Origin of the sequence: Psychrobacter pocilloporae (genome assembly GCF_029872915.1) — a bacterium.
GTDB lineage: Bacteria > Pseudomonadota > Gammaproteobacteria > Pseudomonadales > Moraxellaceae > Psychrobacter > Psychrobacter pacificensis.
In genome coordinates, this window is the sequence record NZ_PGFT01000001.1 from 2,076,173 (window position 1) to 2,133,843 (window position 57,671).

Genomic DNA, 57,671 nt, shown 5'->3' on the forward strand with positions numbered 1-57,671 from the left:
AGGCCTTCGACATGGATAGCGTCCGCCTTGATGATTGGATAATCGCTAAAGGACAACTGGTAGCCGCCTGTTGTATTGGGCGTCAGTTGACACGTTGCGCCAAGCGGAAAGCTGTGTTTTTTGCCGATATGACCAAATCGCATGCCACTATAAATTGGTAATCCAGTCAGCTTATGTAATTGACGAATCACTGTGGCAACATCATAACGCTTGTCGTAGCTGTCCTCACCTGAACCAGACAACGCCCCAAACACAATCGCTTGTTGAGCTTTAAACACACCCGCTAAATACAAATCATACAGCATACGCTCAATACGATACGCCTGCTCGCCCACATCCTCTAAAAACACAATACCGCCCTCAATGCGCGGTAAATACTCGCTACCTGCCAGCGCAGACACCACGCTTAGGTTACCACCCCAAATCGTACCAGTGAGCACTTTGGGCTCGCCCGCTGTGAGTATGGTCGGCAGTTGCTGACTGGTTAAAGACGCATCTTGTATGGTGATCGTTAAATGAGAATCCGTTAAGGCTTTGGCGAACTGGCGACAGCTGATTTGATCGGGGGCAGTTTTGCCAAACTCGCTATAAAGCATGGGCGCGGCAAGTGAACTCATAGACCCTTTCGCCAATAGCGCACATTGGATCACAGTCACATCACTGAACCCTGCGAGTATCGTGCCGCGCTCTTTCATAATACGCCCAAGCGTTGTCCAATCAACCATGGGTAATATACGCATAGCACCATAACCACCGCGCACACCCAAAAGCAGTTTTGGCGCTGCTATCGCTCCGGTCGCGAGGTTTTGGAAGTCACTGGCACGCTGCGAGTCCGTACCTGCAAAGCGCAAATATTGACGATTGGTAATATCGGGATTACTTATTTTAAACCCAGCACAGCTCATGCGATCTAATGCCAACTGATTGCGCTCATCACTGCCGCCCACATTGGAGCTGGCAAACAGTCTGGTCTCAATCGTGGGCGTAGGGCAGCTTGTTATTAGAGAAGTTTGCGCTGAGCGCTCATCCAACAATGCAGTCGGCAGATCGTCTTTGGTCAGCTGCGAGCTATTATCTGCCTCAATGAGGCTGGCAGCCAATGCGTGAGGAATACTTTGCGCTGCTAATGCCGCAGCACCTGCGCCAACACCTATTCGGCGCAAAAACTGTCGACGGTTTAGGCCAACATTAAGCTCATCAGCTAGGTTTGACTGTAGGTTTTTATCTTCTATTGATTGCTGGATGGACGGTATTTTTGAACCCATACGTTGTTACTACCTATACATTTTTGTTTTTATGATTTATACATTGTCATCTTTTGCAGTAGCGCACATCACAAATGAAGCCGTCATACTCAAACATTGTAACGCATCTTGCCAGCAGTCAAGTTACCCAAGCCTTTACCTATATTTACTTTTTCGCTACCGAGACATACAACATGGGGCGAGTATGTTTGTTACTGTAGATACAAATTCATCGCACAAAAATAAAGGCAACAATTATGTTTACCAAGAAAAATGATAAAGAAAAAACACTCGTTTCTAATTTGAAATACTTGATTGGAAAAGAAGACAAACTTAAAGAAAAGCTAGAAGACAATAGTTATCTTGAACCTTTTAGTGATGATTTGATGCTATTTATGAGTCTAATCAAAGACTACTATAAAGGTGACTATCGTAAGATTCCTTTTAGAACCATCTCAGCTGGCGTGGTTGGCGCAATATACACACTAAACCCTATTGACCTTATCCCAGACTCTATTCCGTTTATCGGCTATATCGATGACGCACTTGTGCTCAAGTTCTGCCTAAAACAGGCCAGAAAAGATTTGCAAAAATACAAGTCGTGGAAACAAGAACAATCAGGCACCAAAAGCACATCGGAAAATGACAAGTACACAGACAAGATCAGTCATGATAACAGCAGCACTGATGATGAAGATGACAATGAAACCAGTACTGATCTCAAAAAGGCTTCATAACTAGTTATGTCTTAACCGATAATTAGCAGTTTAAAAAAAGCCACAGCCACTCACTTGGTTGTGGCTTTTTTGTTGCTTTAATCAATCTGACGCTGAACGGTTCAACCTCCAAACGTCAGATTTTAATTCGGCACATCGTAGCTCGCTTTTTCTGGATTGAGGCCAAACGAGTACACGAAAGTTGCAACCAGACTATTGACGATGATAAACGGTAAGTCAATCGCCACATGACCTAAAATATAGCGACCAATCAACCAAGAGACAATCAGCATAACGATAAAAAACCCAGCCAAGTACGCCAAAATAGCAGGATGCTTGAGATTATAAGGTTGGTCAGTCTTCGGCTGCTTTTCTAATACATACGTTCTTATCGCCCAACCCGCGGCATAAGAAAACCCACCTAACACGACATAACTAAAAAAATTCATATAGCTTGACTCTACTGATTTAAAGGCTTGTAGCAAGATCGTTTTGGAAAAATACGACTGATCATCAACGATATTTATGCTACCTATGAGCAATACTTATCTAACTACTCTCATTCACATTATCGATAATGATGTTGGCGTGTGGATTGGCCAATATATCGGTATTGACGTCGTCACACTCTACTCGATAGATGGTGTTAGCACCTCGGTAAATATAAGACAGATACTCGCTGTCTAAGAGTGGGTCGATATTGGCATAGGCAGGCTTGACATGCGCCAATACTAGCACTCGATCAGGACGTCCAATGACCGCATCGACATTATCTGGATCAATAGAGAAAAACTGCGGTATATCACTATTTTTAATCACTTCTAACGCTTCAGGCTCATCCCACACACGCTTAGCACTTGCAGGCTCTTTCATCTGCATCACCCAAGCGCCGTCTTGTTGGCTAATCTTTATTTGCGCAGGCTCGTCTTGACTCACTGTATAACAGCCTGCAAACACAGATAAATCGGTTGCCGCGACCTCAGTATCTGCCTGAGCATCACTGCTATCACTACAGCCACTCAAAAGGAGCACTGTGCTGGCCGTAGCACTGAGCATCAGATACGTCAGTCGCTTATAAAAAATACTTGAGCATAAAGACATAATAAAGCTATCCTGCGGTCATGTATGGGAGACTTGCACTGAGCGCGTTGTCATAAGAAAACTATCAAATAGCTATCTACAAATATTTTCTTTGGATACTATTGTGACAAATGTGACAAAGACAGCGCGCTGGTATTGGCTTCTTTAAAAGCATTTTCGCTAAAAAATAGACGTTTTTTAGCGAGCCAAGCTATTTTAACAGAAAACAATCAGGTTACTATTGTGTTATGCGTTGCCATCCCTAGTTTTGTGATTTTGTGCGTCACGACCACCCATATTTACGATAGATTTGTTATACTCACAGCGGCACTAGCATCGTTCAATTAGTATGAGCGCGATGCTCTAATACTACTTTTATGCTTACTATTTATCAGGTTTATACATCTCTATGTCAGACAACCGTAACGCCATGCCACACTCTAATACAAGCAACGCAACTGATCCGTTAGCCGCCAAGAAAAACATAACGGTAGCGTATACTGACGGTGCCTGCAAAGGCAATCCCGGCGCTGGCGGTTGGGGCGCGCACCTTATATTTAGCGATGGTAGCACGCAGGATTTATATGGCGGTGATACGGAAACCACCAATAATCGCATGGAGCTCATGGGTGCGATACAGGCCCTAACACATAGCTCACATGAGCAAAAACTTGAGATTTGGACAGATTCCAGCTACGTCCAAAAAGGCATCACCGAATGGATTGAAGGCTGGAAGAAAAAAGGCTGGAAAACAGCGAGCAAAAAGCCCGTCGCCAATCAAGACCTTTGGCAACAATTGGATAAGCTATGTCAACAGCGTGATGTTGATTGGCACTGGGTTAAGGGTCACGCTGGACATGCCGGTAATGAAAAAGCAGACGAACTGGCAAACTTAGGGGTTACGTCAAACAGTGGTCACTCCTCTATGATAAAAGAATCTGTGGCACAAAAACCTGTGATAAACGAATCAGACGCCCCTAAAAAAAAAGACCGCATAGCGACTGATAAAAAACCTGTCGCCAATGATGATTGGCTAAAGTTCGACCCATTGGGTCTAGATATGGTAGATGACGAGTTTGAGGATGTGTCAGAAGATGAGTTACGAATCAATGACAGTCAACATAGCCATGAAGCACGTATGATGCATAATGATGTCATGGTAGAGACTCCTCACCATCCAGACAACGCACCCAAAATGATGAGTAATAAAGCCATGCCAGAAGCCCAAGTACCCATGAATGATACCGACATGACTAGTGATATCCCACCTATAGATACTGATACACCCAAGTTTGATGGGGATACGAGTCGTGCCAATCCTCATTTCAAACCGCTATTGCCAAAACCGATACATCGTCATGAAGCAAATCGTCAGCTCATCATGGATACAGAGACCACAGGACTGGACGCATTAAAAGGCGACCGTATCATTGAGATCGGTATTGTTGAGATGGTTGGGCGTAAATTTACTGGTGAAAAACTACACGTCTATATCAATCCGCAGCGTGGCATGGATGATGAAGTTATTCGTATTCATGGGATCTCTGAGGCATTTTTGGCGGACAAGCCCACCTTTGATCAAGTTGCCCAGTCATTATACGACTTTATGGATGGTGCTGAGATTATCGCTCACAACGCCACCTTTGATATGAACTTCTTAAACATGGAGTTTGCGAAAGTCGGTCTCAATGACTTTGCTGAGCGCGTACAAGTGACCGATTCACTGGTCATGGCAAAGCAGCAATATCCTGGACAAAAGAATACATTGGATGCCCTCGTACGTCGTCTGGACGTTGGTAAGCAAGACCGTACCTTTCACGGCGCCTTACTTGACTCAGAGATTTTAGCCGAAGTCTACTTGGCGATGACTGGCGGTCAAGTGACGCTTGCCATTGAAGAAGACGCACCCACAGAGGGCGGGCAAACTGCCCATACCAGTTTTGCCAATCTGGCCAATTTATTGCTAGCATCGACGTCAGATGAGACTACCAACCAAAGCTGGTACGCTTCTCTTGCAGAGGACTACCCTGAGCTAAAAGCCAATATGTAGCCGCTACATCAAGCCTGAATTACACCGACATTTGTACAATATAGCCTTGATTATTATCATATAAAACGTTAAAACATCATTAACCAATATTTTTACTACCCCATTGATACCATCGTCATTCTCATCAGTACATTATGGAAAAATACTTATGGACCAGTCTGCGCAAATGAAGTTAACCGCCCCCACGCTTAGTGTTACTGATTTCAACCTACCGTCACTCCACTTATTGCATGATGAGATTATCGCAACGCTCAAAGATACTGAGATTCATCTGAGCGAATTCAATGACGATAGTAGCCAAGCACCTTTATTGCTAGATTCTATTAGCGTTTTAAAGCAGCTGTCTTGTATTTTTAAACTGATTTCTCTTGTTGGTGCAGAAGTGTTAAACAATGCGATCGTTGACGGTCTACAGCGCCTTTATGACAACGGCGACAACAATGACACGGCTCTCATCATGGATTTATCAGAAGCCATTATGACTTTAGATCGCTATGTCGAGTTTGTATTATTGACTGAGTCGGTAGAGCCTACTTTGTTATTGCCAGTGGTTAATAATCTCAATGCGCATGGACAAAAACCACCAATGACGGTCGAGGACTTTTCTACTTTTGGGAGCAGTAGCGTCATCATTGCTAACCCAGAGAAAAACTTTGAACCACTAAGCGCGCTCAATTTGGATACAAAACTCCTGACCTATGCCTATCGTAGCGGTCTTGGCGTTGCCCTACTCAATCAAGATGGCAATATTGACTCAAACGATCAGCAAAAACTCGATGCCATGAGTGCTGCCTGCGCTTTGATCGCATCAAATAGTAACAGCCTATTTTGGCAAGCAGCAGCGACTGCTGTGACAGATATTGCCGCGGTCTTACCGTTGAACGTGAGCCAAAAGCATACGCTGATTTATGTGGAGCAGCAGTTCCAAAGCTACTTACCTGTGATAGATACACGTTTTGCAGACTTAGTTAATTTTGCCTGTCAGCGTGATACTGTTGAGGCGCAGCAATTACGTGAGCAGTACGCAAGTAACTATCTAGAAGGCGATCAGCTTGATGAGATGAAGCGTTTCTTATTTGGTCCCAATCGCGCACTCACCGATACACTAAATGACATTATTCAGTCTCAAATCAATAATATTAAAGAAAATGTCGACAGCTATGCACGCGGCGACTCCATCAATCCTGTTGATATGCAAACTGCCCAGATCATTGAAGAGTTGACTGAACTGAGCTCAGCACTGCGCCTGCTAGGATTGTCCAATGCAGCTGATAGTCTTATCACAGCGGCGGGTGCGGTCAGCCATTGGCAGGCGCCTTCGCCGGATGACTTTGATCACTTATTACTGGCATTGATGCATGCAGAGAATGCTACAATTGCAATGGCAGAGATGCATACCCCAGGGGCGATCTACTTACCACTGAATAATCAGCATATCTCATTGCATCAGCTCAATACATCATACGATACTCTCATACAAGAAAGCCGTACCGCCATTGCAAGTGCCGAGCAAGCAATTAACGACTATTTGGCAGAGCCTGAACGCGACATGCTTAATATTCAGAATATACCGGGAATGATGCGCCAAGTGGCAGGTGCATTGCGCTTTTTACATTTGCCAACACCCGCCAGCATGCTTGGTCAATTAGCCATTTATATCGAAAAACGCATAGAGAGTGGACGACGTATCGAAGACGATACACTGGCTTATATTGCTGATGTGATTATGGCGGTCGATCATCATCTGGATGGTTTTGAGAACCATCGTCCTGTCAGTAAACAAGCGCTTGACGTTGGCCAGCAAAGCTTAAGTCATCTACTTGCTGCTTAGTACTGCTTGCACAGGTTTTATCGTCGCCATTTTGTCATTTTGCGGCGATAAAACTTAATCAGAATACTTCACGTTAAATAAGTCTGTATCTAAATCGATACGGATTTGCTTCAAACTGTTTGGAATCTTTTATGGCCCATGCTTTTATATTGAGTGATGACACTGTTTTATGCCGTCAAATGCCAGATGGTTGGTGGCCATTACAAATCCAACTACCACAGAGTCGTACTGGTTCAGACGAGCAAGCTTATCGGCTCGGTCACGTGACGCTACATGAGAGTCTATCGCCAAATCACTGGCAATCTGATGATAATAATAATATGGATAGCCTTTCATCTGATTTGATCAATGAAAACACTGCCCAAACCTTCACTGCGCCGTCCACCACTGCCATGACTTATGATTACGCAGTCGCTCATAACGTGACGCTGCCTATCATCGCCGAAAGCAGTACTGATACCTTTGTCCCTTATCGACAGCTGATAAATAACATACCTGTTGCCCTATCTGACCAGATCAGTCAAGCGATACAGTTATTAAGGTGGCAAGCAGATACGCAGTTCTGTAGTCGCTGTGCCAGTCCTACCGTACATGCTGACCAAGACGAGCGCGCCATGGTTTGTCCAGTATGCCAGCTGCGCCAGTATCCTCGCGTCCAGCCATGTGTGATTACGGCGATTACCCGCCCAAACCCAGTAACAGATGAAATGCAAATCTTACTCGCGCACCATCACCGTCACGGACAGCAAAAACTGCCGCCCATGTATGGTTTGATCGCTGGGTTTGTCGAGGTCGGTGAAAGCCTAGAGCATGCGGTGGTACGTGAGGTGGCAGAAGAGGTCAATATCAGCGTATCAGATATTCGTTATGTGAGTAGCCAGCCTTGGCCATTTCCCTCCAATTTGATGCTTGGGTTCCGTGCCTCTTATGCCAGTGGCGATATTATTATTCAAGAAGACGAACTGGCGCATGCTGATTTTTTTGATCTCTCTAACCTGCCAAAGATTCCACCAAAGGGCAGTATCGCTCGAGAATTGATCGATCAGATTGCCAAAGAACAAGGCATTTTATTATGAAATTAAATGACACTGACACTGGCAGCTCATTTTAGCGGCTAATGTCAGTGCCTACTGCGTTTCACTTAGACATTATGGACGGTCAGACGCTGATATTGCCATTTGACAAGTCTGGGTATCAATAGCCCTGCAATCACAATCGCCATACCTAATAATTGCAAAGCGGTCACTTGCTGACCGTAAGCAAAGGCCGTGAGCGCAGCAAACACTGGCACAAAATTAAAGAATAATGACGCATTAGCAGCGCCCAACTGCTTGACGCCAGAGATCCACAATAGATAACCGCCAACCGTGCCGAAGACGCCAATAAATATCAAGTCGCCAAAGACACTGCGACTGATGGCTAAGCTTTCTTGCAATGGATGTACCTCTGCACTAAATAACACCATGAGCGATATCACCCCAAGACCTGACAGCATACCGACCAAGGTATAAGGAATCATTGGCATCCAGCGACTGATACCTTGAGTCAGATAAGTATAGAGACTCCAGCACAGCATACCTAAAAAAATCATTTGATCGCCATGGTTAAATTCAAACCCTAGCAGTTTGGCAAATGCGCCATCGGTCAGTACCAGCAGTACGCCAGAGAGACAAACCACCAAACTAAACAGCGCGCCTTTGGTAGGAAACTGGCGCTGCGCTATAGAACCAATCAATGAAGTAACCAGCGGGCTAAGCGCCATAATCAACGCACCATTATTGGCATTGGTCTGTTCAAGCCCAGTAAACAGCCCCAAGTTTAAGCCACCAACACCAATGATGGATACACCAATCGCCCACGCCCATTGTTTGGGTGTGAGAGTAGGGATTGGCATGTGTTTATATTTTGTATAAAGATACAGACACACCGAGGCAATGCTAAAACGCCACATGACTAAGGTTAATGCGTTTACTTCACTCAAGGCATGCTTGCCGACAGGAAAACTTGCGCCCCAGAGAAACGTACACAGTAATAAATATAGGACGGCGGTGGTGTTCGCTGAACGGCTCATATTGCACCCAAAAAACTTGCGAAAAGATAAGCACCAGTGTATATATTTTAAATACGGTATAAACAAGCAATAACGAGAGCATAGATTCTGAATATGAAATTTAACTACTCCCTCGATGACATGCGCAGTTTTTGCGCGGTTGTCCGCTACGGCAGCTTTCGCCAAGCCTCTATAATGCTTGACATGCCCCTATCGACATTGAGTCGCCGAGTTGCCAAACTAGAAGCAGATCTGGCACTTAGGTTGCTCAACCGAGATGCGCACCGCGTACAGTTGACCCATGCAGGGCAACAATATTATAAGAGCAGCGCCCATCTCTTTGATGAATTAGAAAACGTCGCGTGTTGCTTACTACAAGATAAAAATGAGGCCAAAGGCACAATCAGAATCAGCGCCCCTGTCAATTTTGGTAGTGATATTTTAGCGCCGCATTTCAATGCTTTTTTAAAACAATATCCAGATATCCATTTAGATTTGCGTCTGTCCAATCAGACCATTGATATTGACGCGCAAGCTATTGATGTCGCTTTTCGTATTGGTGAACACAGTGCCAATCATTGGATTGGGCGGCAGCTGACCAATATTCGCTTTATCATTTGTGCAGCCAGCGATATCGATGTATCCGATATCCAAACGCCCAATGATTTGGCAGGCTACCCTACGGTACTGTGCACCCCTATGTCTACTTGGCATCTACAGCATCGTATAACGGGCGAGGTACAGACGCATCAGCCAACAAATAATATCCGTCTAAAAGTTGATAATATTAGTTTACTAACGGGGGCTATTGCGGATGGTATCGGTCTAGGTTTCATCCCCGATTATGATGCACAGCCTTTGATCACATCAGGCGGTTTGCAGCAAGTATTGCCTGATTGGAATAACCAACCTAGAGGCTGCCAGATGCTCTATCGCGACCGTGATAACATGCCTCATCGCATGCATCTATTAATTGATTTTATCCTCAAGCGTTTTGGTAAGTAGACATTCCGCAAACGCTCACCGAGAATAAATGCATCACAATATCATTGATCTTATGCTTTAATTTTTAATGTTAAAGACTAGGTTTTCGACCCTGATGTTTTACGGCTTTAAATGTGTTAATCTTCGCAGCGCAACAGCGATCAATACGGCTGGGTGATTGACTATTTGATATAGAACGTCAGTACAAAGATCCATAATTTGCCTATAAAATATGCAATCAATAGTCACTTATCTACCTAGCCACTGACAGACATAAGTGACAGTCGCTAATGATGACCGATACTAAGGCCAGTAATACCATGTCCCAAACCGACACCCATCCTCAAAGTACTGAACAGACACGCTTGACAGATTTACCGATCTTGTTTAAGTCGCTGCACATTGATACCCTGCCAAATGATGTACAGACAAAAATTGCACGCGTTGATGCTTGTCTGCCGCAAACGCAATGCGGGCTTTGTGAGCATCCAGATGGCTGCTTGCCTTACGCCACTGCTATCGTATTAAAGGGTGAGCCATACAATAAATGTGTGCCTGGTGGCCAGCCAGTAACGGACGCTATCGCTCAGACAATTGGGATAGATACTCATCTGACAGCCGCACCATCACAATGGCCGATAGACATGACATCAGGACGTCCAACAGAGGTTCGTGCTGTGATTCGTGAAGACGACTGTATCGGCTGTACCAAATGTATTCCGGCTTGTCCAGTGGATGCTATCGTCGGTACTGGCAAACACATGCATACGATTTTTACCGATTTGTGCACAGGCTGTGAGCTATGTATCGCACCCTGCCCTGTTGATTGTATCGACTTGGTCATTGTCGAGCGTGAGCTTTCTCCCTTTGAGAGAGTAGCCGAACAAGAAGACTTGAGACAGCGCTACCACACGCATCTCAAACGCGTGACAGAACAACTGGCTGATACCAGCAATAGCAAACCTGTGGTCAGCATGGTAGAGGCCAAGCTCAACAATGCAACGAGCCAATCGCTAAATATTAGCGAAGCACAAGCAAAGAATACCATTGCAGCGGCTAAACTACGTACCAAAATCAAAAAACTCGAAAAGCAGCTCAGCGTGCGCGCCAATGATAAAAAACAAATGGAGCTTGAAGGCTTGCAAGCAGAGCTCGACGCATTACAAGCGGTGCTGTGATTACGTGATTGATACTTTAATAACTCATATAAATGCCATCGCTAGCATATAATTTTGCAACACCACTCACTAAAATAATAGTTAAAACACCATGAGTAAAACGGTCAAACATAAAACAGCCGATACACCGCCCTCTAGAAGAATGCCCAATCGCGATGTGCGTCCATTTTTTGAAAAGCTAGCGGCGACGATTGACGAGCCTGTCACCGAGCTAAATTACGGCAGTAATTTCGAGCTGCTCATCGCCGTTATCTTATCTGCACAGGCAACTGATGTGAGCGTCAATATTGCCACTCAGCAGTTGTACCCCGTGGCGAACACACCTGAAGCTATACTGGCACTAGGCGAAGAAGGTCTAAAGACGTATATCAAAAATATTGGCTTATATAACGCAAAAGCCAAAAATGTCATCAAGACTTGCCGCGATTTGATTGAAAAGTTTGATAGCACCGTCCCTGACAACCGCAAAGATCTAGAATCATTAGCTGGTGTGGGGCGTAAAACCGCCAACGTAGTTTTGAATACTGCTTTTGGTCAGCCAACCATGGCGGTCGACACGCATATCTTTCGCGTCGGCAATCGTACTGGACTCGCTACTGGTAAAACGGTGCTCATCGTCGAAAACAAACTGGTCGAGCGTATACCCGATGACTTTATCGTTGATGCGCATCATTATCTTATTTTGCACGGGCGCTATACCTGCCAAGCGCGTACACCCAAATGCGGCGCTTGCCCCGTCTATGAAGAGTGCATGTTTAAAGATAAAGCGACCTTTTTAGAACTATAACGTAGTGACACTCCTGTCTCAAAGACAAACTTATGTAGCCATGAACTGGCAAGTACCTACGTTTTACGACAGTGAATCACTTGTTGAGCATTTCTTATAGTATAGCAAGTGCTGCTCACTAGAGTTTTATAACGTTTCAGGGTAGAATAACCCTATTTTGTGTTAAGAGATTTTGGCAATTACCCCGCTTCTGATAAGGCAATCTGCACACTGACAGTAGCCTATTAGAGCGAACATTGACCTAACTCTCTACCGCCATAGCCATAAAAGCTTATTATCATTGCTCCATATATGAATTGATTGAATGATAGTAGGTCTAGATTTTAGCCAAATTGATGACAAAAACTTTGTTCAACACCGATTTTTAGCATTGAGAAATACCGATTATCTGCCGCGTAAATGCGTGGTCAACATTAATTAGAGCAGCACCCAGAGTGTTGCTTTTCCTACCTTTATTGATTCAATTAAGCGATCCCATTATGCGTGAATACAACTTATTTACCTCCGAATCTGTGAGCGAAGGCCACCCTGACAAAATGGCTGACCAAATATCAGACGCCATCCTTGATGCTATCTTACGTGAAGACTTACACGCACGTGTGGCCTGCGAAACTTTAGTAAAAACAGGCGCGGTGATACTTGCCGGTGAAATCACCACAACTGCCAATATCGATTTAGAGCGGCTGGTGCGTGACACGGTCAACGGCATTGGTTATCACCACTCAGATTTGGGTTTTGATGGCGAGACTTGTGCGGTCATCAATATGCTGGGTAAGCAGTCTCCTGAAATCGCTCAAGGTGTCGATCGTCATGATCCTGAAGAGCAAGGTGCAGGCGATCAAGGTTTAATGTTTGGTTACGCCAGTAATGAAACTGATGTATTAATGCCGGCCCCTATTGAATATGCCCATCGTTTGATGGAGCGTCAATCTGAGCTGCGCCGTGCAGGCGAGCTACCATGGCTCCGTCCTGATGCCAAAGCGCAGGTTACCTTGAAGTATGATGGCAACCGTCCTGCTGCAATCGATGCGGTCGTTCTATCAACTCAGCATGATCCGAGCATCTCGCAGTCTGATCTGCAAGAAGCAGTGATGGAATCTATCATCAAGCAAGTGCTACCGGCTGATCTGTTACATGCGGGTACACGCTACCATATCAATCCAACGGGTAAGTTTGTCATTGGTGGTCCTGTGGGTGATGCAGGCTTAACAGGCCGCAAAATCATTGTCGATACTTACGGCGGTATGGCACGTCATGGGGGCGGTGCTTTTAGTGGTAAAGATCCCTCAAAAGTAGATCGCAGTGCTGCTTATGCGGTACGTTATGTGGCCAAAAACATCGTCGCAGCTGGTCTTGCTGATCGCTGTGAAGTACAAGTCAGTTACGCGATTGGGGTTGCTGAGCCAACGTCTATCTCTGTCAACACTTTTGGCACGAGCAAAATCAGTAACGATGAAATCATTCGCCTGATTCGTACTCATTTTGATTTGCGTCCTTATGGCATCACTCGTATGCTGAACCTATTACAGCCAATGTATCAGCAGACGGCTACCTTTGGACATTTTGGTCGTCAAGGCTCAGAAACTGCCTTTACTTGGGAAAAAACAGACAAAGCAGATATCTTAAAAGCAGACGCTGGCTTATAAGGGTCATAGAGTCATTACGTTGAATCATTTACAAACCGCCTTTATATACTAAAATTATCGACACTTATTATTAGGAGCAGCTTATGTCTCAAGACAGCAACACTCAAGACAACAATGTGGATGCAAGCATTGAAATCACCCCTGAAATGCAGGCGTTTTACCAACGCGCTGATGCTATCATCGGTGTCGCCAATAGTCAGCTAGGCCCTGATGCCCATTCAGGACAGGTAGGTGCTTCTTTGTTATATGCTGCCGCACGCTACAGCGCCTCTGTGGCCTCGATTGGCTTCGTGAAAGCCGATGATTTTGCCAAAGAAAAAGACGATATCGTCGAGTTTTATGTCAAACAATATCGCCAGATGCTAAGTGACAATTTGACAGATTATGCACAAAATTTCGATAAATATGTGCAGCTAAACAAAGATGATAAGCCAGCTGAATAAGTTGCTATTCTTATCTAGGTAGATATTCTGCTGTGACAATCATCTGTATTTAACAAAAAACCCAAGCCGCTCAAGCTTGGGTTTTTTGTATTATGTTATTGAGTCCATAGCCATTCATTAGTTATTATAAAACTTTAAGTGCTATATCGATCTATCAATAACGTGACGAGCGGTAATAGAACGCTTGCAAATAAGGACATCACATCATGCAAAAAACGCTATCTAAATTATCACTGCCTACACTGGCGCAATCCCTCAAACCATCATTAGCTGTCGTCTCCTTGGTATTAGCACTGGCGGGTTGCAGCGCTACGCCTGGCGCAGTTACTCCCACGCAACCTGCAACAGATAACAGTCAAATGCTTGAAAACACCTTAACTCACTGTCCAACCTCTCGCTCTGAGAAGACCATGTGTACCATGCAATATGATCCAGTCTGTGTAAAAACGAAAGTTGGCTCAGTGATAAGCTACCGTACAGCAGGTAATGCTTGCTCGGCCTGTAACATACCTGAGGCCATTAGTTATACCAAAGGTGAATGCAGTTAATTCATAAGAATACTTCATTCCAAAAAATATATTTGAGTAGCCACAAAGAAGCCCCAATTTAAAAATAAATTGGGGCTTCTATTAATGATTAGAACAATGGTTAAAATAACGATTTTACTGCTTAGTCACCCTTAACAATCTTAGGTGGGCCTTTGAGTAAATGCTCATCAACAAACTCATCTGCAGAGTTATGATCTGCTGACTCATCTGTGATATAGCTTTGCTGCGCACGGTAAAGAATCAGACGATCACGTCCTAATCCGCGTAACAACGCATACATTATGACAAAAACCACTAAAGCAAATGGCAATCCTGCTACGATGGCAGCTGCCTGCAAAGCAGACAATCCACCAGCCGCTAACAATATGGCAGCGATAACGCCTTCTGTGGTTGCCCAAAACAAACGCTGAATCTTTGGTGGATTGGTATCGCCACCAGCGGTCAGCATATCGATAACAAAACTGGCCGAATCTGACGAAGTCACAAACCAAAGCATAATCATGACAACAATCATTAACGTAATCGGTTTGGCTAGTGGGTAGTACTCAACTAGCTTAAAGATTGCGCTACCGGTATCTGCTTGTACTGCTTCAACCAAACCTGGGCTAATACCTGTCACAGCAGAGGCAAGCTCCATATGAATCGCTACGCCACCAAAGGTCGTGAACCAAAAGAACAAGATAAGCATAGGGATTAACAGTACCCCAAACGTAAACTCACGGATGGTACGACCACGAGAGATACGGGCAATAAAGATACCAACGAATGGTGCCCAGCTCACCCACCATGCCCAATAAAATATCGTCCAAGCACTTTGCCAATCTGTTCCACTATAAGACTCGCCCCACGTACCCAAAGGCACGAGTACAGTCAGATAGTTGCCGATATTTTCGATAAAGCTATCAAAGATAAAGAGCGTTGGCCCTAAAGCCACCATGAATACCAATAAAACGATTGTAAAACCGATATTGATATCACTAAGGCGCTTAATACCTTTATCCAGACCCATCATAACGGAAGCGGCTGCAAGCGCTGTGATGAAAGCTATCAAACCGAACTGTACAGTGAGACTATTCGGCATGCCAAATAGTTTCTCAAGTCCCGCATTGATCTGCATCACTCCAAGCCCGAGTGAGGTGACCACACCAAACATCGTACCGAACACGGCCAAGATATCGACCGTATGCCCCCAGCGACCATAGATTCTTTTGCCGAGCAAAGGATACAAAGTTGAGCGAATCGATAAAGGCAAACCGCGACGAAAATGAAAATACGCTAACGACAGTGCCACAATCGTATAGATGCCCCAAGCGTGTAGACCCCAATGCATAAATGAGATATTCATCGCTTGCTTTGCGGCTTCAACCGTTTCGGCCTCGCCCATTGGTGGTGCCATAAAGTGATACAACGGCTCCGCTGTACCCCAGTAGACAAGGCCAATACCAATACCAGCAGAGAACAACATACCAATCCAAGAAAACAGATTGTACTGTGGTCGCTCCGTTTGGTTACCTAAACGAATATCACCATAGCGACTCATTCCTAAGTAAATGCAAAGCCCAAGCGCTGTATTCACTAAGATAATAAATAACCAACCGAACTTATCGGTAATAAAATTCTGTAAAAAACTAAAAACCGCCCCTGCTGTTTCAGTGAAAAGTGCGCCGAAAATAATAAATCCAACGATCAACAGTGACGATGTAATAAACACAGGTTTACTCACCCGTGGAAAAGGTCCTAATCTGCCTACTTTTACTTCTTCCATGTGCAAGTCTCAAAATTTAAGGAATATTACCTTAACAAAATAGGCTTTAACTATCAATCAATTACAAAATAAAACTTGATAAAACCTTTAAATTATTCTAATAAGATTGATAGTTTTTTTTAAAAGGTCTACATAAATACAGATCTAAAAGCAGCTTTATCATGATGTTATTTAGGCAATAATCTGAGTAATCGTCCACCATCACCATCTTCCAATACCCACACTTGTCCATCGACTGCCAGCACGCTACGAACACGCTCACCCATGTCATAACGATAGCGTTCAGTAGCACTATCATCTTCATCGACACTTACGACAATAAGCGCTTTTGAAGATAAACCACTGATTAAAAAATCGCCTTGTAATGCTGGAAAGTCATTGTGGCTACCAGCCGTATATAGACTCAGTGATGACGGTGAAATAACGGGTGTCCATGTGATTTTAGGCATTTCAAACTCAGGGCGAGTGTCGTGATCTGGGATTGGTGTACCTGAATAATTACGACCATTTGATACAATCGGCCAGCCGTAGTTTTTGCCTTTTTCAATCAGATTAAATTCATCACCGCCCTTTGGCCCCATCTCGTTTGCCCAAAGCCTGCCGCTTTCATCAAATCTTATGCCGAGCACATTGCGATTGCCCATTGTCCAAAACTGAGAGGCAATGTCATTGCTATCATTGACAAATGGATTGTCCTTTGGAACCGAGCCGTCAGCATACAATCTAATAATCTTACCTAGATTCATGCTCATATTTTGTGCAGGCTCTTTTTTCTGGCGTTCTCCTGAGCTGATATATAGATACTGTCCATCAGGTGAAAACAATAAGCGATGGCTATAATGACCTTGCCCCGTGACTTTTGGAGATTGCTCCCAAATAGGCGTGATGACCTGTAGTGTGGGCGCATTTGTGCCTAATCCTGCCAGTGTCGCTTTGATTACTTTTGCCCCAAACTTATTACTATCACCCCCCTTTCCTGCTTCTACGTAGCTGATATATACAGCATTAGAAGTCGCAAAATCTGGTGCTAATATAATATCTCCCAAACCACCTTGACCACCATAGGCCACTTTAGGGATGCCTGCTACTTGTGTCTTGCTACCCGTCGCCGTGTCTACAATGAATAACTCTCCTGTTTTTTGCGTCACTAGTAGTTTGGGCGCTTTGCCATCTATACTGGGTAGTGCTGTCATAGCCCAAGGCTCATCAAAAGTGGCGACCGCTTTGGTTGTAAACTCAGGCTTGTCTGCGCTAACTTGAGCATCACTTGTCCGCATATCTGCTTTAGAGATTTGGCTCTCTTTCTGTTCTGGTACGTTGTTGCTGGTATTGACGGTTGCAGGATTGGAGCAAGCTGATGTGCTAAACAATAAAGCCGCAATGAGTAACGGCGATGTTAAGGGCAGACTTACACGTTCAATAGGGGTTGTCATGGTTTTGTCCTTTCTATCCCATTGGCATTTATTTTATTGGTCATCTATTTATTTATAGCATAGTCTTGATATTTAAGAGATATTTAAATGGTAAAAAAACAGTAACGCAAAATACCACCATAAACGAAAAACCCCTTACCTACGATTGTAGATAAGGGGTTTGTTTTAAACGTACAGTCAGGTCATAAAGACCTCAAGGCTAGAAGTGACTAGCTCATTCTAAGCTTATCAAAAGTTAGCTCGTCGTCGGCACCCACATCGACTTTGATAATATCACCTGCCACAAAATCACCCGCTAGTAGCTTCAATGATAATGGATTTTCGATCTCTTGTTGAATAGCACGCTTCAAAGGACGAGCACCATAAACAGGGTCATAGCCCACGGCAACCAATTTATTCATCGCGTCGGCTGATAGCTCAATATCCATCTCACGCTCTTGGATACGCTGACGCAAACGATTCAATTGAATATCAGCAATACCTGCCATCTGCGACATACCAAGCGGATGGAATACTACGATTTCATCAATACGGTTGACGAACTCTGGACGGAAATGCTGCCCAACAGAATCCATTACTTCCGCTTTAATATCCTCGTAACTTTCGCCAACCATTTCCTGAATCTTGTGCGAACCCAAGTTACTGGTCATGATAATGACGGTGTTTTTGAAATCTACCACCCGACCTTGCGAATCGGTTAAGCGACCATCGTCCAATACTTGTAGCAAGATGTTGAACACATCTGGATGCGCTTTTTCTACTTCATCAAACAATATGACGCTATATGGCTTACGGCGTACCGCTTCAGTCAACGTACCGCCTTCTTCGTAACCGACATAACCTGGAGGTGCCCCTACAAGACGACTGACACTGTGTTTTTCCATATATTCACTCATGTCGATACGTACGATTGCATCTTCAGAGTCAAACAAGAAGTTCGCTAGTGATTTGGTCAGCTCAGTTTTACCAACACCTGTAGGTCCTAAGAATAAGAACGAGCCTGAAGGACGGTTGGGATCAGATAATCCTGCACGGCTACGACGTACCGCATTGGCCACCGATTCGACCGCTTCGTTTTGACCGATAACACGCTCATGGAGCTTTTCTTCCATTGCGATCATTTTGTCACGCTCGCCTTGCATCATTTTACTGACTGGGATACCAGTGGCGGCTGCCACCACTTCTGCAATTTCATTGTCGGTGACTTTATTACGTAGCAGTTTGACACCACTACCTTCACCTGTCTGCTCTTTTTGCTCAGCCAAGTCAGACTCATGAATACGTCGTTCTAACTGCGGAATGGTCTCGTATTGCAGCTTACTCATGGTCTCGTAGTCGCCTTCGCGGCTGGCTTTGTCATAAGCGATACGGGCTTTATCTAGCTCGTCTTTTAGCTGTTGACTGCCTTTGACCAACGCTTTCTCTGCCTGCCAAACTTCATTAAGATCAGCGTACTCTTTTTCTAACTCTGCTATTTGCGCATCGAGCACTTTACGTTCTGATTGCGCGCCAGCATCTTCTTCGTTTTTGAGGACTTCGCGCTGCATTTTTAGCTGAATGAGGCGACTATCGAGCTTACCTAATGATTCAGGCTTGCTATCCATCTCCATGCGCAGGCGGCTGGCCGCTTCGTCAATTAAATCAATCGCCTTATCTGGTAGCTTACGGTCAGTGATATAGCGATGGCTCATGCGCGCAGCAGCAATGATGGCGCTATCTTGAATATCGACGCCATGGTGCAGCTCGTAACGCTCTTTTAGACCCCGTAATATCGCAATGGTATCTTCGACCGTTGGCTCATCGACCAAAACCTTTTGAAAACGACGTTCAAGCGCAGCGTCTTTTTCGATGTACTGGCGATACTCATCAAGGGTGGTCGCACCAACGCAGTGCAGCTCACCGCGTGCCAAAGCAGGTTTTAGCATATTACCCGCATCCATTGCACCTTCAGACTTGCCTGCACCAACCATGGTATGCAGCTCATCGATGAACAAAATGACATTACCTTCTTGCTTTGCCAAGTCGCTCAGTACGCCTTTTAGACGCTCTTCGAACTCACCGCGGAATTTTGCCCCTGCAATCAGCGCGCCCAAGTCTAATGACAACACTTCTTTACGGCGCAGACCTTCTGGTACGTCGCCATTGATGATTTTTTGTGCCAAGCCTTCTACGATGGCTGTTTTACCAACGCCCGGCTCACCGATGAGCACAGGGTTGTTTTTGGTACGGCGCGACAGTACCTGAATGGTACGGCGAATTTCTTCGTCACGGCCAATGACTGGATCTAGTTTGCCAAGCTCTGCTTGCTCAGTCAGATTAATCGTATATTTGTTGAGTGCATCACGCTGATCTTCAGCGTTTTGGTTATTGACCGTATCATCACCGCGCAGCTGCTCAATGACCGCTTTTAGTTTGCTTGCCGTCACACCTGCACTTTCAAATATCTTTTTGGTTTCGCCTTGCTCAGCGAGTGCCAACATGACCCATTCAGTCGCAATAAAATCATCGCCTTCTTTTTGCGCCTGACGATCTGCCAAGTTCAATATTTTTACCGAGTTTGGGTTTAGATTGACGTCACCTGTCGGCTCCGAAATGGTCGCTTGGTTATCGAGTGCTTTGGCAACGCCATTTTTTAGCGCTGGAATAGAAGCGCCTGCTTGTTGGCAGATAGATAAATTAGACTCATCTTGTAGCAATACCGCAAGCAAATGCACAGGATCAATGCCCGTATGATCACGACCTAACGCTAGGCTCTGAGCTTCTTGAATAGCTGATTGCAGTTTTTGCGTAAACTTCTCAAATCTCATGTTTATATCCTTTTATAATTAGTATTTTCAGTGGAACTTCTAGGGACTCTCCTAGTCTAGTGCCCACTGTTATCTGTAATTTATATAAGGTATGCATACGGTTATTTCAAGACAATAAATCAATAAAACCTTACTTAAGACAATGATATTTATTATAAAAAAATGACATAGGCTTTGATCCTCACAATGAGTTTTTTGTCATTAATCATATGTATCAAAGCACTATGTCAGACTATTTAGATAAGTTTTGTGCAAAACGAATGAATTATTCAAATGTTACACCATACGAATTGCCCCATCTAAGCGGATCACCTCGCCATTTAGATAAGCATTATCAATGATATGAGTGACCAATTTGGCAAACTCATTGGGAGCGCCCAAACGCTTGGGATATGGCACGCCTGCTTCTAGCTGCTCGCGGGCTTTTTCAGGAATGCTCTCCATCATCGGTGTGGCAAAAACCCCTGGCGCGATGGTCATAACGCGGATGCCATGACGTGCCAGCTCGCGAGCAAGCGGCAAGGTCAGACCAACCACGCCTGCCTTGGAAGAAGAATAGCTGGCTTGACCCACTTGACCATCAAAGGCTGCGATAGAAGCTGTATTAATAATAATGCCTTGATCTACATTCTTTTGTACATGGTTTTTTTCTGCATGCTCGCCTGCATTGCTATCATTCGCTATGCGTTTGGCAATGCTAGCCGCGACCAAACGGGCGACATTAAATGAACCGACCAGATTGACATTGACCCCGCGACTAAATGACTCAAGGTCTGCCGGATTGTTATCACGATCCAATAGCTTTTGTACCACTACGATACCAGCACAGTTGATTGAGCCTTGTAAGCCGCCAAAAGCTGACTCTGCCATTTCAACCGCTGATTGTACTTCATCGCCGTTAGTGATGTCACAGCGCACAAAGCGCGTACTATCACCCAGCTCAGCGACCAGTGCTTGCCCTGCTGATTCGTTTAGATCAGCGATGACGACGTTGCCGCCTTGAGAGACAATCGCCCGAGCCACTGACTCGCCCAAACCTGATGCACCACCTGTGACCAAAAAGCTATTCTCTTTAATTTGCATGATTATTCCTTTAAATCTTCATTTTTTATTAGCTGTTTTCTATGAATTATCTATAAACGCTCTATCGGGTAGTTACGCGGCAGATAAACTGCGTAGCAAAAAGCGTTGAATTTTGCCACTTGGTGTTTTTGGTAACTCGGTCACAAACTCGACCTCACGTGGATAGGCATGAGTGGATAGACGTTTACGCACCAGCTCTTGGATTTCTTTGGCGATTTGCTCGCTACCTTCGATGCCTTCTTTTAATACCACATAAGATTTGATCGTATGTCCACGCACTTCGTCTGGCACGCCCACAGCCGCAGATTCTGCCACTGCGTCATGCTCTAAGACGGTGTTTTCGACATCAGTGGGTCCCACGCGGTAACCTGCCGTAATGATAATGTCATCATCACGCCCTGAGAACCAGTAGCTGCCGTCACTATGACGCTCAACCACATCGCCTGTCAGATAGTAGTCATCAACGAAAGCTTGTTTTTCATTCCAGCTATAACCATGGAAATAAAACGCAGGTGACTGACTAACCACGACTGCTAACTGTCCTTGTTTACCATCTGGTAGTACCTTCATATCATCATCCAATACGACCAGCGTGTGACCTGGTAGCGCCATTCCCATTGAGCCAACTGGTGACTCGTGTTTTAGCGCATGATGCGCACAGCACGTCATGCCCGTTTCTGTCTGACCGTAATGATCTTTTACCTGACAGCCCAGATAGGTCTCGACCCAGTTAACGACCTCGGTATTCAGCGTCTCCCCTGCCGAGTTGGCACAGCGCAAAGCGAGTTTGGCGTTATTGTCTTCATTAACGTTGTCAAAAACGCCGCTGGATTTCATCATGCGAAATGCGGTTGGTGAAGAGGCCAAATTGGTGATCTGATGACGCATCATAAAGTCGCGCGTATTGGTCGCGTCAAAGCCTGCTTCATTAAAATAAGTCGTGATCCCTAATAGCAGTGGCCCTGTGATGGCGTAATACAATCCATATGCCCAGCCAGGATCTGCCATGTTCCAATATTGATCGTCTGCGCGTAGGTCAATGGCATAACGCATATATAGGTAAAAAGCAGGTAAGGCTGATAATGGCACACTCACTCCTTTTGACTTACCGACTGTCCCTGAGGTAAACATCTGCAAAAATGGTGCATCCGTATCGAGCGTGACGGGTTCCATCGTTTGCGCCTGTGATTCCATGGACTGACGGTAGTGATCGTCACCCCACGTCTGAGCGTCCTCAGTACTGCCGACCAATACCATTTTGGTTTGCGCGGCCAAATCATCAAACTTGCTGCGGTTCTCTACATTGGTAAAAACGACTTTGGTATCGGCTTTATCCATGCGATATTTGATTGAGTCATAGCCAAAAGCGGTGAATAATGGCTGATATACCGCGCCGATGCGCCATGTTGCCAATACAACGGTCAGTAGCTCAGGTGTACGCGGTAGCATCGTCGCTACTTTGTCCCCCGCTTTTACGCCATACGACTGTAGTAAGTTAGCGACTTGCGCACTGGCTTTATCAAGCTCACCAAAGCTCATGCGCGTGACATTGCCTGCCGTATCTTCGTGTACCAGTGCAGCATTATCCGCGCGGCCATCACGGACATGACGACCACAGCACGCCATATAGGCATTTAAGCGATCGTCGACATGTTCGCCAAAGATTTCTGACAGCAATGTATCCATGTCAAAATTATTATAATAATCGGTATAGTTTTTTGGTGTCGTTGAAGCATCTGTGTGACTGAGGGTAGGAGTTTGAGAAGCGGTATTCATAAGCTAATCCTTTAGCAATAGCAGATAAAATGATATTCATATTGTAAAACGGTCACATCCTATAGACCGTTTAATATCTTTGTATTTAACATGCTCTATTAGTAACGTATTTTTATACTTATTTCAATACATAACGTATCATTTTTATTTTATATAAATAAGCATGACCTATAACTATTTATCATCAAATAGCTAATAGTAAACTTAAAAAACTTGTAGGATCAAATATTTAAATTATTTTTGAAGTACTTTCTCAAGAATCGATATTTAACGATCAGCACTGAGAAAACCTAGTAAGGCTTTCTCCTCACAGCTTTGGTATTTTTTCGTACGACCGCGGCGTGCTTGTTTGTAGTCATCATAAAATTCCCCTGCCAAAAAACGCTCAATAATGATGGGGTGAATATACGACGCGCGGCATACGGTTGGCGTATTGCCCAGCTCTGCCGCCACGCTTTTTACCATATCGGTGACCAGCTGCTGACGCTCAGCACTTTCTGGTGCGCTGGCAAGTATGTTAGCGCCTGCCGTCGTTTGTAGCTCATCATATAGATAACTTGCCGCGAGTACACTTGCCATCCATGTTCGAAAATCTTTTGCACTATATAATTTGCTTTCGCAGTCCATACCGCATGTATGCATTCGCAAGTAGTCGTTGATATCGCTACTGTCGACGACTTGTTTATGTCCATTGTCATCTAAGTATTTAAATATTTGATAGCCCGGCAGCTCAGAACATGCCTGCACGATGTCAATCAAACGCTCATCTTGCAGCTCAATGTGGTGTTCTTTGGCGCTTTTTCCGACAAAATCAAACGCCAGTCCATTATCCGTTTCGCTGACATGCTTACTACGTAGCGTACTCAGACCATAGCTTTTATTTTGCTTGGCATAGCGGCTATTACCAATACGAATCAACGTGGTTTCAAGCAATTTGACCACGGCAGCGAGTACATTGGTGCGTGACAATGATTCTGCTTCCAAATCTGTCTCGACCTGCGCGCGTAAATTGGGCAGCGCCTCTGCAAAGCCTATCATCGCATCAAACTTGGCTTGGTCACGAATATTATTCCACAAGGGATGATACAAGTACTGCTTGCGTGATTTTTCATCGCGTCCTGTCGATTGCAGATGACCTTTTTCGTCTTGGCATATCCACACCTCCGACCACATAGGCGGTATCACCAATGCATCAAAACGCTGACGCAATGCTTTGTCTTTGACTGTCTTGCCCGTTGCATCGCGATAGGTAAAGCCGCGGCCCCAACGTCTACGCTCATAACCTGGTTCGTCGTCACTCACATAACGCAGATTGGCACGGCGTGCGAGACGCTCATAGTCATGGCGCACATCCTGCGTCGTCGACTGCTCGTTTGTTTTGCCCATAACAACACTCATCTAATAATTTTATGGTTTTAGCATAATCAACTGCGCTTATTTTTGCTGTTTGTTTGCCACGGACAAAGTGTAATCCTGTGTAAAATAAAGCAGTGATAAAAATAGCGATACGGGTTCTAAGTGCTGTACTTTTAAGGCTTAATTCAGCACTACTCACGACTTAAGTTTATAAAAAATAAATCATTCTCCTATGAAAATAAAGCCACTCGCCCTCGCCGATCATGATCTTTGGGCGCACTTATGGCAAAACTATCTCACGTTCTATGAAACCAGTTTGCCATCAAACACGACGGAGACGACGTGGCGCAATCTGCTTGATAAGGGTAAGCTCGAGAATGAAATACCCACCAAAAAAAGCCAAGCATCAAATGCTTGGCTTTTTTTATTTTGATACTACTTTACAATAAAAGTCATTATTTACCGTATACACATAAATAAGCGGTTTCGACGTCAACTTTTACTTGGAATTTTTGATTGGCTTCAACGGTGAAGTGCTCGCCAGCGTTAAACGTTTGCCACTCATCACTCTCTGGTAGCTTGACCGTCAATGCACCGCTCACCACGCTCATGGTTTCAAACTCACTGGTGCCAAATTCATACTCACCAATTTCCATAACACCTACTGTTGCAGGCTTGGTTGCTGTTTGAAAAGCAATCGAAGTGACTTTATTATCAAAATAATTATTTACGCTTGGCATAATCTTCCTTAATTACATGTTAGTTGGTATTTGAATTCTATTTTATAGACCTGCTTTTAGACTGGCTTCGATAAACTGATCGAGGTCGCCATCTAGTACCGCGCCCGTGTTGAAGGTTTCAACGCCGGTACGCAGATCCTTGATACGAGAATCATCGAGCACGTATGAGCGAATCTGGCTGCCCCAGCCGACATCAGACTTATTGTCTTCAACCGCTTGTTGTTTTTCCATACGTTTTTGCATCTCAAGCTCATAGAGCTTAGCACGCAGCATCTTCATTGCCGTGGCTCTGTTACCGTGCTGACTACGCTCATTCTGACAAGTCACCACCACACCACTTGGCTCATGGGTAATACGTACCGCAGAATCTGTCGTGTTGACGTGCTGACCGCCCGCTCCTGAGGAGCGATAGGTATCGATACGCAAATCCGCAGGATTGATGTCAATCTCGACATTATCATCAATCTCAGGCGAGACAAACACCGCCGCAAATGAGGTATGACGACCATTGTTGCTATCAAATGGTGACTTACGTACCAAACGATGGACGCCAATCTCGGTACGCAGCCAACCAAACGCATAATCGCCTTTAATCTCAATGGTGGCCGACTTGATACCCGCGACACTGCCAGCAGACACTTCAATCACATCTACCTTAAAGCCATGAGCTTCCGCCCAGCGTGTATACATACGCAGCAGCATCTCCGCCCAGTCTTGTGCTTCGGTGCCGCCACTGCCCGACTGGATATCCAAGTAGCAGTTGTTTGGATCCATCTCGCCGCTGAACATACGGCGGAACTCTAGATCAGCCACGCGCTGCTCAGCATCATCTAGCTCGCTTTGCACGTCAGCTAGCAAGGACTCATCCTCTGCTTCTACTGCCAACTCTAGCATGGCAGACGCATCTTCTAGCGTGGTTTCAAGAGAGAGCACCACATCGATGACACCATCAAGGTGGCTTTTTTCTTTATTGATCTTGGTGGCACGCTCTGGATCATTCCACAGCTCTGGGTTTTCTAGCTCTAAATTGACTTCTTCTAAGCGTTCTTGCTTACCATCGAAGTCAAAGATACCTCCGCAAATCCTGCCCGCGCTCGGATAAATCTTTAATCTGTTCTTGATACGGATTGATTTCCATAAGTGTTCCTGTTTTTCTAAAAAAATAAATAACGCATTTGGCGCTATTTTAAATGAGATTGATCATAAATGGTTGGCTAATTATCATGGTGATAACCACTTATGCATCCATTAAGCTATATTGACCAATCTTCTACTGCCCAGCGATGCGCCAAGGCATGAGCATGTAGCGCCTCATCAGGTGACACACAGATCGCCACATCCGCCCATTCTAGCAACGGGATATCGTTTTTGGAGTCTGAATAGGCATAGGTTTTTTCAAAGGTGATGCCCGCTGCTTGCTGCTTATCAAGCCATTTATCTAAATGGTAGATCTTGCCTGCCTGAAAGTTTGGTTTATCAGTCAGCTTGCCCGTATAACGATTGTCTTTGATCTCAAGCGGCGTAGCCAATACATTGGCTGACTCAATACCAAAACGCTTGGCAATAGCGGACACCACAAAATCATTGGTTGCAGAAATAATCACCACATCGTGCCCTTGCTCAATATGCTGGCACAATGCTTCCATTGCTTTTGGGCGAATATGTGGCTCGATTTCACTTTTGATGTAATCTTCTCTTAGCTCATCAAGTCTATCAAGCGGCAGACTACTCAAAAACTGCGCGACGAATTCATTGTACTCTGTCGCATCTAACGTCCCTTCGATATAGTCATTATAAAACTTCTGGTTGGCTGTACGGTACTCAGCCTCATCGACAAGGTCGTGCTTGACGATATACTCACCCCACAGATAGTCACTATCGACATCCAGTAAGGTATGATCTAAATCAAATAGCGCTAGTTGTTTTTGTTGTTTTTGTGCTGGATTTGCCTGCATGGTGAGACCTTATCGTTGGTTGTGAAAAAATATGGATCTTTTAGGGCGTGTTGAACATTCGCAAATAGGCACTGCTGATCGCTAAAATGGTTCCAGACAAGGCACAAAGCGACGATAATGCAGATGCCTTAGCGAGATTTGTAACGCAGTATGGGGCAATTTTAACATCAGCCCCAACGATAAAAAGCAGGGGACAGGACTCTTTTTTGCCGCTTCATCGTTAAAAATAAGCGCTTAGTTAGTCAGGCATCGCTATTTCTGTTAAACCTGTTTTGAATTTTTGACAACGCTCAGAATAATGCAGCGCTGACATTTTCAACATCGCTACTTGCTCATCTGTCAGTGTCTTAACGACTTTGGCAGGCGCGCCCATCACCAGGGAATTGTCAGGAATAACCTGACCTTCAGTAATTAAGGCTTTCGCCCCTATCAGGCAGTTTTTACCTATTTTGACATTATTGAGTACTACCGCACCGATACCAATCAAACTATTGTCACCGATCTCACAGCCATGCAGCATCGCTAGATGGCCAATAGTCACGTAATCACCGATAGTCACTTTGATACCTGCATCAGTGTGAATCACACTATTTTCTTGCACATTACTATAGTCGCCGATATGAATACGATCGTTATCGCCGCGTATCACCGCACCAAACCAAACATTGGCCTGATGACCCAAATACACATCACCGATTACTTGTGCCGAGTCAGCAATCCAACCGTTGAACGGTACAGCAAACTCAGGGGTTTTGTCTAAATATTTAAATATCATCGTTTTTCCTTAGTAAGGATAATGTTATTTTGGAGTAAGTCATTGGTTATACCACAATCATTTTTATGCTTATTTGATTGGCATGTCAAAGAACCATCTCACTTTGGACCATAGCCATAAAAAATATATTTTACAGTATACAATCCCATTTAATACCTTATCGTATGTCCACTTTATAGTACAATTAGCAAGGCCAACATTCTCATTTTGCTATCGTAGCGCCTGCCCTAACAAGTACCGCTACCCTACTAAGGACGCATCCATGCTTCGCGAAACACACGTACCTATTATCTTGTTGGCAAGTAGTGTGATCATCACCGCGCCCAGTTATGCTGAAAATACCTCAAGTTTGGAGAGAGCCGGTGACATTGTTGCGGTTGCCATACCTGCCATTGCTTATGGCAGCACGCATTATATGAATGATAAAGAGGGACGTCAGCAATTTTATCAATCATTTGCTACCAATCTTGCCGTGACCTATGCTGTGAAGTCAACCATTAATAAAGAGCGTCCTGACCATAGCGACAATGACTCCTTCCCATCAGGACATACTTCTTTGGCATTTCAGGGCGCAAGCTTCATTCATAAACGCTATGGATTAGAATATAGTATTCCAGCTTATGTTGGCGCAACTTTTGTGGGTTATAGCCGTGTTAAAGCGGAAAAACATGATGTGGCTGATGTATTTGCTGGTGCAGCACTAGGGGTTGCCAGTAGTATGTATTTGACCAAAAGCTATAACGATCAGCTTCTCATCACAACCAATCTTGCGCCTGACTATTACGGGCTGTCTGTCCACTACCAGTTTTAATCACTCAGTTTGCCCTTGATACTAGGGCGTGTTGAACATTCGACCATGGCACTGACAGCGACTGTTTTTTAGGCGATTCGATGTTAAAAATAATAAGTTTAGTCATTCTAAGCGCTTATTTTTAACGATGAAGCGGCAAAAAAGAGTCCTGTCCCCTGCTTTTATCGTTGGGGCTGATGCTAAAATTGCCCCATACTGCGTTACAAATCTCGCTAAGGCATCTGCATTATCGTCGCTTTGTGCCTTGTCTGGAACAATTTTAGCGATCAGCAGTGCCTATTTGCGAATGTTCAACACGCCCTAGCCATAAGTTACTATTTTGTATATAATACGCAAAATCTGTGCCTAAGCGAGCGGACATGATGCAAGTTACCTATTCACTATCGAGTGAGTTTTGTAGTTTTCATCAATAATGTCTTCTCGCTTTTTTGTGGAAAATTTTTGTGTGTCGTCCTTTGATTTATTTTATCTGATAGCAGTCAAATGCCGTAAATAAAAGGATACGGAGCAATTTTAGACCAACAAAACATGATGGCACTCACCAATAATAGCGGAGGCAATCCTTGAATTCATCGGTAGAAACACAAGCAATTTTGGCACTAGCAGACGGTACAATTTTTCGCGGTGTCAGTATCGGCAGCCTAGGTCATCGTGTTGGTGAAGTGGTATTTAATACCGCCATGACAGGGTATCAAGAAATTCTAACCGATCCAAGTTACGCGCGACAGCTGGTGACCCTAACTTATCCGCATATCGGTAATACAGGCACCAATGCCGAGGATACCGAGTCTGGTAACGGTCACAAAGTATGGGCAGACGGTCTGATCATCCGTGACGCCACTATGGCAACCTCTAACTTCCGCAACTCTGAGTCGCTTAGCGACTATCTACAGCGTAACAATACCGTCGCTATCGCTGAAATTGATACACGCCAGTTGACCCGCCTATTACGTGATAAAGGCGCACAAAACGGCTGTATTATGACCGCATCAGATGGCGAGACGATCAGCGTTGAAGATGAGCAAAAAGCGATTGAGCTGGCACAAGGCTTTGCAGGTCTAAAGGGCATGGACTTGGCAAAAGAATGCTGCACGACAGAAAGCTTTGAGTGGACAGCAGGCACATGGGATCTATCAGACACCCTACTCAACCGTGACGTGGCGGGTAGCCATGACAGTGGTACTGGCGGCTTCTTTAAGCAGCTCGGCACTCATATCGATGCCAAATTCAACGTCGTCGCTTATGACTTCGGTAGCAAAACCAATATCCTACGTATGCTCGTCGACCGCGGCTGCCATGTGACGGTTGTCCCAGCACAAACGCCTATTGCTGATGTGCTCGCGATGAACCCAGACGGTATCTTCTTATCAAACGGCCCTGGCGATCCTGCCGCCTGTGACTACGCTATCGACGCCGTACGTCACATTATTGAAGAAACAGACGTACCAACCTTTGGTATTTGCTTAGGCCATCAGCTAATCGGTCTTGCCAGCGGCGCCAATACCATCAAAATGAAAACGGGCCACCATGGTGCCAACCATCCAGTACAAGATCTAGCGACTGGCACAGTGATGATCACCAGTCAAAACCATGGCTTTGCGGTTGATGAAGACACGCTACCAGAAAACGTTAAGTCAACGCATCGCTCATTATTCGATGGTACTAACCAAGGTATCGAGCTGACCAACAAGCCAGTATTTAGCTTCCAAGGTCACCCAGAGGCCAGCCCTGGCCCGCATGATTGTGGTCCGCTATTTGATAAGTTTGCTGAGATGATGGAAGCGGCTAAAACTGCTCAAGCTTAACGATTCATTATAACTTGATAATAAGTCAGTGCTTGAATCGCTAAAAGCGGTTTGAGCAGTACTGTAACAACGCATTGTAAGTATAAAACGCCATAAGCGTTATTAAAAATAAAGATTACTTAAAATATCATCAAACGAAGGTAGCTCTAACTATGCCAAAACGTACCGACATAAAAAGCATTCTTATCATTGGCGCAGGCCCCATCGTTATCGGCCAAGCGTGTGAGTTTGACTACTCAGGCGCACAGGCGTGCAAAGCACTAAAAGAAGAAGGCTACCGTGTCATCTTGGTCAACTCAAACCCTGCGACCATCATGACCGACCCTGTCATGGCAGATGCCACCTATATCGAGCCGATCACGTGGCAGACCGTTGAGCAAATCATTGCCAAAGAGCGTCCTGATGCAATCCTGCCAACCATGGGCGGACAGACTGCGCTCAACTGCGCCCTAGACCTAGATAAGCACGGCGTATTGGCCAAGTACGACTGCGAGCTGATTGGTGCGACCAAAGACGCCATCGAGATGGCAGAAGATCGCGACTTATTCGACAAGGCGATGAAACGTATCGGTCTTGAGTGCCCGCGCGCTGAGGTTGCCGAAACCATGGAAGAAGCTTTTGCCACGCAAGAAAAGATGGGCTACCCCTGTATCATTCGTCCCTCATTCACCATGGGTGGTTCGGGCGGCGGTATCGCTTATAACCGCGATGAGTTCATCGAGATTTGTGAGCGCGGCTTTGATTTATCACCGACCCATCAGCTACTTATCGATGAGTCACTCATCGGTTGGAAAGAGTACGAGATGGAAGTGGTCCGTGACAAAAACGACAACTGCATCATCATCTGTGCCATCGAAAACTTTGACCCAATGGGCGTACATACAGGCGACTCAATCACTGTCGCACCCGCGCAGACCTTGACCGATAAAGAATACCAAATCATGCGTAATGCGTCATTAGCAGTACTGCGTGAGATCGGTGTTGAAACAGGCGGCTCAAACGTCCAGTTCGGTATCAATCCTGATACGGGACGTATGGTCGTTATCGAGATGAATCCACGTGTATCACGCTCGTCTGCCCTCGCCTCAAAAGCGACTGGCTTCCCAATTGCCAAAATCGCAGCAAAACTGGCAATCGGTTATACCCTAGATGAACTGCAAAATGACATCACAGGCGGCAAAACGCCAGCCAGCTTTGAGCCTGCGCTTGATTACGTTGTCACCAAGATACCGCGTTTCAACTTTGAAAAATTCCCACAAGCGGACAACATCCTATCGACGCAAATGAAGTCAGTCGGTGAAGTCATGGCGATCGGTCGTAACTTCCAAGAGTCGATGCAAAAAGCCTTGCGCGGTATGGAAACTGGCGCGGATGGTTTCGATGAGCAAATTGATTTATCCAAAGTCAGTGCTGAGAAGGCTCGTAGTGAGATTATCAACCGCTTAACCATTCCAACGCCTGAGCGTATCTATTACGTTGCTGATGCCTTCCGTGTCGGTATGAGCGTTGATGACGTATTTAATTACACCAAGATTGACCCGTGGTTCTTGGTACAAATCGAAGACATCGTTAAGACTGAAGCGACGGTAAAATCACTCGGCTTTGGTGGCTTAAACGAAAACAACCTACGTCGCTTTAAGCGTAAAGGCTTATCAGATTTGCGTTTGGCTAAATTGCTTGGCATCTCACAAAAGCAACTACGCAAAAAGCGTTGGGATTTAGGCGTCTATCCCGTGTATAAGCGTGTCGATACCTGTGCTGCAGAGTTTGCGACCAGCACCGCTTATATGTACTCAACCTACGATAGCGAATGTGAAGCCAACCCAACTGACAAGAAAAAAATCATGGTCATCGGTGGCGGCCCTAACCGTATCGGTCAAGGTATCGAGTTTGATTACTGCTGTGTACATGCAGCGCTTGCCATGCGTGAAGACGGCTATGAGACCATTATGGTCAACTGTAACCCAGAAACGGTTTCAACCGATTATGACACCTCCGACCGTCTGTACTTTGAGCCAATCACATTAGAAGACGTGCTAGAAATCGTCCGTATCGAAAACCCAGACGGTGTGATTGTGCAGTTCGGTGGCCAAACGCCATTGAAACTTGCGCGTGCGCTAGAATCAGCGGGCGTAAAAATCATCGGTACGAGTCCTGATGCGATCGACCGTGCTGAAGACCGTGAGCGCTTCCAGCATATGATTCAGCAGCTAAACCTTGTACAACCATCGAACGCTTTAGCAACCAGCTTAGAAGATGGCTTGGTTAAAGCAAAAGACGTGGGCTATCCATTGGTGGTACGTCCATCTTATGTGTTAGGTGGCCGCGCGATGGAAATCGTCTATAACGAAGATGAGCTAAAACATTACCTGCGCACCGCAGTACAAGCCTCAAACGAAGCGCCTGTCCTGCTTGATCGCTTCTTAGATGACGCTATCGAAGTCGATGTCGACTGCGTATGTGATGGTAATGATGTCGTCATCGGCGGTATCATGCAACATATCGAACAGGCAGGTGTCCACTCAGGTGACTCAGCATGTTCACTACCACCATATTCATTGTCTGATGAGCTATGTGATGTGATGCGCGCCCAAACCATTGCTATGGCAAAAGAGCTTGGCGTTGTCGGTCTGATGAATGTTCAGTTTGCGGTTAAAGGCGAAACCGTATATATTTTGGAGGTGAACCCACGTGCTGCACGTACCGTACCGTTTGTCTCTAAGTGTATCGGTACTTCGCTAGCTCAGGTCGCGGCTCGCTGTATGGCAGGCACCTCACTCAAGGACCAAGGCTTTACGACTGAGATTGTTCCAGCATTTTATGCGGTCAAAGAAGCGGTGTTCCCATTTGCTAAGTTCCCAGGTGTTGATCCAATCTTGAGTCCTGAGATGAAATCAACAGGCGAAGTCATGGGCGTGGGCAAAACCTTTGGCGAAGCATTTTACAAAGCCATCATCGGTAGTAATGAGCGTCTGCCGGGTCTGCCTACTGAGGGCGAGACCAAAACGGTCTTTATCTCAGTTCGTGATAGCGACAAAGGACAAATCGCCCCAATCGCCCGTCAGCTTGCAGATTTCGGTTTTAATATCGTATCAACCACTGGCACGCAGAAAGTACTGAGCGACGCTGGTATCGAAAGTCAGCAAATCAACAAGGTCACTGAAGGTCGCCCGCACATCGTTGATGCCTTGAAAAACGGCAAAATTGACCTGATTATCAATACGACCGAAGGCAAGCAGGCACAAGAGGATTCGTTCTCTATCCGCCGTAGTGCGCTACAGGGCAAGGTATTCTATGTCACGACGTTAGGCGCAGCCGATGCGGTTTGTAAATCTTATGCCATTGACTTACCGTTTGATGTCTATAAGTTACAAGATTTGCATGAGCAAGCAAAGTCTATTGACGCGGCTGAATAATTTCAGTAGATTAAGCATAACCGCTAAGCTTATATAAAAGCTTAGCCAAGACTTGTTATTGATTATTTTGTGATAATCATACGTTAAAAAAACAATATCTTGAAAGAGACAAACCTACAAAAGCATAGTGGCTGAACTGCGACTATGCTTTTTATTACGTAAGGTTCAGTGCGCTTGGTGCTAAAAGTAGAGGTGCTAACACACAACAGCCTATTTACTAACGACACCATCTGAACCCCGCTCTTTTTATATTTCATACTCATTGCAACAACACTGGCACCATCTCCTTATGAGATGGTGTGGTGTTATTGGTTTAAGGAAAAAACATGCAACGTTATCCCATGACTCCGCAAGGACATGCAGCTTTAGAAGCTGAATTAAAACAGTTAAAAAGTGTCGACCGTCCACGCATCACCGCATCGATTGCTGAAGCCCGCGAGCACGGCGATTTAAAAGAAAACGCTGAATACCACGCTGCCCGTGAGCAACAAGGCTTTTGCGAAGCGCGTATTCGTGATATCGAAGCCAAGCTTGGCGGCGCACAAATCATCGATCCTTCAACATTGCCAAAAGAAGGTCGTGTCGTGTTTGGCGTCAGCGTCATAATCGAAAACATGGACACTGAAGAAGAAAAACAGTACAAAATCGTCGGCGATGATGAAGCCGATTTCAAGGCTGGCAAAATCTCAGTTAACTCACCGATCGCTCGTGGCCTCATCGGTAAGTTTGAAGGCGATGAAGTACGTATCGAAACGCCAAAGGGCGTGGTGGAATACGAAGTGATGAAAGTTATCTACGACTAATAAGACTCACTATTTCTGGTCATCCGTAGGCGTGATGCTTTCAAGGCTGGATGAAAGGCGCTTTGAATAATAGCTCTTTAAATACTAGTTCTCTTAAATAGCAAACATGTTTGACAGTGACAGATACGGCTGGCTATTCGCTACCCAATAACATGAATATAAGCAACATTACGTATTGATAGCATTTATACCGTTTCGGTTACACAATGCAGCTTTTATACACGATTTGTTTTGGCACATAATTATTTGAGTTTTTAGTGCATCGTAATTTTTATATTAGGTGATATTACCCACATAATATCGATGTAAATTTATACTGAAGCACTTTTACTCAAAATAATGATGGTCTGATTATAGACACCGACTATCGTCAGTACTGATACCCTCGTTATTTGGCATACTTTTTGGTGTCATTTAGCGGGGGTTTTGCTTGTTTAGACGTTAATTATTGCTGTTTTACTTATTGCTGCTTTTTTTTATTGATACTGTTAAGGAGTCTATTATGACCATGAAATCTTATACACCATCAGCACTAACCACCACGGTATCTGCAATGCTCGCAGGTATGGTGCTTGCATCCTCAGCCCATGCCGATCCTGAGATTGCGATTAGCTCATCTGCTGGTGGTAGCACGACGGTAGTTGAACAATACTCTGATGGCAAAACAGCCACTATTACTGCGACACCTAACGGTATCACCATGCAAGATGGCATGCCTTATGCCGTGACAAAAGTGACGACTGTGCCGCGCTATGTCGTTCGCCAATCTCCTGTGGTTCAAGGCAGCACGACTTTCACAAGCGTACCTGTAACCAATCGAGTGACCAATAGCGTCACCAAGGTAGACGTCGTCACGGCGCCAGTTAGCACTGTGACACAAGCCCTGCCTGTCACTACCGCTACTCCATTACCTGTGATGAATGCCCCAGCGACAACCGTCATCACTAACCAGCCATCTATCCATCCATCTGTGAGCAATCAAATCACGACGACCACGTTAGATACCTTGCAATTGACCCCGACTTTTAGCACGCCGGGTGTCGTCAATGCAAACACCAAGGTCATGAAAATCATGAAGAATAGTGCTGGACGTGAAGTTGCGGTGCCTGCCAACCATATCGCCCCTGGTGATATCATTGAGTATCACACCACATACACCAACACCACGGCACAGCCAGTTAATGACATCAATGCTATGGTTTCATTGCCAAGCGGCGTCCAGCTGGTATCGTTAAATAGCCCATTACCAACGTTTGCCACCACTGGCGGCGACACTTATAAAACCATTCAGCAAGTTGGCAATACCGTTGTTGTGCAAGAAAACTACTCTGGCCTGAAATGGAACTTAGCAAATCTTAATGCCAATGGTAATCAAACCGTCGTGATACGTGCCAAGGTTCAATAAATAATGCACTCACTACAAAATACGTATCTTTAACAGTATCATGTTGCAAAGGGTCTTGAATATTCAAGGCCTTTTTTAATGTATGTCATATCGAGTAGCATGTATGCTCGCTCACAACCTCTTGATGGATACGACACTATCTGTCGTGTTATTTTTTAAATTTTCTTATAAATACAATGACTTAATACATATTTTGGTAAAATGGTTACTCGTTAATTAATTGGTAACAACCGACTTATGGCAAACATCAATTATGAAAGATTACAGGGCAAGCTCAATATCTTGGCTGACGCTGCCAAGTATGATGTCTCTTGCTCCTCCTCCGCTGGTACTCGCAAAAACCAAGGCGGCGCTCTAGGCGATGCCTCAGCAACCGGTATCTGTCACAGCTATACCGAAGATGGTCGCTGTGTCAGTCTGCTAAAAATTCTTTTGACCAACCATTGCATCTATGATTGCGCGTATTGTACTTCACGTAAAAGCAACGACACGCCGCGCGCTGCTTTTACGGTTGAAGAAGTGGTTGATTTGACCATGCAGTTTTATCGCCGCAACTATATTGAGGGGCTATTTCTCAGCTCTGGTATATTCAAAAGTGGCGACTATACGATGGAGCGACTGGTCGAAGTTGCCAAGCTCCTGCGTACTCGCGAGCGTTTTAACGGTTATATTCATCTAAAAACTATTCCTGGCGCTTCAAAAGAGCTATTGCTAGAGGCAGGACTATATGCAGACCGTCTGAGCGTCAACATCGAAATTCCGACTAAGTCAGGGCTCGCATTGCTTGCGCCTGAGAAGTCACATGATGAGCTAAAAGCACCGATGGAAACGGTTAAAGAAGAGATTATAACTATCCGTGAGAGTCGCAAAACCCACAAAAAAGCGCCTAAATTTACGCCCGCGGGTCAGACCAGTCAAATGATCGTCGGTGCAAGTAACGAGACGGATCTGCAAGTGATTCAGCTATCGAGTCACTTTTACAAAACCTACGATCTCAAGCGTGTCTATTACTCAGGTTATGTACCGATGCTCTCTGATAATCGCTTGCCAGCGATTGGGACCCCTGTGCCGATGGTGCGCGAGAACCGTCTATATCAAGCAGATTGGTTAATGCGTTTTTATGGGTTTGGTGCGCATGAAATTGTCGAGCCAGAATCGCCATTTTTGGACTTAGACTGTGACCCAAAACTGGCGTGGGCGATACGCCATCGCGAGCATTTCCCCGTCAATATTCAGACAGCGACTTATGAGATGATCGTGCGTATCCCTGGCATCGGTACCAAGACGGCCAAAAAAATCGTCAAAGCGCGCAAATTTAACCAGTTGACGCTCTATCATCTAAAAAAGATGGGAGCCGCGGTCAACCGTGCCAAGTATTTTATCGCAACCACTGGCAAAAACGAGCACCTTGCCCATTTGACACGCGATAACTTCCGTCAGTATGTACTGGCGCAAACGCAGACCAAGTTTAAAGATCAACGTAGCGGACAGCTAGCGTTGTTTTAAATTTGGCATTGTCATAAATATAAATCAATCTAGGGCGTGTTGAACATTCGCAAATAGGCACTGCTGATCGCTAAAACTGTTCCAGACAAGGCACAAAGCGACGATAATGCAGATGCCTTAGCGAGATTTGTAACGCAGTATGGGGCAATTTTAGCATCAGCCCCAACGATAAAAAGCAGGGGACAGGACTCTTTTTTGCAGCCTCTGTCACGCGATGCGAACAGCACGCAAGAAAAATATCCCCCAGTAGCATTTGACAATACTTACATACATTTTATGGCGAGCCAAAATACATTTCACATCGTTTCAGGATAAACCATGTCAGCACTTGTGCAAAACGACAATTATACTATCGGTCAGTTAACGCCCAGCATTGTGCTGTATGAGCCAAGCTTTGAGGGCTGGCTCAGCGCGGTGTTTTATGTCTATGCCAATCGATTGCAAGAAGACGCCTCACTCAAACTCACCGCTCAAGACTGTTATATACCCTCCTTGATTGCGCAAGCGATTAGCGTCGCAACGGATGCAGACAACGCAGAGCGCGTATTGGTTAAACTAAATAGCTTGCTTGGTCGCTCAGGTATGCGCAATATCTTGTGGGGGTTTTTATCAGAAAAGGACGATATCGGCACGACTTTATTCCGTGTGGTTAAGTATGCCATTGACTACCCTAGCCGAAATATCATGCAAGATCTTGGTCACTTGGATGTGTTAGAGCTGGTACAGACGGTCAAATCCGTCGGCCGTGAAAAACATCGCATGGAGGCCTTTGTACGTTTTGAGCACACGACCGATGATATTTATTTTGCACGGGTCGAGCCTGATTTTAATGTATTGCCACTGATTGGGGAGCATTTTCGTCAGCGTTATCAAGATCAGCACTGGGCGATTTATGATCTGACACGCGGCTACGGCATTTATTATGATAAAAGTAATAGCACGCCTACTCGTCCCGCGCCGCTACAAACCATCACCGACCTTGATGATGCGGTACTACGCAATCCTGCCAGCATTCATAGCCCTGATGAGCAGCGTTATCAAAAGTTTTGGCAAGGCTACTTTACCAACGTCAATATCAAGGAGCGCAAAAATCCCAAGCTACACAGGCAATATCTACCGCAGCGATATTGGAAATACTTAAGCGAAAAACAAGTATTGCCCAACGCTGAGCATCTACAAAAACGCCGCTAAATACATTTGAGTAGTTTTGAGCCAAGAAAATTATGCTCATATCTGCTGGAAAGCCACATATCTGACGCCATCTTTTTATCTTGATGGTTGAGTTTTATGCGCTTTTAACTGACAATAGCAGCTTGATCCTCCTAACCTGTGACCTATGTTATTATGAAAGTGATGCGCCTACTGTCGTCTTTGAAGCATGATGAATCCGAGCGCGGTATTTTTCATCTTGGGCGCGCACTGGTCAAAAACGGGCATACCTCGATCATTGTTTCTAGCGCTGATGAGAGCAATGACTTGGTCAGACGGCTCAAGCGTGATGGCAATCACTATCATCAAGTCCACATGAACAAAAAATCGTGGCTGTCATTGCTGCAAGTTTCAGCACTACGGCATTTGATTGAGAAGTATGAGCCTGATGTCATTCATGTACATTCGCGCACCCCTGCATGGATATTGCATTTAGCATTGCGCCGAGCGCGGGTCAAGCGTTTCCCAAAGCTGGTCTCGACCATGTATGGGTTTTATCCTATCAATAAATACTCTCAAGCATTGCTCAATGTCGATACAATTATAACGGTCTCTGATAGCGTCACCCAATATCTAACAAGAAGACTGCGCCGCGAGGAAGCCGATCCCAAAGTCATCACGCGTATCTACCGCGGCATTGATACTCGGCGCTATCCTTATCGGCACAATCCATCGGTCTATTGGTTGCGTCATACCTTTGCGGAATATCCTGAGCTTGAGCATAAGAAGTGGCTCGTATTTCCAACGGTCATTGGCAATGAGTATGGTCAAGAATGGCTGATTGATATCTTGGGCAATCTACAAGAGCAATTTCCCAATATTCATGTCATCATTATGGACGATGATGATAAAGATGGTGATGTCGCTCATGAAGACTTTCGTCAACGTACTCACAGTCTGGGGTTGGCTGAGCGCATTACTTATGTGGGTAGCAAGCGTAATGACATGCGTGAATGGCTCTCAGCGGCCAATATCGTTATGGCACTTGCCAATGAACCAGAATCGATCGGCATTAATGCCCTGCAAGCGATTCATTTGGGCACACCTGTCATTGGCTGGGATAAAGCCGCCTTTAGCGAAATCTTACAACCGCTCTATCCGCAAGGTTTGGTAAAAGAACACAATGCCAACTCGTTATGTAAAGCGGTGCGCAATCAATTAGAAAGTGTGACGCGACCTGAGATGACCAACAAATTCACCATGCGTGAGATGATCGAAAAGACAATCGCGGTATACCAAGGATTGTACGATACTGCGCTGGCAGAAGAACAGGCTGAGGCCGATGCGCTCGCCGTACGAAGAACCAAAAGAAGCCTTAAAAAGACCTATAAACCTGCCTTTGGTGCGGCGGTCAAACATGTCGAACCCATCCCCAAACGCCCAAAAGTCAAATTGATCAAAGAAAAAGCAAGTAAAGCGGAATCGCCAGAAATAGAAGATGAAATAAAAGTAGAAGAAACAACAAAAGTAGATATCAAATCAGAAGCACCTGACGCTGATCAAAAGTCATAAGCTGACTGCCTACCTCTATCTGTGCAGGAGCCAATCTCAGTCATGATGAGATATATTAAGCAAAAAAATGCCATTTCCAGCAATGGAAGTGGCATTTTCAATCTGTATTAAGATGAGTATTCAGTTTAAAGTTACAGAACACGAGCCTAATAAGTCATTGGTGTATGTGCACTTTGAAAAAATCTTTACTCAGCATCAAGTAGTGGGAGTACGCACAAAAGAGATTGTCCATGGCGGCGGTAATATTCATTGTATTACAATGAACCATAATAAATCGCACTTATTAGCGAATGAAAGCATAGCAGCAACTGAAAGTATAAGCATAAACACAAAAATGGATTTTAAACCCAAAAACACGCTAAAAATAAGGAAAAAGTATGAGCGATTATCAAATCAACAATCCAGCCACTGGCGAACTAGAAGCCACTTACCCTACCGCCACTGAACAAGATATCCAGCAAGTCATCGAGCAGGCTGACAACGCCTATCAAGACTGGCGTCAAGTCTCATTGAGTGAGCGCAGTGCACTACTGCATAAAATTGCCGATAGCTATCTGGAACGTCAAGACGAGCTGGCTCGTATTGTGGCGGGTGAGATGGGTAAACCCGTTGCACAAGCAAAGGGTGAAATCGGTCTGGTCGCTGAGATCTATCGTTACTATGCAGACAATGCTGAGCAGCTACTCGCGCCGAATACCATTGACGTTGATTCAGGATCAGCTTCGGTAGAAAAACGTCCTGTTGGCGTTCTACTCGGTATCATGCCGTGGAATTATCCGCATTATCAAGTGGCACGTTTTGTCGCGCCAAACTTTATGGCAGGTAATACTATTATCTTAAAGCACGCGCCTCAATGCCCTAAGACTGCAGAAGTTATCGCTGATATGTTCAAAGAGGTCGTCGTACCTGAAGGTGTTTATAACAATATCTTTGCCACCAACGAGCAGGCAGCGACTATTATTCATGACAAGCGTGTACAAGGTATCTCACTCACTGGCTCTGAGCGCGCTGGACAAGCCGTTGCCAAAGAAGCAGGCGGCGCACTCAAAAAAGTCGTGTTGGAGCTTGGCGGCTCCGATGCCTTTATCGTTGCAGCAGATGCCGATATCAAACAAGCGATAAAAGGCGCGATCTCTGGTCGTTTTGGTAATGCCGGCCAAGCCTGTAACGCCGCCAAACGCCTAATCGTGCTTGAGTCTGTCTATGACAAGTTCATTGAGGGCTTTACTGATGCTGTACGTGGTATGACATTGGCCGATCCTCTTGATGAAAAAACCTTTATCGGCCCAATGTCCTCAAAGGCTGCCGCGGTCAATCTGCAAGCGCAGTTAGATAGTGCCGTTGAAGCAGGCGCGACGGTCCTAGTAGAAGGTGGACTGGTCAAAGATAAGCCTGGTGCATGGTTCAAACCTGCGGTACTAACAGATGTCACTGAATCAATGGATGTCTACCGTGAAGAGTTGTTTGGTCCTGTCGCCGTCGTCTACAAGGCTCGTGATGTCGATCACGCTATCAAGATTGCTAATGATGTGCCTTTTGGTCTTGGTGCTTCTATCCAAACGCAAGATGCTGCCCTAGCTGCTGATATTGCTGATAGATTAGAAGTGGGCATGGTCACTATCAACGCGCCGTCTGGTACCGAAGCCAATACCCCATTTGGCGGCGTTAAACGTTCAGGATTTGGTCGCGAGCTTGGTACGCTTGGTATCACTGAGTTCTTAAACTATAAGCTTATCCGTGATAAGTCTTAATCGTATAAGCACTTGATTGTATGCACTAAAAAAGCCTAACGTTTGACGTTAGGCTTTTTAAGGTAGTTAACTGACTAAAATGAGACTATTATTTATATGGATTTTCTTTTAACCATTGTTGATTAATGATTTTGAGCTCATGCAGCTCATGATCCATAATCTCTTTACTCTTACCAGGGTTTTTCATTGACGCATAGCCATACATTGCGCCGCCAAGAACCGTCCAGCCAAGGAAAATCCACCACTCGATAGGAACCAATGCCGACGGCATACCTGGCAGATAAAGCGCCAACATACCAAGGCTGAGTATGATTGTGATGACACCAACCAATTTACCTGCTGGTACTCTAAATGGACGTATCATATTAGGCTCACGGTAGCGTAGCACTAAAAATGACAATGCAACACAAGTATAAGCGATAACGATACCAAAGCCGCCCGCATCAACAATCCACACGAGCATTTTGCGACCAAATAATGGCGCTAGTGTTGCAAGGCCACCGATCAACAAGATCGCATTGACCGGGGTGTTGTATTTAGGGTGTAGCTTGCACAAGAACTGTGGCAACATGTGCGTTTTACCCATGGCGTACAATAAGCGACTGCCACCAATAAGAAACGCGTTCCAGCTTGATAAAATACCCAGTACACCGCCGATAACCAGCAGCGTACCTGCCCATTTACCATTCCAAGCGTTGGTCATCGCATCAGCAGTCGCCAATGTTGAATCTTGTGCTTGCAATAGCGGCAGGGTTTTGCCCACACTCCAAGCGACAGCCACGTACCAAAGCACGGCAATGATAATAGAGACAATCAAAAATTTGCCGATATTTGGACGCGTTAGGTTGATTTCTTCTGCGGCTTGTGGAATCACATCGAAGCCCACGAATAAAAACGGTACCATCACCATCACCGTCATGATACCGCCCATACCACCGATAAAGTTTGGTGCTTGTACTGAGTTGGAGGTTTCAGGATTGAATAATAACGCACCAACGAATAGTAAGATACCGACGCAGAAAATACCGACGACGGCCAACTTTTGGAACCACGCACTGACTTCCATACCGCGTATATTGAGCCAGGTGACAATGATGGAGCCAAGCATACCGACAGCTACCCACGTGGCATAAACATCCCAGCCTGCGACATTCCAAAGATAGCCTTGACTATAATTGGGAATGACATATTCGACAACGGTTGGCAGTGCCACCGCCTCAAAAGCAACGACGGAAAAATAACCAAATAAAATACTCCATGAGCAGATAAAGGATATATTTACCCCCAGTGCACGGTGTGTATACGTGTGCTCGCCTCCTGTGATAGGCATAGATGCCGCCAATTCAGCATAGGTCACGCCAATCAAAACCACCACAAGACCGCCAATTAAGAATGCACTGATTGCGCCCCAGATGCCTGCCGAGATAATCCAACCACCCGCCAGCACGACCCAGCCCCAACCAACCATCGCACCGAATGCCAGCGCAATGATATCGAACACACCTAACGTTTTCTTTAATTCAGACATAACCTACTCCTTGTCTGTGTGTCATCCGTGTGAACCTTTTATGGTTACACTATTTCTATTTAATGGAGTAATACCCATCATATTTACTGTATATCGTTTCCGCCAAAGAAAGCCGATTGCTCGTTGTTTGATATTCACATAGCAAAAACGGCGCCTTGACTTGCAAGGCGCCGTTTAAAATCACACTCCATGTGAGTGTCATAAGGGCAACCTTGCCGTTATCTTCACTATAACTTTTCAATCAAAATCAATGTTTGATTAGAAGCGATCCATCGCTAAATTTTATGACACTCGATAACTATTAAGCTGCAAGGATATCTTTAATGATATCAAGACCTTCTTGTAGCACCTCGTCTTCAACTGTTAATGGCACCATCACACGAATAGCATTGCCATACATACCACAAGACGCTAGTAGCAAGCCTTGCTCAAATGCTTTTGCTTTTAGGTTGGCTGCTGCTGCTGCATCAGGTTTGCCTTCGCTATCAATCAATTCAAACGCTAGCATCGCGCCTTTATGACGGATATGACCGATGCTGCTTAGGTTCAAGCCTTTTAAGAACGACGCGATGGTATCGCCAATCTCGATACTACGCTCCAGTAAGTTTTCTTCTTCGATCACTTCCATGACAGCAAGCGCAGCCACACAGGCGAGCGGGTTACCAGAGTAAGTGCCACCTAAGCCGCCGACTTGCGGCGCATCCATGATATCAGCACGGCCGATGACCGCAGAGATAGGATAACCACCCGCCAAGCTTTTCGCGGCAGTCATCAAATCAGGCTCGACGCCTAACTGTTCAGTGGCGAACAACGTACCTGTACGAGCAAAACCACACTGTACTTCGTCAAAAATAAGCACGATGCCATGCTCATCACAGATCTCGCGTAGTGCTTTGGCAAATGATGGCGTTACCTGATGGAAACCGCCCTCGCCTTGGACTGGCTCAACAATCATCGCTGCCACTTCACTCGGATCGATGTCTGCTTGGAAGATCATATCAAGGCTATGTAGCGCTTGTTCTTCGGTCACATTCAACTCTTCTGCAGGGAACAATGCATGGAACACAGGTCCTGGCATTGGGCCGAAGTTCTTTTTGTATGGCAGTACTTTACCAGTCAGGCTCATGCACATCATGGTGCGACCATGCCAGCCACCAACAAAAGAGATCACACCTGGACGCCCCGTTTTAGCACGTGCAATCTTGATGCAGTTTTCGACCGCTTCTGCGCCAGTAGTCAAAAAGAACGCTTTTTTATCACCGCTGATCGGTGCTTTTTCACACAGCTTTTCTGCCAAATCCACATAGCACTCATAGTTGATCATTTGCGCCGCAGTGTGCGTAAATTTGTCGAGCTGCTCATGCACACGCTGGGTGATTTTTGGATGGCTATGACCGGTGTTCAATACTGAGATACCACCGACAAAGTCGATATAACGCTTGCCTTCAATGTCCCAAATCTCTGAGTTCTTTGCTTTTTCTGCAAAGATAGGAAAGGCAACCCCAAGTCCTGTTGGTAAAACAGCTTTGCGGCGCTCAAGTAATGACTGATTGGTAGTCATGGGAATGTCCTTTTCTGTGTTCGTAACATAAATGCCATCTAGTGATTGGCGGTTCAGTTGATACCTTTTAGATATCGAGGGATGTTTGTTTAAGATAAAACACCATTCGACATCTAAAATGTTTCGTTAAGTTTTTTGTTAAACGAATGTTCTGCTAAATGCTAGCCGAGTTATTTATTAGCTGATGTCAGAACACCAGTATTTAGTCGTAATATAGTCTTCGATACCATATTTTGAACCTTCACGACCAAAACCAGACTGTTTTACGCCGCCAAATGGGGCAACTTCTGTAGAAATCAAACCCGTGTTATGGCCGATCATGCCGTACTCTAACCCTTCAGTGACGCGCCATGAGCGTGCATAGTCACTACTATAGAAGTAAGCGGCCAAGCCATAAATGGTATCGTTGGCAGCACGAATCACTTCTGCTTCGTCTTTGAAGGTAAATATGGTCGCAATTGGTCCAAAGATTTCTTCAGAGGCGATATCCATATCACTGCTGATATCGGTAATAACGGTTGGGTTATACGTCAGCTCTGAGGCGTCATTGACACTACCGCCCGTGACCAATTTGGCACCCTTATCTAAGGCGTCTTTTAGCAGGGCTTGAACTTTATCTAACGCTTTTTTGTTGATAAGCGGTCCAATATCGACGCCTTCTTCTAAGCCGTTACCTACTTTTAGTTCAGCGACTTTTTTGACAAAGACGTCTAGGAACTTATCTTTGATGCTGTCTTGCACGTAGACACGGTTGGCGCACACACAGGTCTGACCCGCATTGCGATATTTGGAAGCGATAAGGCCTGCCGCCGCTTTCTCAAGATCAGCATCATCAAAAACGATAAATGGCGCGTTGCCACCCAGCTCGAGTGATAGCTTTTTAATAGTCGGCGCGCATTGTGCCATTAGCGTACGACCGACTTCTGTAGAGCCTGTGAACGACAGCTTATGAATACGTGCATCGCCTGTTAGGATTTCACCAATGGTTGATGATTTGCCCGTTACAATCTGGAGCACGCCTGCAGGAATACCCGCTTGCTCTGCCAAAGCGCCCAATGCTAATGCTGAGAATGGCGTTTCGGTGGCTGGTTTGACGATAATTGTACAGCCTGCTGCCATCGCTGGAGCGACTTTGCGCGTGATCATCGCCGCTGGAAAGTTCCAAGGGGTGATGGCGGCACAAACACCGACGGGCTGCTTGAGCACGACGTGACGTAATTGCGTACTATTGGCAGGAATGACATCACCGTAAACGCGCTTGCCTTCTTCGGCGAACCAGCGAATAAAGCTATTGGCATAACCGATTTCGCCGCGTGACTCAGTAAGCGGCTTGCCTTGCTCAGCGGTCATGATGATCGCAAGATCTTCTTTATTGGCATCAATGAGATCCGCCCACTTTTGCAACAGCTCTGCACGCTCTTTAGCCGTTTTTGCCGCCCAAGCAACTTGCGCTTCATGAGCATAGGCAACGGCGTCATTGACATCATCGGTCGTGAGGCTAGGCACGGTACCGATAAGCTCGTCGTTGAATGGGTTATTGACTTCAAGTACCGCCTCGTCACTGGCAGCATACCAGCCGTCTTTGATAAAACAAGATTGTTTGAGTAGGTCTGGATTGGATAACTGTAGCGTATTTGACATGTTAACGCTCCTTCCTTGTCATATAGGTATGTTTATAAGAGTGGATATAATAGTAGTCATGAGATAATGATTGATAATTGTTTTTTTGTTCAATATACTGAACACGTATTCTATATACGAGACATCATTATAAGAACGATATGTCGTGATTTGCAACCCTTAATCGCATTATTTTGATAATTATCTTGTGCTTTTTCATTTTATTTTACTTTTATAGGTTACTTATGAGCTCGACTGCCGTACCTGCCTTAGACAAAACCTTTCAGATTTTGGACTTGATTACCGATAGCGCCCAGCCGCTGACAGCCGCTCATATTGCCAAAGAATTGGGGCTTCCTCGCAGCTCTACGCATAATATTTTGCAGAGCCTACTGTCCAAGCACGTCATTTATAAAGATCCTGAAAGCCGCTTTTATTTGGGCTCATATCTAATGTATTGGGCGGGAAAGTACGAGCAGCAGCAAGGCGTTGTACGATTGTTTAAGGATTTGATCGTGCAGTATCCGGTGCTACTGCAACACACGGTGACGTTGTCAAAACTGGATTTGGGAGAAGTGGTGTTTTTGGCCTGCCATGAATCACCTGCCCCGCTTGGTTTTACCTTTCGTGCAGGCGTGCGCGTGCCTGCGGTATTTTCGGCGACAGGCAAAGCCATGCTATCCACATTGTCGATGGATAGCATAAAGTCACTGTATAAAGAAAAGTTCCCCACACCCATGACCCAACATGGCGTCAAAAACTTTGCGGATTTATCCACTGAGCTTGCGGTGATTCAGGAAAGTCGAGTGTCGCTCGATAATGGGCAGTTGCGTGATGGGATGTACTGCTTGGGCACGTATATTCGTAATGCATCCGGCACGGCGGTCGCTGGCATGGCAGTGAGTTTTCTGCAAGGAGAGTATGAGTCCAAACGGGCTGAGGTCAGTGCGGTATTGATTGAATTGGCCGAACAGATTGAGCGGCATTTGGGCTTTATAGCTGACTCATAATTGATTGCTTATGTGACGTAGTTGCAAGATTCATTATCATGAACGGCTAATATGGGCGCGATACCGATATCGGTGACAGCGGTAACCTCTAAACCCAATGCTGCTGGTGCTTTTAACAATTCCGCCATACGCTCTGGTATCTCTAAAGGCTCATGCATCTTGTCATAAGAAAAATAGGGCAACGGTCTATACAGACTTAGGTTTTCATGGCTATATATTTTCATGCTTAACATTCCTTGTTTTACACTACTTGGTTTAGATTGTTTTGTTTAAAAATTCCATTTTTTAGTATTTGTCACTGTAAAGATACTGTGGCAAGCATTGAACTAAACAATGCCGTCCGCCTTTAGCTTGGCGATTATCTCGCTGTCGTAGCCTAAATCAGCAAGCGTACTATCGGTATGCTCGCTCAAACGCGGTGGCGGTGTGCGATAGCTGACAGGGGATGCCGATAATTTGATGGGATTGCCAAGGGCGCGAACGGGGCTGCCCTGCTGAGCGAAACTCACGATCATTTCTCGCGCTTGTGCTTGCGGCATCGCCAAAGCTTCGGCGACGTTGTGAATCGCACCGCAAGGTACACCGACCTGATCCAAAGCTGCAAGCCAGTAAGCACGTGGCTGTTTGGCAAATATTTTAGTCAGCTCAGCACAAAGCAGCTCACGATTGGCAACGCGATTGGGATTGGTCGCAAAACGTGCATCAGTATGCCAATCGACTGACAATACCTCACACAGTTTGGCAAATTGATGATCATTACCGCACGCTAAAATAAAGTGCGCCTCCCCTTTAGCCGCAAATACTTGATAAGGCACAATGTTGGGATGCTGATTGCCCAGTCTTGGTGGAATCTTATCTGAAGCCAAATGATTCATGCCGACATTGGCCAGCATAGACAGCGCACTGTCTAAGAGTGCGACATCCACGTGTTGACCAACGCCAGTATGTTGACGCGCCAATAGCGCCGCTTGGATACCAATCGTCAGCTGCAAACCTGCAAATAAATCAATCACTGCGACGCCAACTTTGTGCGGTTCGCCATCACTTGGTCCTGTGATACTCATCAACCCTGACAACCCTTGAATAATATAATCATAACCGGGACGCTTGGCATCAGGCCCTGTCTGCCCAAACCCTGTCAAAGACGCATAAATCAGGCGCGGACTGTCTTGCTTGAGGCTGTCGTAATCTAGGCCGTATTTTTTGAGACCACCGACTTTGAAATTCTCTACCAAAATATCACTGTCAGCGATGAGCTGTTTGATTATGGTCTGCCCTGCTGGCGTGGTGATGTCTACCGTGAGCGATTTTTTATTGCGATTGATGGTAGCGTAATAAGCGGAGGTGTCATCGCTGAAGGTTGGCGGTGCCCAGTGGCGCGTCTCATCACCGATATGTGGACGCTCAACTTTGATGACGTCTGCGCCCAGATCGGCGAGCACTTGCGTACAAGAAGGACCTGCCAGCACTCTCGACAAATCAAGCACTTTGATACCCTGCAATGCACCTTTTGGTATATCCGTCATATCAGTTATATCTGCCATGAAATTCCCTTACTCTGTGGCGTATTCTTCGATTTTCTGATTAGAAAATTGCTATTCATCATTTAGTTTTTTGCGTTGTTTAATGACCCACTGTTAAATAAATGGTGAGTAACAACTGAAAAACGTACGCCACTGTCGATACTCTTTTTGATAAAAAGCCAAGCAGCAACGTACGTCATGAAGTACAACTTTGTTAAACATTCTTAGCTAAAAGCAATTAAAAGAACGCCTGAATGCCTGTCTGTGCACGGCCTAAGATAAGCGCATGAATATCATGCGTGCCCTCGTAAGTATTGACGGCTTCCAAGTTCATCACGTGACGGATGATGTGGAACTCATCAGAGATACCATTACCACCATGCATATCGCGGGCAATACGAGCGATATCGAGCGCTTTACCGCAGTTGTTACGCTTAATGAGCGAAATCATCTCAGGTGCAGCGTTGTCTTCATCCATCAAACGACCGACACGTAGCGCGGCCTGTAGACCTAAGCTGATTTCGGTTTGCATATTGGCAAGCTTTAACTGCACCAGTTGGGTGGCAGCAAGCGGACGACCAAACTGCTTGCGATCTAGCGTGTATTGACGCGCCGCTTTCCAGCAAAACTCTGCCGCGCCCATACTGCCCCAAGCGATACCATAACGCGCTTTATTCAAGCAGCCAAACGGCCCTTTTAGACCGCGGATATCTGGGAAAGCATTGGCTTCAGGAACGAACACTTTGTCCATGACGATCTCACCGGTGACCGAGGCGCGTAGTGAGAACTTGCCTTCGATTTTCGGCGCAGATAGGCCTTTCATGCCTTTTTCTAAGACAAAACCACGAATCTCGCCTGCATCATCTTTTGCCCAGACCACAAACACATCCGCGATAGGACTGTTGGTAATCCACATTTTATTACCCGTCAGCTCATAACCACCATCAACGGCGCGCGCACGCGTCGACATTGAGGCAGGATCAGATCCCGAATCTGGCTCAGTCAGACCAAAGCAGCCGACGTACTCACCTGTAGCAAGCTTTGGCAGATACTTTTCTCTTTGCTCTTCAGTGCCATACGCCCAGATCGGATGCATCACAAGGCTTGACTGCACACTCATCGCTGAACGGTAGCCTGAGTCGACCGCTTCCACTTCCTTGGCAATCAGACCGTAAGCGACACTGGACAAACCCGCACAACCGTAACCTTCGATGGTCACGCCAAGCAGACCCATCTCACCCATTTGACGCATGATATTACGATCAAAATGCTCATTACGGTTGGCATTGATGATGCCAGGCATCAATTCCTTTTGAAAAAACTGACGGGCGCTGTCGGTGACCATGCGCTCTTCTTCAGTAAGCTGGTCGCGTAATAAGAAAGGATCTTCCCAATCAAAGCGTGGGCTGGTCGATGTTGGCATGTGTCTCTCCTTGATATCAGTCATCCTGACTGACGAATAGTGGTTGATACATCATTTGGTTTAACAAGTTATTGACTTTGTTATTCCGCTGTGCGAAACTTTGTTTCATAATATAAAACTATTTAAACAAACTTTCGCCATCCTGTAAACCTTTATTAAAAAATAGGCATCAAAAGAGATAATCATTAAGAGAAATGGAGATAAAATGACAACATCTACATCGGCAGCTACCTCACTACTCGGACGAATGGATCACCTAATGGGTCAAAGCAAGGTAGAGAACGATCGACAGTTTGTGACGGCACTAGGTCGTGGATTGGTTATACTGGCTGCCTTTGAACACCATGAGCGCCTTACCCATCAGCAACTATGTCAGATGACCAAACTGCCAAAAGCGACCATTAGTCGCCTGATTCATACCTTGACCACGCTTGGGTTTTTGCGTACTAATGAGCACGGACAGTATCAATTGGGTAGTAGTGCGGTACGCCTAAGCGCGACCGCATGGAGTCGTCATGACATGGTGGCCTATGCTGAGCCACTATTACGGCAGTTCGCTAGCGAAAATGAGGTATCGGTAAATCTAGCGACCGAAGTTGAAGGAGAGATGCGCTATCACGCCTGCTGTCGTAGTCCTGCACGCCTATCGGTCAACTTGCAGGTTGGCTCAGCGGTGCCGGTGGCACGTACTGCCATTGGACGGGCTTTTTATGCAGTAAGCTCTCAAGCGAGACAGGCAATGATTATTAGCAATTTGAAAGAGAATTTATCTGATGAAGATTACATTCACGCACAGTCAGCGCTCACTCAAGCAGCCCAGCACTATGAGCAGTACGGCTATACCGTCTCTGATGGGGAGTTCTCTACTGATATCTTGGCAGTCGCGGTTGGCGTCTATGATGTCGCGACTGGGCAATACGCCTATTCGCTCAATGCCAGTGTACCAAGCGCTAATTGGGAAGCGGACGACTATGCGGCAATCATAGTGCCAAAATTGCAGGCGTTGGCGGAGCGGATTGGCGGTGGTGATGCGTAAAAGTAAGCGACTGTCGCTTCAAGCTTCATCACCATTATAAATGGCTATAAACAGCACGCGCAGTTACGTTTGGTTTTTGGCATTTGACCGATACCAGGGTTAAAAGTATTGGTAGGATCTAGGCGCTCATAAAATTGCTGCAAATCAGGTTCGGCTTCATATAAGTGGCCGACATTATGCTCAGCAGGGTATTTGGCACCGCGCTTGTTTAATAGCTCAAGCATCATCTTTTTGACCTGCTTGGCATCACTGCCCTTTTTTAAAATATAATCTTGATGAAACACATAACAAAAAAAGTGACCGTAATACAGCTTTTTTTCTAAGTGCTGAGTGATGCTCTCAGGCAAATTTTCCAGCCAATCAAGCGTGTTACGCGGGATAGCAATATCGAGCGCCAGTATCTCTCCGGCGGTTTCTTCATGCATGACTTCATAACGTATGGCGGCCCCTGCAGCAGCAAAGCGATGCAAAAAAGCGCTGTCTGACTCAGCTTGCGTGCAGGTAAAATAACTACCCGTTTCTGAATCTGCAAAAAACGACTCTAAAAAAGACTGCGCCTCATAGATGCCATCATCGCTCATTTTGATAATCAGGTGATGCTCATACTGGTTGCGGTACTCAAGCATGCGCTTGGGCAAATGCTGCGGCAATACTTGGGCGATCATTTGCATGACTTTATCGGTCAAATGATTGGGCACCCATGACCATTTACTCAGTTTGGCATCAATACTGCCTTTGATAGAAAACAGCTTGGGCAAAGCATTGGTACCCAGATGCTTGATGCTCAAAAAGGTGTCTTTGCCGTACTTGGCAGACACATCAAATATATCGCGGTGCATATATTCGCCCACTTCAGGGACGTTTTTAAAGCTCGATAGTATTTGTCGTCTCAGTAGTGCCAACTCCTGCACACTATTGCTACCGACATAAAAGGTTTGCTCTTTGGTCGCGGTGGGATACGTATCCAGACGAACGGCAAAAACAGCCAACTTGCCTGCACAGCCACTGGCTTCATACAGCCTGCGCTTATCCGCATTAAAGCGGCTCGGCGTGTCGGCATTGACATCCTGTATTCGGGCGACATACTCTTTGTCTGAGGCCAGTTTGTTGCTTTGGGATAACTGTGACTTGTCAAAATAGCCGTTTTGTAAATTGGTGAGGATTTCTTCTGGCGTATCGCCCAATTCAACCTCTAAATGATTCACCAGTACCAGCTGACCGTGTTCATTAATCTGAGCAAACAGCGACAGCTCTGTGTAAGCAGGGCCTCGTTTGACCAGCGCGCCGCCTGAATTGTTAGACACACCGCCGACGATTGACGCGCCTAAAGTCGATGAGCCAATCACCGAGTGCGGCGCTCGATTGACCGCTTTTAACTCGTTTTGCAGTTGATGCAAAGTCGTACCCGGTAGGCTGATAATTTGCTCATTATCATTGATCAAATACAGCTTATTTATCGCCAGTGTATTGATCACCACCACGGGTCTGTCGTAGTCATCACCGCTAGGCGTTGAGCCTTCTGTCAGACCTGTTTTGGCCGCCTGCATGATGATGATACAGTTGCCCTCAACACACACTTCCAGACATTGCCAAATCTCCAGCAGCGTTTGCGGAAACAACACTGCCAGCGCGCTACCGCCGCCTGAGCGCCAGCCCATGCGGTAGTGCTCATTTTTTGCTGGATCTGCCTGTATATTGGCAGCACCCAGTATTTTGGTCAATTTAACCAACACCTGCTCTGATGGTAGCTGGCTTGTATAGGAGGCGGTCGATCGATAACGGTTCATTACTTGCTCTTTTTTTTGCTGTGCATTCATAAGGTTAGCGGTCCTTGAAAGCCAAAGAAATAAATGGCTGCCATAACGATGATGCCACTGAACAACACATAATAGATGGTTGGTAAGATGGTGCGTCTCAGCGTCGCACCCTCCATCCCAAGCAGCCCAACGGTTGCTGATGCGGCCACCACATTGTGAATGGCAATCATGTTACCCGCCGCGGCGCCAACCGCTTGTGCTGCGATGATGAGTGAGGGCGAGATGTGCAAGCTCATGGCCGCTTCATACTGGAACTGACTAAACATCATGTTTGACACAGTATTCGAGCCTGCGATAAACGCACCTAGGGCACCGATGGTTGAGCTGATCAGCGGAAAGGCGCTGCCAAACGTGCCTGTAAACAACTCAGCACTGGCAACTGGCATACTCGCGACATCGGATAGATTGACCCCAGAGTTGATAAAAATCCGCACCATAGGGATGGTAAAAATAAGCACAAACCCAGCGCTTAAGACGGTTTTGCTTGATTCGCTCAAAGCATCACCCAGCGCACGCGTTGGATTTTTAGTTTGTACAAAAGCTGCGATTAAGGCGCTGATTAACAACAGGCCGCCGGGCAAGTATAAAGGACTAAAACCTGCACTGATATCGGCCTCGCCCAAAATCGTATTAAAGTCTAGCGTGGCGCTGCTGAGCAAGTCCTTAAAGCCAGCAAACATTCTCGAACACACCAGTAGCAGCGCCACTAGCAAGTAAGGAAACCATGCCATCAGCGTAGACATGGTCTTGCCTGCTGGGGTCGCCACATCTTCTTTGCTGACCACCAGTTTACCCATCCAATCGCTTGGCCAGCTGCTTTTGGCTTCAAAGTCCCACGTGGTCTTTGGTACCAAAAATCCTTTTTTAGCCGCCTGAATGACAATCGCCACACTGACCAGTCCACCAACCAACGATGGAAATTCAGGACCCAAGAAAATGCCCGTTAAAGCGTAAGGTACAGTGAAGGCCAACCCTGCAAAGATGGCAAAGGGCCAAATGGCTAAGCCTTCTTTCCAGCTTTTATTTTTACCAAAAAAGCGGGTGAGCATCATCACCATCAGCAGCGGCATAAACGTCCCAATCACACCGTGAATAATCGCCACTTGGGTGGTAATCAGTTGTAAAAATTCTTCCCATTGCATGCCTTCTTGCGCCAGCAGCGCACTGATGGCCACGGTATCTAGACCCTTATTCACCCCAATAACAATCGGCGTACCGACCGCCCCGAACGATACGGGCGTGCTTTGGATCATCATCCCCATAAGCACCGCACCCAATGCAGGAAACCCTATCGCGACCAGCAGCGGTGCCGCAATTGCAGCCGGTGTGCCAAAGCCCGATGCACCTTCCAAAAACGTACCAAAACACCATGCAATGATGATGGCTTGCACTCGGCGGTCAGGCGATACGTTGATAAAACCTGCACGAATCACTGCTATAGCGCCCGTGTGTTTTAGAGTATTTAATAAGAACAGCGCACCAAATACGATCCACAATACCGATATCGTAATCACGGTCCCTTGAAGAATAGAGGACGACACGCGGTTAAACGTCATGTCCCAAATAAAAAGTGCGAGCGCGGCAGTCACCGCCAAAATGATCGGCATGGTTTTTTTGGCCGACCATTGTAGACCAATAAGAAATATGCCACTGAGTATGATTGGCAATAGGGCAAGTAACCCATAGACAGTCTGATTCAAAATTCCCTCTCCCTGTTATCGTCTGTGCATCCTTGAACACCACTCTTAAACGCCGCCCTTAAACACAGTCCTTACATACAGCCACTCAATCGCTCAGATTAACAGCCTCATTGTGCTTAGGGTAGAATTCACACACTCTACGCTTTACAAGTGCAAAGATAAACAGCATGATCAGACAAGGTTATTTTCCTTTTTTGCTATAATACGAAATATATTACCCTGATTAGAGAATCGGTATGATTAAAGCTGATGACATGGTTTTGTTTGTTTTGGTAGTCGATGAAGGCTCTTTTTCCAAAGTTGCTGACAAACTGGCGCTGACCAATTCTGTAGTGAGCAAACGTATCGCGCGCCTAGAAGCCAACTTAAATGCACAACTGCTCTACCGAACCACCCGAAAACTCAGCTTGACCGATGCCGGCCGAACGCTGTATCACAAAGCCAAATTGGCTCAGCTTGCCTTTCAAGAAGCGGAAAATGCTGTCACAGGCTACGGCGAAAACATGAAAGGCTATATCCGCGTCACCGCCCCTGTGGTCTCTTCTGACTTACTACTCAGCACGGCTATCGCTGAATTTTGTAAAAAATATCCTGAGATAACCGTAGAGCTATACATCACCAACCGTTTGATTGATTTGGTCGAAGATGGCTTTGATTTGGCCATCCGAACGGCGGAGCTTGAAGACTCCTCCTTGATTGTCAAACGCCTGATAGACAGTCAATGGGTGATTTGCGCCACCCAAAATTACCTCAACAAATATGGTACGCCGCAAACCCCCGCCCAACTGCAAAATCATGATTGCCTGATTTATAAATTTGATAACACCAGTAGCGACTTGTGGCCGTTATATGAGGATGGTGCTGAGCTGCTGTTGCCTGTCTATGGACGCTTTTATAGCAATCATTTAAGCGCTATCAAGCACGCCGCGCTTAGTGATTTGGGCATTGCTTTTTTGCCGCAAGCCTTGGTCTATAACGCGTTACAAGAGCAGCGCCTCACGCAGATTTTGCAGCCCTTCACGCGCAAGCGCATGGGTATGTACGCGGTGTATCCCAAAGCGCGCCAGCCTGACCAAAAGCTCAAACAACTGGTTGCTTATTTGCAAGACGCGCTAAAAGACAAAGAAGCCTACTACTGCTAAAGCACTAGTTTTATAAGCGGCCTCACACCCAACTGTTTTATCAGATATAAAAAAGCCACCTGTTTGGATGGCTTGTTTGATGTTTCTTTTTGGGCGTTATGAGTCGGTGTTTTGCGCAATGATTTGCTGCGCTAATGTGCGTAAGTCATCCGCCATATAATCGGGCGTTGGTACGTTGTTGGCGGGCAATAACGCATTGTGCGGACGCAATAAAAACGCGCCCTGACAGCCTGCTGCCTGCGCGCCTATCGTATCCCACAGATGGCAAGCGACCAAACACAGCTCGGATGTAGGCACAGACAGTGCCTCGGCGACCAGATTGTAAGTCGCAGGTGCGGGTTTAAACTGACGCACCGCCTCAATATGAAATGAGCGCTCAAAAAATTCGCTCAACCCCGCCTTTTCTAGCGGTGGCGGTGACTCGCTGGACTCTGAATTGGTCAAGGTCACCAGTCGAAAGCCTGCCTCCTTAAGCAGCGTCAGCGCGGGCACGACATCGGCATACGCGGGCATCTTGCCCATGCGCGTCTTTAGCTCGTCAATATCGGCATCGGCAATCTCAACGCCATGAATATCAGCAACCATCCGCAGCGCGCCGACCCCAATCTCACCAAACGGCGTATACAGTCCTGATAAGGTCAGGGTTTGCGAGTACAGCACCAGCTGGGCGAACCATTCGCGCAGTATGCTGCCATCATTAAAAAGGCGGCTAAATAAAGGCGTAAGGGTACTGATATCGAGCAAGGTTTCATTAACATCAAAGACGAGAATCGGGCGGGTGTCGGTGGGCATGCGTTTTCCTATTATTATTGTTATTGTGGTTTTGGGTTAGGTTAGCATGGATGA

The 57,671-nt window shown here is 45.7% G+C and carries 47 protein-coding genes (1 of these 47 cut by a window edge); 24 read left to right on the forward strand and 23 right to left on the reverse strand.

What is annotated here, in order from left to right:
- A protein-coding gene (locus CUR83_RS08830; protein WP_284719502.1) for an LD-carboxypeptidase crosses the window boundary here: on the reverse strand, positions 1-1,265 show its 5' portion. The gene continues 16 nt to the left of window position 1, outside the view; 1,265 of the gene's 1,281 nt are visible here — the first part of the coding sequence; the start codon lies at positions 1,263-1,265; the stop codon falls past the left edge of the window.
- 236 nt (positions 1,266-1,501) lie between these two features.
- Here CUR83_RS08830 and CUR83_RS08835 point away from each other — a divergent pair, with 236 nt between their 5' ends.
- Positions 1,502-1,981: a YkvA family protein gene (locus CUR83_RS08835; RefSeq protein WP_284719503.1), complete on the forward strand. Its 480-nt coding sequence runs from the start codon at positions 1,502-1,504 to the stop codon at positions 1,979-1,981.
- 122 nt (positions 1,982-2,103) lie between these two features.
- Here the strand turns inward: CUR83_RS08835 and CUR83_RS08840 are convergent, their stop codons facing one another.
- Together CUR83_RS08840 and CUR83_RS08845 are read right to left on the reverse strand one after the other, a co-directional pair.
- A complete protein-coding gene (locus CUR83_RS08840) occupies positions 2,104-2,409 on the reverse strand; it encodes a hypothetical protein (RefSeq protein WP_186475518.1) in 306 nt (101 codons plus the stop codon).
- 100 nt (positions 2,410-2,509) lie between these two features.
- Complete coding sequence (locus tag CUR83_RS08845; RefSeq protein WP_425301286.1) at positions 2,510-3,061, reverse strand: hypothetical protein; 552 nt, start codon at positions 3,059-3,061, stop codon at positions 2,510-2,512.
- Positions 3,062-3,449: 388 nt separating this feature from the next.
- On the opposite strand from CUR83_RS08845, the gene dnaQ reads away from it, so the two are divergent.
- From dnaQ to nudC, 3 genes are all read left to right on the forward strand, one after another.
- A complete protein-coding gene (gene dnaQ, locus CUR83_RS08850) occupies positions 3,450-5,090 on the forward strand; it encodes a DNA polymerase III subunit epsilon (protein ID WP_093068250.1) in 1,641 nt (546 codons plus the stop codon).
- Positions 5,091-5,238: 148 nt separating this feature from the next.
- Entirely contained in the window at positions 5,239-6,921 is a 1,683-nt protein-coding gene (locus CUR83_RS08855; protein ID WP_284719504.1) for a hypothetical protein, read from the forward strand.
- Between the two features lie 131 nt (positions 6,922-7,052).
- Positions 7,053-7,997: an NAD(+) diphosphatase gene (gene nudC, locus CUR83_RS08860; protein ID WP_093068242.1), complete on the forward strand. Its 945-nt coding sequence runs from the start codon at positions 7,053-7,055 to the stop codon at positions 7,995-7,997.
- Positions 7,998-8,062: 65 nt separating this feature from the next.
- On the opposite strand, the gene CUR83_RS08865 is transcribed toward nudC, so the two are convergent.
- On the reverse strand, positions 8,063-8,992 hold the full coding sequence (locus tag CUR83_RS08865) for a DMT family transporter (RefSeq protein ID WP_093068239.1): 930 nt from the start codon (positions 8,990-8,992) through the stop codon (positions 8,063-8,065).
- Positions 8,993-9,085: 93 nt separating this feature from the next.
- On the opposite strand from CUR83_RS08865, the gene CUR83_RS08870 reads away from it, so the two are divergent.
- The 6 genes from CUR83_RS08870 to CUR83_RS08895 all read left to right on the forward strand — a co-directional run bounded on the left by CUR83_RS08870 (position 9,086) and on the right by CUR83_RS08895 (position 14,557).
- The gene (locus CUR83_RS08870) at positions 9,086-9,976 is read left to right on the forward strand and encodes a LysR family transcriptional regulator (protein WP_071001831.1); all 891 of its coding nucleotides are present in this window, start codon (positions 9,086-9,088) and stop codon (positions 9,974-9,976) included.
- Positions 9,977-10,275: 299 nt separating this feature from the next.
- Positions 10,276-11,133, forward strand: coding sequence for an RnfABCDGE type electron transport complex subunit B (locus CUR83_RS08875; protein ID WP_071003639.1), 858 nt, complete (start codon positions 10,276-10,278; stop codon positions 11,131-11,133).
- Between the two features lie 91 nt (positions 11,134-11,224).
- Positions 11,225-11,920: an endonuclease III gene (gene nth, locus CUR83_RS08880; RefSeq protein ID WP_058025991.1), complete on the forward strand. Its 696-nt coding sequence runs from the start codon at positions 11,225-11,227 to the stop codon at positions 11,918-11,920.
- Positions 11,921-12,399: 479 nt separating this feature from the next.
- On the forward strand, positions 12,400-13,566 hold the full coding sequence (metK, locus tag CUR83_RS08885; RefSeq protein WP_075105952.1) for a methionine adenosyltransferase: 1,167 nt from the start codon (positions 12,400-12,402) through the stop codon (positions 13,564-13,566).
- An 83-nt stretch (positions 13,567-13,649) separates the two neighbouring features.
- Positions 13,650-14,009: a DUF3144 domain-containing protein gene (locus CUR83_RS08890; protein WP_071001833.1), complete on the forward strand. Its 360-nt coding sequence runs from the start codon at positions 13,650-13,652 to the stop codon at positions 14,007-14,009.
- Between the two features lie 206 nt (positions 14,010-14,215).
- A complete protein-coding gene (locus CUR83_RS08895; protein WP_071001835.1) occupies positions 14,216-14,557 on the forward strand; it encodes a hypothetical protein in 342 nt (113 codons plus the stop codon).
- 121 nt (positions 14,558-14,678) lie between these two features.
- On the opposite strand, the gene CUR83_RS08900 is transcribed toward CUR83_RS08895, so the two are convergent.
- The 6 genes from CUR83_RS08900 to CUR83_RS08925 form a co-directional block, all read right to left on the reverse strand.
- Complete coding sequence (locus CUR83_RS08900; RefSeq protein WP_093068229.1) at positions 14,679-16,322, reverse strand: BCCT family transporter; 1,644 nt, start codon at positions 16,320-16,322, stop codon at positions 14,679-14,681.
- A gap of 167 nt (positions 16,323-16,489) precedes the next feature.
- Positions 16,490-17,755 carry a PQQ-dependent sugar dehydrogenase gene (locus CUR83_RS08905; RefSeq protein ID WP_284719505.1) on the reverse strand — a complete coding sequence of 422 codons (1,266 nt, stop codon included), beginning with the start codon at positions 17,753-17,755 and terminating at the stop codon, positions 16,490-16,492.
- 209 nt (positions 17,756-17,964) lie between these two features.
- Positions 17,965-20,562: an ATP-dependent chaperone ClpB gene (gene clpB / locus CUR83_RS08910; RefSeq protein WP_284719506.1), complete on the reverse strand. Its 2,598-nt coding sequence runs from the start codon at positions 20,560-20,562 to the stop codon at positions 17,965-17,967.
- A 276-nt stretch (positions 20,563-20,838) separates the two neighbouring features.
- Positions 20,839-21,645 carry an SDR family NAD(P)-dependent oxidoreductase gene (locus tag CUR83_RS08915; RefSeq protein WP_284719507.1) on the reverse strand — a complete coding sequence of 269 codons (807 nt, stop codon included), beginning with the start codon at positions 21,643-21,645 and terminating at the stop codon, positions 20,839-20,841.
- 72 nt (positions 21,646-21,717) lie between these two features.
- Positions 21,718-23,421: an AMP-binding protein gene (locus CUR83_RS08920; protein WP_284719508.1), complete on the reverse strand. Its 1,704-nt coding sequence runs from the start codon at positions 23,419-23,421 to the stop codon at positions 21,718-21,720.
- A 267-nt stretch (positions 23,422-23,688) separates the two neighbouring features.
- The gene (locus CUR83_RS08925) at positions 23,689-24,807 is read right to left on the reverse strand and encodes a DNA topoisomerase IB (protein ID WP_093068457.1); all 1,119 of its coding nucleotides are present in this window, start codon (positions 24,805-24,807) and stop codon (positions 23,689-23,691) included.
- A 202-nt stretch (positions 24,808-25,009) separates the two neighbouring features.
- Between CUR83_RS08925 and CUR83_RS08930 the strand changes: the two genes are divergently transcribed.
- Complete coding sequence (locus CUR83_RS08930) at positions 25,010-25,210, forward strand: hypothetical protein (RefSeq protein WP_186474262.1); 201 nt, start codon at positions 25,010-25,012, stop codon at positions 25,208-25,210.
- 22 nt (positions 25,211-25,232) lie between these two features.
- Here the strand turns inward: CUR83_RS08930 and ppnP are convergent, their stop codons facing one another.
- From ppnP to CUR83_RS08950, 4 genes are all read right to left on the reverse strand, one after another.
- Positions 25,233-25,517, reverse strand: coding sequence for a pyrimidine/purine nucleoside phosphorylase (gene ppnP / locus CUR83_RS08935; protein ID WP_186474260.1), 285 nt, complete (start codon positions 25,515-25,517; stop codon positions 25,233-25,235).
- 42 nt (positions 25,518-25,559) lie between these two features.
- A protein-coding gene (prfB, locus tag CUR83_RS08940; protein ID WP_156770966.1) for a peptide chain release factor 2 occupies positions 25,560-26,655 on the reverse strand; the annotation gives its coding sequence in 2 pieces (ribosomal slippage) (positions 25,560-26,582 and positions 26,584-26,655; 1,095 coding nt in all).
- A gap of 115 nt (positions 26,656-26,770) precedes the next feature.
- Positions 26,771-27,472: an HAD family hydrolase gene (locus CUR83_RS08945; protein ID WP_186474258.1), complete on the reverse strand. Its 702-nt coding sequence runs from the start codon at positions 27,470-27,472 to the stop codon at positions 26,771-26,773.
- A gap of 238 nt (positions 27,473-27,710) precedes the next feature.
- On the reverse strand, positions 27,711-28,247 hold the full coding sequence (locus CUR83_RS08950; protein ID WP_212564376.1) for a gamma carbonic anhydrase family protein: 537 nt from the start codon (positions 28,245-28,247) through the stop codon (positions 27,711-27,713).
- 262 nt (positions 28,248-28,509) lie between these two features.
- Here CUR83_RS08950 and CUR83_RS08955 point away from each other — a divergent pair, with 262 nt between their 5' ends.
- The 10 genes from CUR83_RS08955 to CUR83_RS09000 all read left to right on the forward strand — a co-directional run bounded on the left by CUR83_RS08955 (position 28,510) and on the right by CUR83_RS09000 (position 42,465).
- Positions 28,510-29,058: a phosphatase PAP2 family protein gene (locus CUR83_RS08955; RefSeq protein WP_212564375.1), complete on the forward strand. Its 549-nt coding sequence runs from the start codon at positions 28,510-28,512 to the stop codon at positions 29,056-29,058.
- 563 nt (positions 29,059-29,621) lie between these two features.
- On the forward strand, positions 29,622-30,863 hold the full coding sequence (carA, locus tag CUR83_RS08960) for a glutamine-hydrolyzing carbamoyl-phosphate synthase small subunit (RefSeq protein ID WP_212564374.1): 1,242 nt from the start codon (positions 29,622-29,624) through the stop codon (positions 30,861-30,863).
- A gap of 152 nt (positions 30,864-31,015) precedes the next feature.
- Positions 31,016-34,279, forward strand: a complete 3,264-nt coding sequence (carB, locus tag CUR83_RS08965) for a carbamoyl-phosphate synthase large subunit (protein WP_212564373.1) — start codon at positions 31,016-31,018, stop codon at positions 34,277-34,279.
- A 326-nt stretch (positions 34,280-34,605) separates the two neighbouring features.
- A complete protein-coding gene (gene greA, locus CUR83_RS08970; protein WP_071001849.1) occupies positions 34,606-35,082 on the forward strand; it encodes a transcription elongation factor GreA in 477 nt (158 codons plus the stop codon).
- A 502-nt stretch (positions 35,083-35,584) separates the two neighbouring features.
- Positions 35,585-36,487, forward strand: a complete 903-nt coding sequence (locus CUR83_RS08975; RefSeq protein WP_284719509.1) for a hypothetical protein — start codon at positions 35,585-35,587, stop codon at positions 36,485-36,487.
- Positions 36,488-36,724: 237 nt separating this feature from the next.
- Positions 36,725-37,993, forward strand: coding sequence for a putative DNA modification/repair radical SAM protein (locus CUR83_RS08980; RefSeq protein ID WP_071001851.1), 1,269 nt, complete (start codon positions 36,725-36,727; stop codon positions 37,991-37,993).
- 318 nt (positions 37,994-38,311) lie between these two features.
- The gene (locus CUR83_RS08985; RefSeq protein ID WP_071001852.1) at positions 38,312-39,184 is read left to right on the forward strand and encodes a TIGR03915 family putative DNA repair protein; all 873 of its coding nucleotides are present in this window, start codon (positions 38,312-38,314) and stop codon (positions 39,182-39,184) included.
- Positions 39,185-39,337: 153 nt separating this feature from the next.
- Entirely contained in the window at positions 39,338-40,714 is a 1,377-nt protein-coding gene (locus CUR83_RS08990; RefSeq protein ID WP_093068198.1) for a glycosyltransferase, read from the forward strand.
- A gap of 112 nt (positions 40,715-40,826) precedes the next feature.
- On the forward strand, positions 40,827-41,159 hold the full coding sequence (locus tag CUR83_RS08995; protein ID WP_227517199.1) for an agmatine deiminase family protein: 333 nt from the start codon (positions 40,827-40,829) through the stop codon (positions 41,157-41,159).
- Entirely contained in the window at positions 41,092-42,465 is a 1,374-nt protein-coding gene (locus CUR83_RS09000; protein ID WP_284719510.1) for an NAD-dependent succinate-semialdehyde dehydrogenase, read from the forward strand. Before CUR83_RS08995 ends, CUR83_RS09000 begins: the two co-directional genes overlap by 68 nt.
- Before the next feature lie 88 nt (positions 42,466-42,553).
- Here CUR83_RS09000 and CUR83_RS09005 read toward each other — a convergent pair whose 3' ends face one another.
- The 3 genes from CUR83_RS09005 to CUR83_RS09015 all read right to left on the reverse strand — a co-directional run bounded on the left by CUR83_RS09005 (position 42,554) and on the right by CUR83_RS09015 (position 47,195).
- Positions 42,554-43,993: an APC family permease gene (locus tag CUR83_RS09005; protein WP_071001854.1), complete on the reverse strand. Its 1,440-nt coding sequence runs from the start codon at positions 43,991-43,993 to the stop codon at positions 42,554-42,556.
- Between the two features lie 301 nt (positions 43,994-44,294).
- Positions 44,295-45,554 carry a 4-aminobutyrate--2-oxoglutarate transaminase gene (gene gabT, locus CUR83_RS09010; RefSeq protein ID WP_071001855.1) on the reverse strand — a complete coding sequence of 420 codons (1,260 nt, stop codon included), beginning with the start codon at positions 45,552-45,554 and terminating at the stop codon, positions 44,295-44,297.
- A 177-nt stretch (positions 45,555-45,731) separates the two neighbouring features.
- Positions 45,732-47,195: an NAD-dependent succinate-semialdehyde dehydrogenase gene (locus tag CUR83_RS09015; protein WP_071001856.1), complete on the reverse strand. Its 1,464-nt coding sequence runs from the start codon at positions 47,193-47,195 to the stop codon at positions 45,732-45,734.
- Positions 47,196-47,419: 224 nt separating this feature from the next.
- On the opposite strand from CUR83_RS09015, the gene CUR83_RS09020 reads away from it, so the two are divergent.
- A complete protein-coding gene (locus tag CUR83_RS09020; protein ID WP_071001857.1) occupies positions 47,420-48,184 on the forward strand; it encodes an IclR family transcriptional regulator in 765 nt (254 codons plus the stop codon).
- An 8-nt stretch (positions 48,185-48,192) separates the two neighbouring features.
- On the opposite strand, the gene CUR83_RS09025 is transcribed toward CUR83_RS09020, so the two are convergent.
- From CUR83_RS09025 to CUR83_RS09035, 3 genes are all read right to left on the reverse strand, one after another.
- The gene (locus CUR83_RS09025; RefSeq protein WP_284719511.1) at positions 48,193-48,408 is read right to left on the reverse strand and encodes a hypothetical protein; all 216 of its coding nucleotides are present in this window, start codon (positions 48,406-48,408) and stop codon (positions 48,193-48,195) included.
- Between the two features lie 102 nt (positions 48,409-48,510).
- Positions 48,511-49,728, reverse strand: a complete 1,218-nt coding sequence (locus CUR83_RS09030) for a CaiB/BaiF CoA transferase family protein (protein WP_284719512.1) — start codon at positions 49,726-49,728, stop codon at positions 48,511-48,513.
- A gap of 217 nt (positions 49,729-49,945) precedes the next feature.
- Entirely contained in the window at positions 49,946-51,130 is a 1,185-nt protein-coding gene (locus tag CUR83_RS09035) for an acyl-CoA dehydrogenase (RefSeq protein WP_284719513.1), read from the reverse strand.
- A 205-nt stretch (positions 51,131-51,335) separates the two neighbouring features.
- Between CUR83_RS09035 and CUR83_RS09040 the strand changes: the two genes are divergently transcribed.
- Positions 51,336-52,166: an IclR family transcriptional regulator gene (locus CUR83_RS09040; protein WP_284719514.1), complete on the forward strand. Its 831-nt coding sequence runs from the start codon at positions 51,336-51,338 to the stop codon at positions 52,164-52,166.
- 44 nt (positions 52,167-52,210) lie between these two features.
- On the opposite strand, the gene dld is transcribed toward CUR83_RS09040, so the two are convergent.
- Positions 52,211-53,953 (reverse strand): D-lactate dehydrogenase, encoded by a 1,743-nt coding sequence (dld, locus tag CUR83_RS09045; protein WP_284719838.1) that lies wholly within the window; start codon positions 53,951-53,953, stop codon positions 52,211-52,213.
- A 26-nt stretch (positions 53,954-53,979) separates the two neighbouring features.
- Complete coding sequence (locus CUR83_RS09050) at positions 53,980-55,683, reverse strand: L-lactate permease (protein ID WP_186474243.1); 1,704 nt, start codon at positions 55,681-55,683, stop codon at positions 53,980-53,982.
- Between the two features lie 236 nt (positions 55,684-55,919).
- Here CUR83_RS09050 and CUR83_RS09055 point away from each other — a divergent pair, with 236 nt between their 5' ends.
- Positions 55,920-56,825, forward strand: a complete 906-nt coding sequence (locus CUR83_RS09055) for a LysR family transcriptional regulator (RefSeq protein ID WP_083328836.1) — start codon at positions 55,920-55,922, stop codon at positions 56,823-56,825.
- A gap of 96 nt (positions 56,826-56,921) precedes the next feature.
- Here the strand turns inward: CUR83_RS09055 and CUR83_RS09060 are convergent, their stop codons facing one another.
- Entirely contained in the window at positions 56,922-57,617 is a 696-nt protein-coding gene (locus CUR83_RS09060) for a haloacid dehalogenase type II (RefSeq protein ID WP_071001863.1), read from the reverse strand.
- Between the last annotated feature and the right edge of the window lie 54 nt (positions 57,618-57,671).

Bases quoted from the DNA above. Each gene is read 5' to 3' on its own strand.
- CUR83_RS08835 (WP_284719503.1), top strand. From the start codon at position 1,502: ATGTTTACCAAGAAAAATGATAAAGAAAAAACACTCGTTTCTAATTTG.
- CUR83_RS08840 (WP_186475518.1), bottom strand. From the start codon at position 2,409: ATGAATTTTTTTAGTTATGTCGTGTTAGGTGGGTTTTCTTATGCCGCG.
- CUR83_RS08845 (WP_425301286.1), bottom strand. From the start codon at position 3,061: ATGTCTTTATGCTCAAGTATTTTTTATAAGCGACTGACGTATCTGATG.
- dnaQ (WP_093068250.1), top strand. From the start codon at position 3,450: ATGTCAGACAACCGTAACGCCATGCCACACTCTAATACAAGCAACGCA.
- CUR83_RS08855 (WP_284719504.1), top strand. From the start codon at position 5,239: ATGGACCAGTCTGCGCAAATGAAGTTAACCGCCCCCACGCTTAGTGTT.
- nudC (WP_093068242.1), top strand. From the start codon at position 7,053: ATGGCCCATGCTTTTATATTGAGTGATGACACTGTTTTATGCCGTCAA.
- CUR83_RS08865 (WP_093068239.1), bottom strand. From the start codon at position 8,992: ATGAGCCGTTCAGCGAACACCACCGCCGTCCTATATTTATTACTGTGT.
- CUR83_RS08870 (WP_071001831.1), top strand. From the start codon at position 9,086: ATGAAATTTAACTACTCCCTCGATGACATGCGCAGTTTTTGCGCGGTT.
- CUR83_RS08875 (WP_071003639.1), top strand. From the start codon at position 10,276: ATGTCCCAAACCGACACCCATCCTCAAAGTACTGAACAGACACGCTTG.
- nth (WP_058025991.1), top strand. From the start codon at position 11,225: ATGAGTAAAACGGTCAAACATAAAACAGCCGATACACCGCCCTCTAGA.
- metK (WP_075105952.1), top strand. From the start codon at position 12,400: ATGCGTGAATACAACTTATTTACCTCCGAATCTGTGAGCGAAGGCCAC.
- CUR83_RS08890 (WP_071001833.1), top strand. From the start codon at position 13,650: ATGTCTCAAGACAGCAACACTCAAGACAACAATGTGGATGCAAGCATT.
- CUR83_RS08895 (WP_071001835.1), top strand. From the start codon at position 14,216: ATGCAAAAAACGCTATCTAAATTATCACTGCCTACACTGGCGCAATCC.
- CUR83_RS08900 (WP_093068229.1), bottom strand. From the start codon at position 16,322: ATGGAAGAAGTAAAAGTAGGCAGATTAGGACCTTTTCCACGGGTGAGT.
- CUR83_RS08905 (WP_284719505.1), bottom strand. From the start codon at position 17,755: ATGACAACCCCTATTGAACGTGTAAGTCTGCCCTTAACATCGCCGTTA.
- clpB (WP_284719506.1), bottom strand. From the start codon at position 20,562: ATGAGATTTGAGAAGTTTACGCAAAAACTGCAATCAGCTATTCAAGAA.
- CUR83_RS08915 (WP_284719507.1), bottom strand. From the start codon at position 21,645: ATGCAAATTAAAGAGAATAGCTTTTTGGTCACAGGTGGTGCATCAGGT.
- CUR83_RS08920 (WP_284719508.1), bottom strand. From the start codon at position 23,421: ATGAATACCGCTTCTCAAACTCCTACCCTCAGTCACACAGATGCTTCA.
- CUR83_RS08925 (WP_093068457.1), bottom strand. From the start codon at position 24,807: ATGGGCAAAACAAACGAGCAGTCGACGACGCAGGATGTGCGCCATGAC.
- CUR83_RS08930 (WP_186474262.1), top strand. From the start codon at position 25,010: ATGAAAATAAAGCCACTCGCCCTCGCCGATCATGATCTTTGGGCGCAC.
- ppnP (WP_186474260.1), bottom strand. From the start codon at position 25,517: ATGCCAAGCGTAAATAATTATTTTGATAATAAAGTCACTTCGATTGCT.
- CUR83_RS08945 (WP_186474258.1), bottom strand. From the start codon at position 27,472: ATGCAGGCAAATCCAGCACAAAAACAACAAAAACAACTAGCGCTATTT.
- CUR83_RS08950 (WP_212564376.1), bottom strand. From the start codon at position 28,247: ATGATATTTAAATATTTAGACAAAACCCCTGAGTTTGCTGTACCGTTC.
- CUR83_RS08955 (WP_212564375.1), top strand. From the start codon at position 28,510: ATGCTTCGCGAAACACACGTACCTATTATCTTGTTGGCAAGTAGTGTG.
- carB (WP_212564373.1), top strand. From the start codon at position 31,016: ATGCCAAAACGTACCGACATAAAAAGCATTCTTATCATTGGCGCAGGC.
- greA (WP_071001849.1), top strand. From the start codon at position 34,606: ATGCAACGTTATCCCATGACTCCGCAAGGACATGCAGCTTTAGAAGCT.
- CUR83_RS08975 (WP_284719509.1), top strand. From the start codon at position 35,585: ATGACCATGAAATCTTATACACCATCAGCACTAACCACCACGGTATCT.
- CUR83_RS08980 (WP_071001851.1), top strand. From the start codon at position 36,725: ATGGCAAACATCAATTATGAAAGATTACAGGGCAAGCTCAATATCTTG.
- CUR83_RS08985 (WP_071001852.1), top strand. From the start codon at position 38,312: ATGTCAGCACTTGTGCAAAACGACAATTATACTATCGGTCAGTTAACG.
- CUR83_RS08990 (WP_093068198.1), top strand. From the start codon at position 39,338: ATGAAAGTGATGCGCCTACTGTCGTCTTTGAAGCATGATGAATCCGAG.
- CUR83_RS08995 (WP_227517199.1), top strand. From the start codon at position 40,827: ATGAGTATTCAGTTTAAAGTTACAGAACACGAGCCTAATAAGTCATTG.
- CUR83_RS09000 (WP_284719510.1), top strand. From the start codon at position 41,092: ATGAGCGATTATCAAATCAACAATCCAGCCACTGGCGAACTAGAAGCC.
- CUR83_RS09005 (WP_071001854.1), bottom strand. From the start codon at position 43,993: ATGTCTGAATTAAAGAAAACGTTAGGTGTGTTCGATATCATTGCGCTG.
- gabT (WP_071001855.1), bottom strand. From the start codon at position 45,554: ATGACTACCAATCAGTCATTACTTGAGCGCCGCAAAGCTGTTTTACCA.
- CUR83_RS09015 (WP_071001856.1), bottom strand. From the start codon at position 47,195: ATGTCAAATACGCTACAGTTATCCAATCCAGACCTACTCAAACAATCT.
- CUR83_RS09020 (WP_071001857.1), top strand. From the start codon at position 47,420: ATGAGCTCGACTGCCGTACCTGCCTTAGACAAAACCTTTCAGATTTTG.
- CUR83_RS09025 (WP_284719511.1), bottom strand. From the start codon at position 48,408: ATGAAAATATATAGCCATGAAAACCTAAGTCTGTATAGACCGTTGCCC.
- CUR83_RS09030 (WP_284719512.1), bottom strand. From the start codon at position 49,728: ATGGCAGATATAACTGATATGACGGATATACCAAAAGGTGCATTGCAG.
- CUR83_RS09035 (WP_284719513.1), bottom strand. From the start codon at position 51,130: ATGCCAACATCGACCAGCCCACGCTTTGATTGGGAAGATCCTTTCTTA.
- CUR83_RS09040 (WP_284719514.1), top strand. From the start codon at position 51,336: ATGACAACATCTACATCGGCAGCTACCTCACTACTCGGACGAATGGAT.
- dld (WP_284719838.1), bottom strand. From the start codon at position 53,953: ATGAACCGTTATCGATCGACCGCCTCCTATACAAGCCAGCTACCATCA.
- CUR83_RS09055 (WP_083328836.1), top strand. From the start codon at position 55,920: ATGATTAAAGCTGATGACATGGTTTTGTTTGTTTTGGTAGTCGATGAA.
- CUR83_RS09060 (WP_071001863.1), bottom strand. From the start codon at position 57,617: ATGCCCACCGACACCCGCCCGATTCTCGTCTTTGATGTTAATGAAACC.